This is a genomic window from Pseudomonadota bacterium, assembly GCA_026388275.1.
Taxonomy (GTDB): domain Bacteria; phylum Desulfobacterota; class Syntrophorhabdia; order Syntrophorhabdales; family Syntrophorhabdaceae; genus JAPLKB01.
Map to the genome: position 1 here is coordinate 1 of JAPLKB010000031.1, position 46,730 is coordinate 46,730.

Sequence of the window (46,730 nt, forward strand, 5' to 3'; positions counted from 1 at the left end):
CCGGGATGTATGCGAAATCAGATATTCAGACATTTCTTGATGAACTGAGGGTTTTAGTCTCATTCATAGAAAAGCAGGTTGAAACAGCCCCGGAGATTGTATCGGTGAAACAAACAGATAAGAAGCCTGTTCCGCAGGTGTAACAGGGTGCTTTCGGCTAATATAGCTGCCCTTACCCTAAATGGTAAGAGTTAGCGGTTGATCTGATGAGAAGGGTAGAGAAAATCCTTAAGAGCAAGGATTAACTAAAAAATGCGGTTGTTAAGTTCTTATCTATGTTTTAATTATTACCATTTGCAACCTTGTAGTCTTTGCAGAAATCAATTTTATTTAGTATAGGAAGTTAGGTACAGTTATGAGTGACAATTTCAATTTTATTTTCCTTCGGCGCTTGCTTAACGATATATTCCAATCTCATTGCCTCAGATTTACTCATCATAGATGATGTTGCAATAAGGCTGAAAGGTAAATGTGCCCTTACGTGTTTGCTTCCCTTTCCAGACTTGTAAGCCTCAAGCCTCTTTTCAAGATTATTAGTTACACCACAGTATAGTGTGTTTTCGTTGCATTTCAGGAGATATACAAGCCAGTTATCCATTTATAATTTTGCTTCTTGTCTCCTCAAACCACTGTTCTATTGTTTTCTTGATCTGGATCTTGCCGACAACATCTCCATTATCATTATAGAAGACGGCATAAGATGTACCATCCTAATCTAAAATCTTCATCTGATTTTTTTCCTGGTCGGTATCAGGCAATTAGTATCTCACTTTTAATTGTTCTGAATGCTCCTTGTGCTTCAGGAAATTACCTATAAAGTTCTTAAGCATAACCGTAATAATACCTTCCCGGCTGCCCCTGATAATCCTTTTCGTATCGTTTACAAACCTATTTACCCCACGCAACATTATATCTGAATAAATTACTTCCTCATTCTTATCAACCACGAAAGTAACAAATGGAACATCTGAAGCTCATCCGTGGAACTCCGATGTCATCTGTGTAGACAACGGCAGCGAGTTTGTGTCAAGATCAATAGACAAGTGGGCATATGATAACGGGGTAAAATTGAGTTTCTCAATGCCGGGAAAGCCTGTAGATAATGCGTTTATAGAATCCTTTAACGGGAGCTTCAGGAATGAATGCCTCAATGTAAACTGGTTTTTATCTATCGAAGATGCAAGGGAGAAGATTGAAAACTGGCGGAAGGATTATAATGGGTTCAGACCTCACAGTTCCCTTGAGAATATGACACCCGATGAATTTGCAGAATGCAGCCTCCGGAGAGTGGCTTGAAGGCCGGAAGACTAACATTAAGGGCTGACCAGTTTTTGGGGAGCGGTTATCGAATACAAAACCTCTAAACTGGAGTTGTGCTAAAGAAGGGGTGCGGTCAGAATAGGTAAAATGTGTTGTTAAAATATCTTTTTTATTTAAATGCAATAATAATTACAAACTCTTTTAACTTAATATAGAAGACCCCGATGGTCTTTTAATTCAGATAATTATTCAGTTTCTGATAACTGCGAAAATCTGAATCTATAAAACATGCACTAATTTTAGTCTCTACCTCATCACCATTTATTGTACACGCATTACATTTGAAATTTACAGGTGTTTTTTCATTGGGCAATACAAAATGCAAATCAAAAGTCAGTGAAGAATCATCTTCAATTATTTCAAAATCATTCCCTTTGGGGATAGAAACTCTGATTCCTCCTGCAGAAATATCAACGATAATACCAGGCTGAAGGTTTTGCTTGTTTGTATCCGGTATGGAGATGTACGCAGGAATACTTACTTGCTTCCTGGGATTACGACGTCTTTCCTTTTTCCCCTCCAGTATCATATTTTGAGACTTTAAGTAATCATAAAGAATTGTTTCAATTGATGACGATAGAGACCTTCTCTGGCTTGCAGCATAATGCTCAATAGCAATGCGTAATTCTTCACTAGTCCTGAAACAAATGAGATAGTCTTTTTTCATTTATCACCCATTATTATATAGTATTTTTTAACTTTCATTAATTATCTCATTAATGTACAAATAAATAAATAAAAATCTTATTAATTTTAAACCAAAATCTCAAATTTTAAATATTTTTCTGAATATTTTCTCCATCTATTGTAATTAACATTGTTCTAAATTAACTTTTAATTTTTAATATGTATGTAGGATAAGTACGATATGTTGTGTAGGATATGTCATACAATGTTATTCTTTTAAACTTACATTGTTTGAAGATTCTTGTAGGATTCTCAAATTATGGATTAAAATGGACTGTGGACATCTTACAACATAAATCGGATATTGTTTTTGTAACTATTTGATATCATAATGCTAATTATTATTTCAGCCCCTGTAAGTAAGATTGTAGATTGGTCTTCTTGTTATTTAAGCCAATTTTTTTTCTTATCTTGTTTCTGTGGGCATCAATAGCACATGGCGACACACCCATAATCTCGGCTATCTCCTTGGTTGATTTCTTATCTCTTATAAGTGACACTACCTCTATCTCTTTAGGGGTGAAATTAAACTGACTTACCATGCTCAGGAATGGGGAGATAACATTTTTAAGGTTGGTCTCCATAATGTCCAGGTAAGCCTTTTGCTCAGCATCAAGTCGATGCTTTTGTATCTTTTCAGTATAAGGCAGCACAAGGGTTTTTACATTGGAAACAAATTTTTCCTCAAGAGCTTTTCTATCTGTCTCCATCTGCTTTAGCAATACTCTAAGAGCAATATTCAATTCTTCAAGATTCTTTGATTTAATGGCTAATTCCTGTTCCATTGCTTTAATTGCCTCATTTACAAGCTTACGTTCTGTTATATCCTGCCTTGTACCCTCGTAATATATAACATTCCCGTTTTTATCACGAACTGCGATGGCGTTTAAGATCCCCCATCTCAATACACCGTCCTTGCCACGAAACTGAACTTCAAAGTTACTAAGAAAACCTTCTTCCAGGAGCTTGCGCATCGCCTCATTACTATCCTCAGGCCTGGCATATAGTTGTGTACCAATATCACTAATGGAATCAACCATTTCTTCGTGCAATAAATAAGCTTCTAAAGAAGCTTTGGCAGGATTTGAATTTAGAGAACATCCTTCCGGTGATATCCGGTATATACTTATTTGGCATTTCTCAAATAGATTACTGTATTTCTCTTCTATTTTTTGCAGAGCTTCTTTCAAAAACTTATGCTCAGTCTCATATTTCTCAAGTTCGTCAACACGCTTTTCCAAGTCTGCTATATAATCCAGCAACTGTCCTATGGTTTTATTTGTATAATCCATTTTTCAGGCTCCTTGAAACGCTTTCAGAGAATTAAAAGTATACAATGTTCACAAATAAAATGCTTCTAAAAATATAATAACCCACCATTATCCGTTACCTACTTTTAATGGATAACATGATGGTCCTTCCGGTGGTCTATGCACAGAAGTGCCGGCAGCTTTTCCGTTTTTTTCTCTGTGCCCGGCTTATGTTAAAATTTAAGGGACACCATTACATTTTCCATGATATTTAAGGTCGGGGTTAGATGCAAGTTCTGGAAGATATAACCGAATGTCTCCCTCCTTATTTTTGTCAATTTACATTCGGAAAGGCTATTTCTGTTGCCGAAGATTGATCGGTCATCGAGGTAATACCCCCCCGGTCATGGGGATTATGAGAAAGTTGATCGGTACAGTTTTGACTGACCCTGATGACCCAATACCGGCAAGATTAAAAGTAATCAAATCCGTTGCACGTCAAACCGGATTGCCAAAGACCTCCAAAACCTAATAATGTTCATTGTCCTGCCTAAAATCAATTCATGATTCTTGACATTGTGCCGTTCTCTTTGTAGTATATATAGTTGTAACTCAAAAAGAAGGTTAAAAGAGAATGCGCGAAAAAATACAGATGTTTGCTCCATTAGACTGAGAAAAGCACAGGGAGCCCGTGCGGCTTCCCCTTGTGACTGTGTTCGCAGTTTCTCCGTCTTAATCCTTACATATTGCCTCTCAGGAGTCCGGCGCTGAAATCAGCGGCCGGATTTTTTTATTTTGAGAGGTTTTCTTGTTAAATTACACACAAATGTGGTTGTATCCAAGCCTTGGTTTGAAGGTCATTATAGGTTTACTTATATCCTGTAACAATATATGGAGATAATAAAAAACCAATGAAAAAACGGACAATGTCTCAAATCAGGGGTTTTATTTTAAAAATTCTGTTATCAGGCAGGCTTTATCTGCTTGTGCGAATCGCCTTGGCTGTTCTTTTTATTTATGCAGGAACATTAAAACTGATGAGCCCTAAAGCATTCGCCCGGGTCATTTCTCAGTATGATCTTTTGCCTGAACCTCTTTTACCTGTTGTTGCCATCGGACTTCCTATTATCGAAGTGCTTGCCGGCATCGCCCTTATTTTTGACCTCCGTTCGGGCCTTCACGGCGTTTCCGGCCTGATTTTACTCTTTGTTTTTGTCCTTGGATACGGAGTCTATAATGAAATGGATGTTGACTGTGGCTGCTTCGGACCTGAAGAACTTGCAAATCAAAGAAGTCTGGTGCGGGCATTATATCGTGATCTCGCGCTCCTGGGTGGCGCCGCCTTTCTTTACTTGTCTCGACTGTCCCGTGGGCGTCGTTTTCTAAATGAATCTACACAAAATATAACCAAATAAAAGGAGGAGTTGAAATGTTGTTTAAAAAAAGAATGGTTGTTTTATCAATTGCAATGCTGGCATTTTGTTTTATATTGTCAGGGGATGCTCTTGCTGCCTGGGGTGGAAAAGAGCTTGAGACGGAAAAGATTGCCGTTACATTCGAGAAGGAAGTTGCACGGGGAGGCTACAAGGTCGTATCGACTGAAGAACTGAAGGGTTGGATCGACCAGAAAAAAGAAATGCTCATCGTTGATACCATGCCTTTTGAAGCCAGCTACAAGAAAGAGCATATTCCCGGAGCTGTCAATTTTGTTCTGCCTATCCCTGAGATGACTCAGATGGACGACAAGACCAAAGCTGACTTCGAGAAAATGCTCGGGCCGAACAAAGACCGGCTGATAGTTTTCTACTGCGGTTTTACCAAATGCACCCGCAGTCACAACGGCGCAATGTGGGCAGTTAAGCTGGGATACAAGAACATTTATCGTCAGCCCGGTGGAATTAAAGCTTGGTCTGAAGCCGATTATCCTGTAGAAAAAGTGAAATAATTTACAATGATTTTCCCGTTTACGGTCAGGCCCCTGCAAGGGGCCGGCAAACGGGAAACCCCGGTTTGCCGGAGATCATGGCGGAAGAGGCAAACGTCATATTGTCTGTCCCTGACAGGAACTGCCCGAACCGGCTGTGCAGCCGTAACAGTGATCCCCGACTATGATTTGACGGGCAGCAAGTTGTCCCATCTCAAAAGCGGAGATGTGATGCGGCGCACCATGATCTATCGTTAGGCCCAGCATCTGGTTAAAATCACAGTCATAAAGCATTCCATCCCAACCGACTGAGACGGTTGTCTTACACATCAATCCATTAAGGCTTGCCGGGTTGAAGGCTTTGATCAAGGTCTTCATATAACCCGCATAGTTGCCTGTCTTGAGAAGATAGTCCAGATATCGGCCTATGGGCATGTTTGTAATGCAGAATAAATGATTGAAATTTACCCCGTATTTTTCTCTGAAAGTTTCCCTATAAAGTAATTCCAGGCTGGCCTGGGAACCGGGAAGATAGGGGCCTGCAGGATTATGGACAAGGTCAAGGACAAGATCACTTCTATCCTGCCCGTAGCCCCTCGTGTTGAGTCTACGTATGACCTCAATCAATCTGGCGAATACGCCTCCCCCTCTCTGCCGATCAGTTATACGTGGGTCGACATGTGGTAAAGAAAGAACAATTTCAATATGATTGTCAGCATAGAAATTAAATAATCCTTCATGCTCCTTATCGAGAAGAATCGTACCGTTGCTTCTCACAAGGACACGCCGATTCAGGGCAACACATTCCTGCAGAAACCATCTGAAACGAGGATGCAATTCAGGGCTGCCTCCGGTTATATCGATGGCAGGTATGGGATGGTTCTTAAATACCTTGAGACACTGTTCCATGACCTCCCCGGTCATAATCTCAGGTCTTTGAGGCCCTGCTTCAACGTGACAGTGCCTGCATTGCAGATTGCACCGATAGCCTACATTTATCTGAAGAATTTCAACGCTTACCGCATTGACCGGTTCCTGAACCTTTTGCTCAAATGACGGCACGGTCCTTGAGACATCCACCATTACTACATCTCCTTCTTTTTAATGATCTTCCTCATCTGGGTCGAATGGGCAAGAACAATCCCCGCTACCATGGCAGCCCCCACATGAACGGCCTCCATCATCTCTTCACGAGATATGCCCAGCGACAGGCATTGGTTGGTGTATGCGTCAATACAATAGGGGCACTTCTGTGTCGCAGCTACAGCAAGCGCAATGAGTGATTTTTCCCTTTCACTCAGCTTGCCGGCTTTCATCGCATCATCGTAATAGTCAAAATACTTCTGTCCCAACACCGGTGCATATTCCCCTATATTCTCGAAATCCTCAAGATCCTTCTTTTCATAATATTCTTCCATAAGCACTCCTCTCTGATTTTTATGTTTTTTGCCCTTGCATCTGGTCAGTCATATAACAATGACCTCTCTTCACTTTTTTGCATTGAATATAATAACAACGAGTGTGCCATCAGGCGGCAAGAGTTCCTTATTCGCTGTAAAGATCACTTCATTCCGTAGGTCAATTGCTCCATAAGTATAGGCAGAGTTGCTTGTAATACCAACAGGACAACTGTCGAGACACACAAGACACCCGGTCTTCTTTTTGAGCGCATTTACAAGGTTACCGCCAAAGCGAATAGCAAGAGGTTTTCCATTACTATCTTTGATCATCTCATCCAGGCGATAGATCCTTTTTGCACCCTCCCATGTCACAAACACGTCAAGAAGATCTCCCTCCACGAAGGTTTTTTCCTTGTTACTCATAGTCATATTATTGCCCGGCTTCAAGCCGATGTTCACAAGGCTTTCATGGAACGCCTTCGGGTCAGCTAGCCCGGCAAAAATAGCTTTATGGTCCAGCTTGCCCCCCTTGAATACTACACCGTGATGTGTTCGCTCGGGATGTTGATTGTTGACTTCTGCAAGGATGGAGACGCTCTTTTCTTTTGTATTAATGTTGAGCGGGTTATAAATTGTCAATATTGTTGCCTGTGAAAAAACTGAAGACGACACTAATAATGCACACAAAACAAATATCAGGGTCAATAAAAGCAGCTCCTTCTTCATATCTGATTTTCCTCCATAATGGATAATTCCGGTCTTCATAGGCGCACATTAAAAACAGCTCATACCGGATGATCGTCCTCCCCCCGTTTAGCCTTGTACCACCGATAAAAAAGTGGGAATAATGAAACGAGTACAACAAGGACAAGACCGATAACGAAGGTCAGAGAAATTCTCCCTCGGATCAGATCGAGAAGAGAACTCGAAAAAACTATGAAGGCAATGCACGCGGGAAGCATGCAGAAAAAGGTGGTAACCGCATATTGCCGGAACCCTATTTTTGTAAGGCCGAAAGCGTAGTTGAGAAGATTGAACGGGAAAAGGGGGATAAGGCGAGTAAAAGCAACCACCTTCCATCCATGCTTCTCAACCCCTTGGTCAAGCCTTCTCCAGCGAGGACTTTTAAGCTTCCCCTCGACCCATTCACTTGCAAGGTACCGGGAAACAAGAAATGCCACACAGGCGCCTGCAGTGGAACCTGTTATTGTATAAACTACTCCCCACAAGGGCCCAAAGAGAATGCCGCCGACAATAGTAATGGGAAGACCAGGAAGAAAGAAGGCAGGGGCAATGGTATAAACGAGCATGTAGACAATCGGCGCCAGCGAGCCATAGCTCCCGATCCAGGTCCTGAGTGCTTGCTGTTCCAAGTATCGTGAAACGCCCGAAGTCTTAACCACTACAATGACAGCCGCCAGAAAAAACAGGAAGACAAGGAGCTTGGCCATTCCGCCTTTCTTCTGCTCTTCTGCCCCGGTGAATGTCCGTTCACGAGTGATTGTTGCAGGGACATGTTTCTTAAACCATTTTTTCATCCTAATCCGTTTCCAATAAGTAAGGGGAGGCTTCGTAACTTTTGCCTTGCCTGCATCGCTTTCCCAAAGGGTATCGAGGATATGTGCAGTCGGGCCAAGGCTGGAAAGCTTATTTGCACATCCTGCACAGTAAGTCACGATTTTTTTGCCACCGGTTTCCTCCTGACGGAGTCTCCCCCACTTTCCTGCCAGATTATGATCAAGGGCGCTTACAGCTCCGCCCTCGCCACAGCAAAGTGTCCGGCAGCCGGCATGAGACATTTCTTCTACTATATATCCTTGTTTCTCGATGAGTTTTCTCACCGATTCGTGGATGGCAACCTCAAACCTGACCGCGCATGGATCATGGACAGTCACCTTGCCCTTCTCACCGTCGTTTACATCAATACTGCTCTCAGCAAGCACTTCGTAGATCGTTTTCGTTGAAAGACCTTTTCCGTAACGTGCAAATATCTTATGACAATTGGGACAGGCTACAATAACATTCTTGACCCCATGTTCCACAAGGTAATCCCTCATCTCCCCGAACATAGATGTGAAGTGCTCTTCTCTGCCCAGATCGTGGGAAGGTTTTAAGCAGCAGTCGAGTACAATGCCGAGGGAAGATATCTTCTCTTTTAGCTTCTGGTACGAAAGGATTACCTTTTCAGACCTGGTACCCGATAGTGTACAGCCAGGAAAAAAGACTGTATCGCAGCCCTCCGGGAGTCCATAGTAGGAGTAGGTACGGGATGTGCCTCGCCGTTCGTAGCCCTTCAACACGTTGTGTTCCGGCAAGTCTCCTTTGCCACGCTTAACAGCCTCCTTTCGCATTTGAAGAAAGAGTTCGGCAGGGTCAACACCTGTGGGGCATACGGCGGTGCAGAGCCCGCAGAGGCTGCATTCGAAGGGCATACCCTGGTCCTCTTTTCGCGCTGGGTCGTAATGATCCGCGATATCTTTCGGCTTCCCGTATTTTTTCAGGAACGCACACTCTTTCTGGCAGAGATCACACCTGATGCAGGCACCTGAAACCGTATCCAGTTTAAAACGCATTGACTGGCTTGATTCGGCCTGACTGTCCGGGGATATTTCTCTCTTCCTATCTGTCATCTTTACACCTGCCATGTAACCTGACAGATACCACTCAGGATAGATAGGAGTACATCATGGGTTTGAAGATTTAGACCTAAATCCTGCCATATTTTTGTGTAATTTGACATTAAACCTCCTATGCGATAAATCACCCTGTCAGGGTATTAGCCCAAGGGGTAATAAAAAATCCGGCCGCTGGTTTCCGCGCCGGATTCCATGGAGGCAACTCAAGGGTTAAGGCGGAGAAATTGCGGTGACAATCACAAATGAAAGCCGCACGGGCTCCCAATATGTCTCTCAGTCTAATGGGATAAAAATATCTGCTATTCTGTGCATAGTCTTTCCACCTTTTTGAAAAAATAATTTTAACTGAATAAGTTCTACAATGTCAAGCGCTTGTATAATTCGTTGCACTGCATATACTTCATAGTTGCCGATTTGGCAAAAAGCGTATTTTGGCTATTCAAAAAAAGCGCTTTGAGATCGGCAAAAGTATCGATATCCCTCCATTTAGGGAGGATATGGACCCGAAGGTTTGCTTTTACCAGGACATCCAGGGTCTGCACAAATACTCCCGGGGTGCTCCAGGGGATTTCATCGAAGGCCCGGGGCAGAAATGTCTCTGTCCTGAACCCGATCAGGTAGTATCCTCCATCGTATGAAGGGCCCACGACCGCATCATGATCCTTCAACGATGTCAGCGCCTCATCAATGATAAGTGCTGGGAGGTCAGGACTGTCGCTACCGATAAGAAGGGCCGGGCTGTGACCTTGAGAGAAAATCGTCTTAAAGGCATTTTTCATCCTTTCCCCAAGATCGTTCCCTGTCTGGGGAAACAGCGTGTGTTCATTTCCCAGCCATTGAATGATTTTTTGCTTTGACTCCGGAGGATAAAAGAATATGATGAGAGGGTATCCGCCTTGCGCGAGCATCCCCATTGTATCACTCACAAAAAATTTATAAAGGTCAGGAACAACGACCTCCTGAAGGGTTGCAGCAAGTCTGGACTTAACCATCCCCCGCTCGGGCGACTTGACGAACATGACGACATAATAGTTATCATCCCACATCTTTGAAAACCTCGATGAAGCCCAAGTAAGAAACTGATGCTTGCCCGGTATTGTCGGAATCGTTCATAATCGCGATACTTGCAGATGCAGGAGGATCTGCTCCGAAAGCTGCCCTGTAATCCTGAAGGATGTTGACCTCTTCCTGCTGCCATATCCCCACCCTCCCCTTTCCCTTTTCAAGAGCAATTAATCTGGCCTTGTCCGTGTAAGGACTTGTCATGATCTGTTTCTGCTCGTCACTATTGGCCCAGACATAAATCAATGTGCTGTGAGGTGGATATTCACCATACAGCTTCTTTGCGATTCCGTATTTGACCTTGTCCAGGGCATGGGCTGTCTCGGGATCATACTTAAAAATAATATACACACGGATGGGGTAGTCATCTCCGGATTTCGTTTCCGGGACAGCGTTCTGATAGACGTTATTTACCTTCCACCTCCACCTCGCCTGCGGGTAGTCGTATATGTTAAAGTCCTCTTTATATACAAGTGCCGATGCGGATGCATTGCTCTCAGCCTTGAGGAAGCTTTTGCCTCCGTTCGTTTCAACAGTGTACGCGGTGTGTCTTGATATCTTCGGAAAATAAATGGGACGCCAGTTCTCAAGGTTATTAAAGTCTTCCCGGAAGAGAATCCTTGCGCCCTGTGAATACGATAGAGGTACAGCAAGAAAAATGAAGAATGCTGCAATGAAGAAAGCGAGCAAAGTTTGGCGAGATAAAACGTGTTGTCTGAATGTGCTCATCAACTCATTATATTCTTGATCCGCAAGGTTTTCAACCATTGTGCCGGTAAAATTTTGAAAGCCTGTGAGGTGAAATGCCAAGCATGTAAAATATTTGAAGAAGCCAGTTACGGAAAGTGCAATGGACAATACCTTCCTGCTCCCATCTGCGGGACGATGTATAAACCCTTTGGTTGATTATGGATATTTTATCTCCTCTTTTCTTGATTCTCTTCATGATTTCAACATCTTCCATGATGGGTATGTCTTTATATCCGCCGATTTTATCGAAATAATCTTTTTGCATAAAGATCGCTTGGTCTCCAAAGGGAATTTTTGTTAAACGGGAACGCAGTGATGCCACAGATTCGATGATTCGGAAAATAAACTTTCCGGACTTGATGCCCAGGTCGAAGGCGCCTGCCACATAACGCTTGTTTTGCATAACAGTTGCAATGAGCCTTAATGCGTCTAAAGGCAATTCAGTATCAGCATGGAGAAAAAGGAGGATATCCCCCTTTGCATTTTTTGCGCCTTCGTTCATCTGTATTCCACGGCCCTTGGATGACTTTAGTTTCCTGACATCAGTATGGTCATGTGAGATTGCCCCCAATGTCAGCCCTTCCGGATCACCATCGACCACAATGATTTCTGTTTCTTCAACCCCTTCAAGGCCATGGAGATGATCGATGATATCGTTTATAAGAGGGGCCTCATTTAAAACAGGCATGATAATGGAATAGGGAGTATTCTTTGGCAAATAGTGCATTACAATCAATATTAGTTAAACCTTCCTCAACTTCTTTAAGCTTACCGATGCAAAAAACGGTATGGCAGGGTTGCCTGAATAGAAATAGCAAAAGGAAGGAAGATGTCAAGTTTTTGTTGCTTCCTTTCGATGTATGATATCGCAAACGGTATTCAGTAGTTCTAACCATTATTGTTGTTTACAAATTAACTAAAATTATTGGACAATAAAACCAATAAAGGACGAATATACAGAAATATTGCTTGGCAAACTTTTATTTTTCTGGCACTATAAATAATCATAGGAAGGCCGGATGAAAGATTTACTCAGAACAAAACCAGAACTGATCAAAGAGGATTCCTTACTAAAACAAAAAACCAAAGAGCTGGAAGAGTCTAAGACAAGATGCAATAAGGACGATGGAACCTTTTGGAAGAGTGATTACCTTTATCATGCTTTTTTTGATCTCGCCCCGGACCCCATGGCAATTACCGATTTTGATAATGGGCGTATAATTGACGTCAATCAGGCTTTTGTAGCATGGTCTCATCTCTCGCGAGATGCATTGATAAGCCACACCACCACAGAACTCGGTTTTTGGGTTAACAATAAGAGCAGGGATGCAATTCTTGATCAATTACACAATAAAGGGTTTGTTGGTAATGCTGAAATAGAATTGAAGAGAGGAAGGGATGAGCTCCGGCAAATTATTTTTTTCGGAAAGCTTATAGAGATAGAGAATAATAAATGTTTCTTGTTTGTTGCTCGTGACATCACCGAACGAAAGCTTGTAGAGGAGGCGTTGAAACAATCGGAGCATAAATTGTCAGACATCATTGAATTCCTTCCTGATGCTACCTTTGTCATTGACGCAGACGGAAAGGTCATCGCCTGGAACAGGGCTATAGAACAGATGACCGGGGTTCTTAAGGATGAGATGATCGGCATGGGAAATCATGAATACGCCATTCCATTTTATGGTCATCGCAGACCGCTTCTCATAGACCTTGCCTTACTGCAGGATGAGGATTTCGAAAGAAATCATTATGAAGGTATTTATAGACAAGGCGACACTCTGTATGCAGAGGCTTATGTTCCACAGACATATAGAGGGAAAGGTGCATCTTTGTGGGGCACGTCTTCAAGATTGCGTGACGCTTATGGAAATATCGTCGGTGCTATAGAATCCATACGTGACATTACCGACCACAAACGGGCCGAAGAAAAGTTGAAGGACTCTTACGAACAGCTGCGCATGTTGTCGGCTCACATACAGGAAGCAAGAGAGAAAGAACGAACAGGAATCGCCCGGGAACTCCATGACGTTCTGGGACAGATCCTCACTGTTATTAATATGGATCTTTCCTGGATGAACAAAAAAATACCTGCTCAGGAAAAAGAGTTGCTCGGCAAGGTTTCCTCTACACGTACGCTGGTCAAGCAAGCCATTAAGACCGTGCAAAAGGTGTCGGCGGGTCTAAGGCCCATAATTCTCGATGATTTTGGCATAGCCGAGGCAATCGCCAACGGCGTTAAAGAATTTCAGGATCAAACAGGCATAGACGCCAGCTTTACGATGGACCAGACTATAGACATCGATAAGGAAAGCGGCAGTTCACTCTACAGGATATTCCAGGAAGCCCTTACCAACGTTATACGCCATGCTAAAGCAACGAAACTTGAGGTCTCTTTATGTAAAAACATCAGCAGCATACAATTGACAGTGAAGGACAACGGACGTGGGATCTCAAATATGGAGATATCCGATAAAAAATCGTTCGGCATCCTGGGGATGCAGGAGAGGGCATCCTTTATCGGTGGGCACCTGGAGATCTCCGGGTCAAAGGACCTGGGAACACGGATAATGGTCGAAATTCCTTTGAAAAAGAGCGAAGCAGAACAATGATTACGATCCTCATCGCTGTTGACCATTTTATCATTCGTCATTGCTGTCTGATTCGCACATTGCTGAGTGTATGGCAGCCAAGGGCTTGAAAATCCGAACCAAACATTATCCACCAAATTACATATCTTAGGTGTTGTAAGGAGATTTGTTTCATAACCCAGGATGTGAGCGGCAGAGTTTATCGAGCAATGCTATCTTTCGACATTGTTGTCGATATTTTTCCAAAAAATGACAAAAATGTTGGTAAATTATGGTTTGATAGATGGTTTCCCTAATGATATCTATTTATTAGAAACAAGTCTTTCTGGTATGAATGTTGCTAAATAAGTAAACAGCCTGGCAAGTTCCTGAGTAATAGATGGAATTATCCGGAAAGAATGTTACAAATGGCATAACGTTGGGCCCTTGACAGGGAAGGAGGTACCCAATGAAAACAAAAATAATCCTACTTGTATTAACCTTTTTGGCAGGATGTGCTATTGTTCCGGTTGCTCCGGTTGCTCCCTATGATGCCTACGGTCCGTATTACTCATCTCCTTACTATGCTCCACCTGTGTATGGATACTATGAATACGGTTACTATAGACCCTGGTATAATGGCTATCACGGTACTCGATATGATAGTTATTATAGAGAAAGAGGATTTGGTTACCATGGTGGTTATGGACATCATAGGTAAGGAAATTAATGTACCCTTTGAATATTTGACATTAATTGAGAACAATGCCAAGGTAAAACAAGTGTGTTACATAAAGAACTAAAATAAGGAGACAACATAAGAATTGCTGAATAATTGGCATTATCCCCATGATAAATTATACAACCTTATGACGAACCAGTGGGTGGTACGTGAAAGAGAGGAAAAAGATGACCGCAAAAACATGTGTTAGGATATTAATATGGGTACTTGTTCTGCTTACAGCAGCACCTCCTGGCGTTTTTGCCCAGAGTAGCGGTGTACCGCCAGTGTTTAGGCAGGAACAGTTGGACCAGATTCTGGCGCCAATAGCACTCTACCCGGACTCATTGCTCGTTCAGGTGCTGATGGCCGCCACCTATCCAATAGAGGTTGTTGAGGCAAATCGTTGGGCCACGGCAAATCGGAGCTTGAGTGCAGGCCGGTTTGCTGCTGCTCTGGACCAGCAGAACTGGGATCCGAGCATCAAGTCGTTAGTGAATTTTCCCTCAGTTCTGGGGATGATGGACCAAAGACTTGATTGGACACAAAGACTGGGAGATGCATTCTTAAGCCAGGAAGATCAGGTAATGGCCACGGTTCAGAAACTGAGAGCAGTAGCACAGGCCCAGAATACGTTGCTAAACACAAACCAGCAAAGAGTGATAACCCAGGGCCAGATTATTGTGATTGAGCCCGTCAATCCTCAGGTTGTTTACGTGCCCGCTTATGACCCCATGATCGTATATGGTCCTTGGTGGCATCCCGCCTACCCTCCTTACCGTTGCTATCCGGTAGGAACAGTAATAACGGGCAGCATTATCTCCTTTGGGCTGGCCGTAGTCATCGGAGCAGCCTGGGGCTATGCTTGGGGCGGCTTTGACTGGGGACACCATCGCGCAACCATCAATGTATATCAGAACACATATGTCAACAACCGCTATATAAACCGTAATGTGTATGCCAGTCGCTATAGTGGTGGCCATGGCGCATGGCAGCATGACCCGGTTCACCGAAAAGGTGCCATATATAGGGATCAAAATGTAGCCCAGCAGTTCGGACAAGTGCCTAAGGGTAATCCTGATGAGAGACGTGACTTCAGAGGCCATACTCCGGACACTACTGGAATGTCGCAGACCCGGAATAGGGGTGACGTGCAGGGGCATAGAGATGTTTCAGGAACTAACCGACCACCGGCACAGAGAGATATAAATGCTACCGCACGTCAGGTGCCTCAACAACAGAGAGTGCAGGCACATCAACAACAAGCGCGGGTACCTCAGCAGCAGAGAGCCCAGGTACCCCAACAGCAGAGGGTTCAAGCATCTCAACAGCAAGTTCAGGTGCCTCAGCAGCAGAGAGCCCAAACACCTCAACAACAGAAAGTACCCACTGTCCTTAACGGTGTCGGCAATAGTGGCCGTGAGGTAAAGACGCAAAGTGACCGCGGCCTTGCAAGCCGCCAAACTGTGATCACCCCGAAAGTTGGCCTGGCAACCCAAAGTGCAAACGTGAGTCGTCCCGGGGGTACGCAAGGAACCCAGCCGAGCAATGTAAATGTAGGTCGTCCAGGAAGTGAAAAGGGAAACCAGCCAGGCGGTGCAAACGCAGGTCGTCCCGATGGGAGTCATCCTTGATAATCATTCGGCCAGAACCACTTACAAATATCCACTTAAGGAGGAATAACATATGATTCAGATGATTTCATATAAGAAACATATTTCTGTATATCGGCTCACTCCGGCGGCTATCTTCGTTCTCATGATGACCATCTTGCTTATTCACTCCCCTGCCAATGCTGCAGCTACCAGGCAGAAGTTCTTCTCGTCTCCTGAAAGTGCTGTGGAAGCAATGGTCAGCGCATTAAAAAATAATGACCAAAAAATGCTTACGGCCATCTTTGGACATGGGAGCAAAGACCTTTTTTCTTCCGGCGACGATGTTGTCGATAGGGAAGATCGTGAACATTTTTTAAGGTCCTATGAGGAAAATAAGAGACTGGAGAAAATGGGAGACAAAAAGGCAATATTCCATGTTGGAAACAAAGACTGGCCTTTTCCCATACCTATTGTGAAGAGAGGCAGATCATGGTTTTTTCATACCAAAGAAGGCAAGGAAGAGATCATTAACAGAAGGATTGGGAAGGATGAGCTTAATGTTCTCCGGGTATGTATGGCCTATGTGGATGCTCAGCGGGAATATGCACTCAAGGATCGCGATGGCGACAAGATTTTGGAATACGCCGGGAAGTTTGTAAGTGATCCTGGAAAGAAAGACGGCCTTTACTGGGAAACAAAGGAAGGTGAGGAGTTGAGCCCTCTGGGGCCTTTCGTTGCAGCAGCCAGAGAGGAAGGTTATGCTACAAAGGAGCCTTATAGCAAACCTATACCCTACCATGGTTACTATTACAAGATTCTTACGGCCCAGGGAAAGAATGCTGCTGGAGGGGCTTATGATTATATAGTCAATGGCAAGATGGTCGGAGGCTTTGCGCTTGTGGCCTATCCTGCCAGGTATGGAAGCTCCGGGATCATGACTTTTGTGGTTAATCAGGATAGTGTGGTTTACGAGAGGAACCTGGGGAAAAGTACGGAAGAGATCGCACAAGCGATGAAAATATTCGATCCGGACAAGGAATGGAAGAAGGTAGAATAGGTACCTCTTTAGTCCATGATCACCTGTAAGGAGAAAAAGAACGGGGTGACAGGTAAGCCCCCCGCTATATTCTCATGATACATTGCCATTGAGTTCCGTATTGTCGAGTGTGTGAAGCACCCTCGACAATACGGAACTATAAATTATCAAAACATGGACAACATTACCTTGCCTTTTTTGTTACTAAAAGCTCGATAAATAACAGCAAAAAAATAATAAAAACTGTTTTCAAAAATATTTTGGTATTATCTTTGATTAAATAAGCTTTCATATTTTTTGATAAAATTGTATATAATTCCACAGCAACATCTAAAAAGACTCGAAAACAATGGAGGTAAGGGGATGAAGTTCTTTATTGACACTGCAAATATTGCAGAGATTAAAAAAGGTATTGAAATGGGTCTTGTTGACGGAGTTACAACCAATCCAACACTGCTTTCAAAAGAAAAAAAGGCTCCGGAAGCTGTCATAAAGGAAATTCTATCTCTTGTTGACGGACCTGTGAGCCTCGAAGTAATAGCAACGGATTCAAAGGGTATGTGTGAGGAGGCAAGGAATCTGTCCATATTGGGATCAAATGCAGTTATAAAAATACCTATGACCGAAGCAGGCATAAAGGCAGTGAGAACGCTATCGCAGGAAGGCATTAAAACAAATGTAACACTGGTATTCCAGCCTCTTCAGGCGCTCATTGCAGCAAAGGCCGGCGCTACATATGTAAGCCCCTTCATTGGAAGGCTTGATGATATATCGCAAAGAGGTATGGGCATCATCGAAGAGATTGGCACGATATTCAACAACTACGGTTTTGATACGGAAATTATCGTTGCAAGTATCAGAAACCCTGTTCATGTGCTTGATGCAGCACTCATAGGTGCGGATATCGCGACAATTCCCTTTAATGTCCTGAAACAACTCATCAGCCATCCATTAACAAACATTGGACTTGAAAGATTCTTAAAAGACTGGAAAAGTATTCAAAAGTGATTGGAGTTTACTAAATTCTTTCTTTTAATGTGGCCGGAATACTCTTTTGCTCCCTGCTGTGGTACTCAACCAGGGGGTAGGTCGTATGCTCGATTCCTGCACCCACCTTCGGCGGGTACCCGCGATTCGTACTCATAGATAGCACCCAGAGGGCACCAGGGCAACGAAGTTACATGATTGAAGGTGAATTGGTATTAGAGGCTTTTTCTGTTATCTATCGAACTCTTGATGGTAAGAGGGTCAATATAGACGATATCACCGCCTATGGGTATACCTGACGCTATTCGTGTAATTTTTATATCCAGCGATTTCAAAATTTCGCTGATATAATGGGCTGTTGTATTCCCTTCCATATTTGGATTGGTTGCTATGATTACTTCCGTAATCCCTTCCCGGATAATTCTTTCTTTCAGCTCCTTAATCCTCACTTCATCGGGGCCAATCCCTTCAATGGGATTGATGACGCCGTGGAGGATATGATACCTGTAATGTCCTGGGTTCGATGACTCAATAACCATCATATGCGATGATTCTTCCACAACACATACGGTATGCTTGTCTCTTCTTTCGTCACGGCACGTAAGACATGGGTCAACATCCGTAATATTGAAGCATACGCTGCACAGCTTTATCTTGTTTTTTACATCCAGCAGGCTTTGAGAAAGTTCGGATATATAACTTTCCTTTGAGTTTAACAGAAAAAAGGACAGTCTCGTTGCTGTCTTTTTGCCTATTCCCGGCAGTCTGGAAAGGTTTTCTATTAGTCTTTCAATAGGTTCAGGATAAAACATTTACAACCCGAAAGGCATTTGTCCGCCGCCGAAACCGGTGACTTTTTCCATTTCTTCCTGCATCATATCTTTCGATTTGTTCAAGCCTTCATTCACGGCAGCAACAACAAGATCTTCAAGGAGTTCTTTGTCCTTCTCTTCCCAGATTTCATCTGAAATCTTCAACGAGATTATTTCCTGTTTTCCGTTCACCACACAGGAGACCATTCCACCGCCTGATTGGGCTTCAACGGTCCTAGTTGCCATCTCAGATTGAACTTTCTGGAGTTTATCCTGAATCTTTTTTGCCTGGCTTAACAATTGTCCAAAATTCTTCGACATATATCCTCCTCTTCTTTAATTTCAGCGGGTAAACCCCCGCAGCTTACTGCGCGTTGTCATTCCGTGCATGACACGGGAGTTTTTACTTGCAAAGCAACATCTGGGAAACTAAGTTCACTAAATACTGGATCAAATCAGGCATGACATGAACTACCCCGCCTCAAGCGAAAGGGAAAGCTCTTTAGCCATCCTCATATCTTAAATAGCGATTCTGCTTCTTTCACATAATCTTCAAGCAAATGCCTTTTCTCTCCTGAAACTCTAAAATTAAGACCCATATCTTTGCCAAAAAACACTTTTAAGTGTTGTTTTATTTCTTCTTTCAAATTCATGTCATTTTTTACAAAAGCATACTTTTTATCGAGCGATATTATAATATTTTCATCTTCTATTTTGAGGTCAAGATTTTCAAGAATACTTCCGATAAAAGGTTTTTTCTTTCTCAGATACTCAACAAAATCCTGCAAATCTCCCTGTGGCTTAGTTTCATAGTTATGTTCTTCTTTGTGCCCATTTTTATTAGATTCATGCTCTGCTGTATTTTCTGTTTGCTCCGGCTTATGATCTGTTCGGTTATCTTCATGTTCCTTTTGTTCACAATTATCCAGGTTATCCAGAATCTTATCAACATCCCTCAATCTCGAAAGATTGTAAAGATTGATATAAAGTACTTCCAGCGAAATCCTGGGGAAAAAACCCTTTATCAGATCTTCAGACTTAAGCAGGTAGGTAAGCATATTCTGTATCTCATAGTATTCAATATCTTTGAGCATAAAGGTGATTTTATCATATTCCTCCTCGCCCATATGAATAAAGGGCGGCATGGCATCATAGACTTTTACTATCATGATGTTTCTGAGAAATGAAATAAGCCCTCCGTACAGATGATATGCATCATAACCTTCATTCAGCACCCTTCCGATTATTTCCAACCCCAGTTTCATATCCCCATCTATAATAGACTTTACAATATCGTACAACGTATCCTTTTCTATAACACCTATTATGCTTATTACATCTTTTTCGGTTATGCGGTTTCCACTGTATGCAATAATCTGGTCCAGAATAGATTCGGCATCCCTCATACTTCCATCAGCCTCTGTTGCTATATAACGGAATGCGCCTTCATCATATTCTACGCCTTCTGCCTTGCATACTTTTTTCATCTGTTCTACAATATCTTTCTCTGATATCCTTTTAAAATCAAATCTCTGACACCTTGACATGATTGTATAGGGGATCTTCTGGGGTTCTGTAGTAGCAAGGATAAAAATATTATTGCCTGGAGGTTCTTCAAGGGTCTTTAAAAAGGCATCTCTTGCCTGGGGCGTCAGCATGTGAGCTTCATCAAGGATATATAGTTTATACCTGCCTTTCATGGGCATGTATCTGACTGTCTCCGTCAATTCCCGTATGTCGTCTATCCCCCTTGTCGATGCAGCATCTATCTCCACTACATCTACGAAGCTTCCATTATCAATTGAAATACAGTTCTCGCAGACGCCGCATGGTTCTTCTTTTGGGCCATCAACGCAATTGACTGCCTTTGCGATAATCCTGGCCATAGAAGTTTTGCCCACACCTCTCGGACCGGTAAAAAGATATGCATGCGCAATTCTATTGAATTTTATAGAATTTTTTATTGTTGTAACTATATGGAGTTGGCCTATTACATCTTCAAGTCTTTTGGGTCTCCACCTTCGCGCTATAACTGTGTAATTCATCCGGATATGCCCTTTTTAGAATGTTGAATGATAAATGAAGAGCACGGAATGGAAAATGGAAAGTGGGGAATCCGTGATAAAAACTCATAACAATTATTAAATAGGAGCATTATGATTTCCATTTTTAACTTCAGATATTTCGTTCTTAATTCTGCATTTAAAAAACCAGGCTACCTGCGGCACACGGATTAGTTACTGCCGCTGCTTTCTTCCGAATCTGACGGGGTTCATAACCTCCACGTTGCGCAGGGCCTGGCGTATTTCATTGCTATTTCTGGGACACCCGCAGGCGGGCACCAGTTTCTCCCCTCCTACGGTACCAACTGTTTTAGCCGGGTACCCGTGGCTTACCAACTATCAAGAGCGATTACAAACATTACCCACGGGTGGCAGTCCCCTTCTCGCTCACTGCATGAGCCACATAGACTTTTTAGGATTTACCCTTGGGAATCTATGTTCTGTATACTTATTAATGGCGGAGAGACAGGGATTTGAACCCTGGGTACGCGTTTTAGCACGTACACACGATTTCCAGTCGTGCTCCTTCAGCCTCTCGGACATCTCTCCAGATAAAATTTTATACCATACTTATTAAAAGCTACACAAGGACTTTCAGAATATACAAAGGACTTATCAAAATGAAATACGAATATCTGATGTATATTACAGGTTTTGTATAAAAGGGTTTTTAAGCACTATTGTATTCTCTCTTTCAGGACCGGTTGAAATGATATCTATTTTAGCTTGAACAAGCTCTTCCAATCTCCTTAAATAGCTTTTTGCATTCGCCGGCAAATCACCATACTTCCTAATTCCCTTTAATGGGACTTCCCATCCGGGCACCTCTTCATAAACAGGCTTACATCCTGAAAAGGTGTGAACGTCCATCGGGGGTTCATCAAAAACCTTGTCTCCTATCTTATATTTCGTACATATCTTTATTTTCTCAAATCCATCAAGGACATCGAGTTTAGTTATACTGAGACCTGTAATCCCGTTAAGCTTAATTGCTTTCCTGGCAATCACAGCGTCAAACCAACCACACCTTCTCGGCCTTCCTGTCGTAGCACCATATTCACCGCCAAGCTCCCTTATTTTATCTCCTGTTTCATCCATCAATTCTGTTGGAAATGGACCTTCACCTACTCTTGTCGTATATGCCTTACATATACCGATTATAAAGTTTATGCATGTTGGCGGTACGCCTGTGCCTGAAGCGATATTTCCGGATACGGTGTTTGATGATGTAACGTAAGGGTACGTGCCATGGTCAATATCAAGATAAGTCCCCTGGGCACCTTCGAAGAGCATTTTTTTGTCTTTTTCTATACACTTGTGAAGAAAACTTACAGTATCAGCAGAGTATTTTTTAAGTAATTTTCGATATCCATCATATTTTTTTATAATATCCCTTGCTTTAAAAGGCTCATCCTTATAATATCTTTTTATTAAAAAGTTTTTTATTTCAAGGTTTTGTTTTACTTTTTCAGAAAATATTTTTTTATCAAACAGGTCAATTACCCTGATACCCATTCTGCTGACTTTATCCTCATATGCAGGGCCTATGCCTCTACCCGTTGTCCCTATTTTATTTTTAATCTTAGACTCTTTTAGCATATCCAGTTTCTTATGATACGGCATAATAAGGTGTGTCAGACCACTTACCATGAATTTCTTATCATCTTTCATATGGCCAGACGATTTCAGTTCATTTATCTCTTTTTCCAGCACCTCAGGATCCAGAACAACACCATTACCGATAATGCAATATTTTCCCTCATGCAATATGCCGGAAGGAACAAGGTGAAGTATTACTTTCTTGCCGCCTGCAACTATAGTATGTCCGGCGTTTGCTCCGCCCTGGAACCGTACTATGACATCAGCAAAACTGCTGAGCATATCTATAATTTTGCCCTTACCTTCATCACCCCATTGTACTCCTACTATTCCAACGCTTGGCATAAATGTTATTCTCCTGTATTATAATATTTTTTCACAGTAATCTTCTAATATACCATTGTACTAAAATCAAGCACAATATTCTCTCGGTCTCATACTGTCTTTGACATCCTTCGATACGATATGATATTATTACAATTCCTATAATTCAATCATTATAATTGCTTGTTTTATAAATGTTTACACCATGCAGGAGGAACCGATATGAAAAAAGTAGTAAAAAATAGATTTGATCTGCTCATAATTTTCACACTACTATCCTTTTTATTTTTTATTGGAATGGAATCTTTTGCTTTTGCCAGAGCTGGCGGGGGAAGATCATCAGGAAGCAGGGGCTTCAGTTCAGGAGGATCTTACCAAAGAAGCGCTCCATCCGGGACTTACCAGCAGCGTCAGCAGCAGGCTGCACCTCAAAGATCTCCGGTTCAGCAACCCGCTCCTTCATTCGGCAGGAGTCTGCTTTATGGTATAGGCGGCGGTCTTCTTGGAGGGATGATTGGCAGCATGCTTTTTGGAGGACGTGGCTATGCCGGTGGAGGCGGATGGGGCGGAGGCGGTGGATTCGGTTTTGGCGATCTTATTATTCTTTTGATCATCGGCGGTATAATTTATTTTGTATTCAAACGCTACCGGGCACGCAAACAGGAAATGTTGATGAGTACTACAGGGGCGGGTTATGCTTCTTCGCCCTCATATGGCTACAACGAATCTGCACCTGAGACATATGAACCACCAATGCAAGAGAATAACGTATCTCAGAACCTTCGTTATATAAAAGATATGGACCCATACTTTGACGAAAACAAATTCAAAGAACTCGCGGAAGATAATTTCTTTAAAATACAGGGGGCGTGGACAAAACGTGATTTGAGTGGTGTTGGAAACCTTCTTTCACCACAAATGTTTAACACATTTCAGAATGACGTAAACACATACATTGCAAATAAGCAGTTCAATCGTCTTGAAAACGTTGCAGTTCGACAGGTAGAGATAGTTGACGCTGCGCAGGATCAGGGCGAGGAATATATTACAGTAAAATTTCTTGCGAACCTGCTCGACTATACCATCGATGAAGTAAGCGGCCAGATAATATCGGGCAGTTCTATGGACCCGGTAAAATTTTGCGAATACTGGACCTTTAATAGAAAAATCGGCGACAAAAGTTGGGTTCTTGCCGGCATTACACAGGAGAAAGATTATTAATTAATCATCCCGCTGCAAACAACTGGGTATACATACCAATTCGGATTCATAGATAGAACATTGAATGCAGATTGATATCATCTGAAAGGAATAAAAAAAAAGGAGCGGACATGATCCGCTCCTTTTTTTTATTATATATATATTTTTACTTGTTGTATTCGTACCATCCGGCTCCTGTCTTTCTTCCAAGTCTTCCGATCTTTACCAGATTCTTCAGTTCCAGAGAAGATTCCCATTTCAGTTCAGCAGGTAACTCTTTTTTTAAATATTCATTAACATGCAAATTAATATCAAGGCCTGTAAGATCCATCAACTCAAAGGGCCCCATAGGGTAATTCAGACCAAGTTTTGCAGCCTTGTCGATATCTTCTTTTGTTGCAACACCCTGTTCGTAAAGTTTCATTGCTTCAATAAAGTGCGGTATCATAAGTCTGTTCACGATAAATGCTGGAATATCAATCTTTACTTCGACTCCTTCTTTGCCCATCTTCTTTGTCAGGTCGGCAGTTACTGCATATGTTGCATCACTGGTCAGATGGCCTCTTACGATTTCCACCAGTTTCATAAGCGGCACAGGATTAAAGAAATGCATACCAATAACTTTGTCCGGTCTCTTTGTTGCCGTTGCAATTTCGGTAATCGACATTGATGATGTGTTTGTTGAAAGTATTACATCTTTTCTGGTAATTTCATCCAGTTCTGCAAATACCTTTTTCTTTACATCCATTACTTCGATAATAACCTCAACGACAAAGTCCACGTCTTTGAGGTCTCCCATCTTGGTTGTACCTTTGATTCTTCCCATGACCTCATTCTTAGCCTCTGCAGTCATTTTTCCCTTTTCAACGCTCTTTGCAAGAAACTTATCGACGTTCTTTATACCGCTTTCTACGAACCTGTCTTCAATATCTCTCAGAATAACGTTGTAGCCTGCCTGAGCAGCTACCTGGGCAATTCCATTTCCCATAACGCCTGCGCCTAACACTCCAATAGTTTTGATTTCCATAAATTCCTCCGATTTGTTAATAAATTAAAAATTTCACATTTGGAATATTAACTGTTATTACAGGGAATAGTCAACTGTTTTGTATTCCTTACAATTAATTTATCAAATGATTTATATTCAAACAGCAAGATTAAAACCATGAAAAGACAGTATATGGAATTCTTTAAGCTTAAGATAATGGAGCTTCATGAGACGAGGTACGCTTTAGTTTTTTTTATTTTATTTTTTTCTTGACAAACAGTTTGCGTTTAATATATAAAACATATGTTTGATATAGAGAACAACTTATGGAATCTATTAACCCAAAAGGATTTAAGAGAGTGCCGGCTATCGACAAGTGTTTTACTCTTCTGGATCTGCTTGTTAAATCTAAAGAACCCATGGGAATCAGCGACATATCCGGGCGACTTGGCATCAATAAGAGCACGGTGTTCAACATCAGTCACACTCTTGTAGATCTCGATGTACTTGAGAATAGCCGTAACGGAAAATTTACCTTTGGTACACGCTTTTATATCTTGGCAAACATGGCTGGGAAGCGATCAACGCTACTACAGCTTGTGCGCCCTTACCTTGAACATATAAGCGAGAAAACGAATCTGTCTGTTTTCTTAGGACTTCGCTCTGATTGCCAGGCTATACTAATTGACAAAATAGATTCAGCTCACGGGATCAAAGTATCATCGGAAATAGGCACACAGATGCCAATCCTTGCAGGTGCCGGGATTAAGGCGATGTTATCCCAACTATCTGATGAGGTAATCGATGAGATTCTGGCTCGAACAGAACTGAAGCGATATACACCCTTATCCATTGTCGACAAGGATGTCTATAAAGAGGAGATCCTTGAAGTTCGTAAACAAGGTATAGCGTTTGACATAGGAGAATATATTGATGGGATGGTGGGTTTTGCCGTACCTGTCAAGACATATGGCAATAATGTTCAAGCTGCTATCTGGGCAGCTGGTCTGGTAGACCAGGTACCCGACTCGTCACGTTTGTGGCTTATAAGTTTGATGAAAAAGATTTGCGAAGATATTAATTGTCGATTACAGTGAGGATTTGAAAAATATGGACGGCCTGTATAGAACAATAATTTCAGGATGGGTAAGCGGTTCTCCTCTTAACAGGAGTGTGAAAGCATTCGTGTTTAAAAACACGAATTGCAGATTCCGCTATACAGTTCGTTTGACCTATGGCGGACAGTCCCGCATATCTGTTAAGTCATCTTTCGATAGCGAGCACAGCTCGCGAGAGGGGGAGTCTCCACGGGCTTTGCCCGAGGAGGGGGCGACGCGAGTCCCGGTAAATGATTAGAGGAGGGTAATACATGTATTTCAGGGTTTATTGTAACATAAAGGAGATCGAAGCCCCAGATATAGAAACTGCCGAGCAAATTCTAAAAGATTCGTTGCGAGAGGCTATTTGGTTGCTTCCAATCACAGATACTCCTGTAGCGCCTCCAGCAAGAGCACCTAAAACAGTTGAAGTAAAGGAAAAGAAAGGTGGACATGGTTCAATGACTGCGCGCCATTAGAAAATGCTGTGGAAGCACATGAAATATTAGCAGCCTGCGCAGCTGACATCAGGCTGCGAAGAGATATAGAGAGGTAATAAAATGAGGTATGCAGAGACAGGGTATAACTTAGAAATTGATTTGTCACGGGGAAGTATTGATAAGGTAGAGACCGATCCGAAAGATACGGCATTGTATCTGGGCGGTCATGCTATGAATGCGAAGATTCTATATGATCGAGTTCCTCCGGGCACCGATCCATGGTCTCCCGACAACCTGCTCATATTCGGCAACGGTCTGCTGAACGGCACATGTGTTCCCGGCGCTAACCGCGTCTCTGTTAATACTATTGCCCCGGTGAACGGATTTTTCGGGCATTCGCTTATGGGCGGATTTTTCGGGGCGGAAATGAAAATGGCCGGTTATGACAGAATAGTCATAAAGGGCGAGGCGCCCGACCTGGTCTATTTAGCGATACACGATGACAAAGTCGAGATCCGTGATGCCAGACATCTCCGTGGAAAAGGCATGGTTGATACTCAACGGATGATTCAGGAAGAGTTGAACGACAAAAGGGCCTGGGTGGCTGCCATTGGTCCAGCAGGTGAAAACAGGGTCATTATGGCCTCGATTGATTGCGGCAACTCGAGCGCCGCTCGAACCCCCGGACCGGTCATGGGAGCCAAAAAGTTGAAGGCAATTGCCATCCGCGGAACAAAAGACGTTAATCTTGCCCACCCTAATGAAATATGGGAGATGTGCTCACGCCTGAGAAAAGAACTTGATGCAAACCCGAATATCGGGGACTGGATGGCGACTGATGAAGACGACAGCTTCCATCACAACAATTTCTCATGGGGTAACGCCCGCGTACGCCGGAAGACCTTCTGGAGCGATTCTCTCGAAGAGAGATGGCGGAACCTCAAGCACGACCACATGAACCGCTGGACAGGCTGCTGGAATTGCCCGAAAGCCTGCCACAATCTCATTCAGTGGCCGAATCGGCGGAGATTTTCCTATAAGTGCTACGGAAAGGACACCTATCATATGGCCTCCTTCCAGGAGTTGGACTTCACTTATGAGATACTCCCTGTTGCTATGGACTTGGGGTTTGATTCTTACTCAACACCGCAAGTTATCGCCTTTGGCCTTGAACTCCTGGATGCCGGCATTTTAACTGAGAAGGATTTTCCGGGTATGCCCACAGACATTAGAAAAAGATTCTACTATCTCCTTCAAAAAATAGCATTCAGGGAAGACATAGGAGATATTCTTGCCCATGGTGTTTCCGGTGCGGCTGCCATAATCGGCAACGGGGCTGAGCAGTTCGATCACAACACTGTTAAGAAATTCGAGCAGTTGCCCATCAAACTCGGCAAACTCAATCCGGCCTATTTCCTTATGATAGCCACCGGCGAGGACATGGCTATAACACAGATCGAAGGTTCTTTCCCGCAAGACCCGATCACGGATCCGGAACTGAGGGAAGAATTCATTAAAAAGTGGGTCGCGGTCCCGGATAAAAAGTTCCATGACTGGTTCCGGCAGTGGGTAAAACGTGATCAGTTGCCCGACGATGCCATGTGCGCTATTACCGATTGGAACGAGTGCATGCACTACCTTGATGATGCCTTGGGATTCTGCGGATTCGTTTCCTCATTCCGGGGCCAGTTTGGTGGCACTACAGGATATCACGTATGGAATATGCCGCAGATAATCACCCACGCGACGGGGATCGAGTTTGACAAAGACAGATTATGGGAATGCTTCCAGAGGGACCGGAATCTGATCAGGGCCCTCAATAATAGATTGGGTCTGAGAAGATACATGGAGAGGCCGCCGGAGGATCACTGGGCGGTCAGGAATGAGGAGTACGAGCAGCAGTTGCTGACCAAATATTATGACTTCAAAGGTTGGACCTTTGACGGGATTCCGACCAAAGAGAACCTGGAGCGACTGAGCTTGGGCTATGTGGCCGAAGATTTGATCAAGAGGGGCGTTTTAACCGGCAATGAAGCTACCGCCCTCAATGATCCCAGGGCCAAGAAAGAGAAGGAATAAAGGAAGGGGGCATCACCGTGGAGAACAATGTTAAAAGAACAAGAATAGTAAGAAATATAAAAGTAGATACAAAGAAATGCGTGGGCTGCAAGGCCTGTGAGATAGCATGCTCTGCCTTCCACGCCATACCCAGATACAGCTCGATTAATATTGCACGTTCCCGGATCATGGTAGTTATGGATGAAATGCAAGATATCTTTGTGCCTATACGTGCGGGCGAATATACTGAAGCAGAATGTAACGGGAGAAATATTTATGTGATCGACGGCAAGGAATACAGCGAATGTACCTTCTGCCCGGCTTCCTGTCCCTCAAGAGACGCATTCAAAGATCCCGATTCCGGTCTCCCTCTCAAATGCGATATGTGTGACAGTGAACCGCCTCTGGAAAAACCTATGTGCGTAGATGCATGCACCTTTGGCGCATTAACTTATGAAGAAAGGGAAGAAGAGGAAAAAGAAGTAAAAGAAGTAAAAGTAAAAGGCGATGAAATAGAGATAGGATTAAAATCCTTGATAAGAAAGTATGGACTGAAGAAGATAATGGATACTGCTGCCCGGGTGTCAAAAGAATAGACCATTAACGCAAAAAAAGAGGATTAAGGAAGATAATGGAAACAGTAGCCCCCTTCAAAGAAGTAATTGATGAGATAAATCAGGGCGGTGGAGATGCCGTCAAATACTGCTATCAGTGCGGAAAATGCGATACGGTGTGTCCCTGGAACAGGGTGAGAAAATTCAGTATGCGCAAGCTTATCCAGGAGGCTTCACTCGGTTTGACTGAGGTGGAACGTGAGGAAATATGGCGTTGCTCAACTTGTGGAAAGTGCACTCAACAATGTCCGAGAGATGTAAGACAGATAAATGATATGGTATCTTTGCGCAGGATGGCTACAGGATACGGTATTTTTCCTGCCGCTGTCAAGCCTGTCCGGGCTGTAAGCTCAGGTCTTACTGCACAAGGCAATCCCTTCAATGAAGACCGTAAAATCAGGGCAGCTTGGGCAGAAGGTCTCAATGTTAAGCCTTTTGTGGAAGGGATGGATGTTTTATATTTCCCATGCTGTTACGCAAGTTATGACCCGAGATTAAAGAGTGTAGCAAAAGCCACAGCCAGAATACTGAATAAGGCAGGAGTAGACTTCGGGGTACTGGGTGAAAAGGAGAATTGCTGCGGAGAAAGTATTCGCAAAACCGGCAACGAGGAAGTGTTCAAACGCCTGGTTAAGGAAAACAGCAAAACTTTTATCGAAAATGGAGTAAAGAAAATCGTTGTTTCTTCTCCCCATTGTTATCATACCTTTAAAAACGAATATCCCGAATTCAATGTAAACTTTAAAGTAGTACATATATCCCAGTACATATATGAGCTTATCAATGAAGGAAAGCTTGAAATCATCAAGGAATACGGAAAGAAAATCACTTATCATGACCCCTGTTACCTCGGCAGGCATAATGGCGTATATGATGAACCGCGGGAGGTTTTAAAGAATATACCCGGTTTGGAACTGGTTGAGATGACTGAATCCCGGCAGGATAGTATGTGCTGCGGAATGGGAGGAGGCAGGATTTGGATGGAAACCGAAAAGCATGAAAGATTCTCCAACCTCAGAGTGGATCAGGCTCTTGAACTTGGGGCTGAAGAACTGGTCACTGCCTGTCCTTATTGTATCACCGCTCTTGAGGACAGCAGGTTAGTTATGAATCATGCTGATAATATAGAGATTAAGGATATTACAGAGATTATTCAGGAAGTAATTTGAGACGTTTTAAAAATCTGATGAGGGCATAAAGAAGTGGAGAAAGAAATAGTGGAAAAAGAACAGATTGAGCAGTTTTGTAAAAGTCTTGCAGACAATAATGTCGGAGATGTTATGGTTGTCGGGGGAGGGATCAGCGGCATTCAAGCCTCTCTTGATCTTGCCTCGGCGGGTTTTAAGGTCTACCTGGTTGACAAGTCGCCTGCTATTGGCGGCCACATGGCTCAGCTTGACAAAACCTTCCCGACCAATGACTGTTCCATGTGTATTGAATCTCCTAAGTTTATTGAATGTCATAGACATCCCAACATAGAAATTTTGACCTATACTGAGGTTGACAGGATAGAGGGAGAAGCAGGCGAATTCAAAGTGACCCTGAATAAAAAACCCAGATATATTGAAGAAGAGAAATGTACGGGTTGCGGTACCTGTGTAGAATTCTGCCCGATCAATGTCAAGGATGAATATAATCAGAACCTGTCTTTAAATAAAGCCGTTCATATATATTTTTCTCAGGCAGTTCCCCTTGTCACTTATATAGATCCTGAAAAGTGCTCCTTCCTTCAGAACGGGAGATGTACTATCTGTGCAGGTGTCTGTAAGAATAAGGCAATAAATCTTTATCAAAAGCCGGAAAGAGTAGAAATAGAGGTAGGGGCGATAGTCCTGTCGCCGGGTTTTGATGCCTTTGACCCTAAGTTAAGAGGCGACTACGGTTATGGTAAGATGGAGAATGTGGTAACAAGCCTCGACTTTGAACGGATATTGTGCGCTACCGGGCCATATGAAGGTGAGATAAGACGCCCTTCTGACGGGAGGCATCCGCATAAAATAGCCTGGATTCAATGTGTGGGCTCCAGACAGGTTATTGAAGGCGGCAACAGATATTGTTCAGCTGTATGCTGTGCTTACACCCAGAAGCAAGTGATTTTGACAAAAGACCATGATGCCGATGCTGAGTGTACAATATTCCACAATGATATCCGTTCCTATGGAAAGGATTTTGAACGATTCTACCAGAGAGCGGAAGACCTTCCCGGAATCAAGTTTATAAGAAGCTATGTATCAATAGGAAAAGAGATCCCGGAAAGCAAGAATGTAACTATAAGATACTCTACTTTTGATAATGGAGTTAAAGAAGAAGAATTCGATATGGTAGTGTTGTCGGTTGGGTTAAACCCTCCCGGTGATGCTGAAGAACTGGCGAATAAATTCGGTGTCGAACTCGGTCCTCAGGGATTCTGTAAAATTAATCCTTTTAATCCTATGGAGACCTCCCGTCCGGGAGTTTTTATAAGCGGAGCCTTCCAGGGTCCGATAGATATCCCGGAGTCGGTTGTGACAGCCAGCGGGGCGGATGCCCTTTGCAGTCAACTTCTTGCCGCAAGGCGTGGACAACTTGCAAAAACAAGGGAATATCCAGCGGAAAGGGATGTCTCGGAAGAGGAACTGAAAGTCGGGGTTTTTGTATGTCACTGCGGAGCTAATATTGGAAGAGTTGTCAATGTTCCCTCGGTAGTCGAATACGCTCTGACCTTAGATAATGTTGCCCACGCTCAGGAAGCCCTGTTTGCATGTTCTACCGATACTGCCCGGCAGATATCTAATACGATCAAGGAAAAGGGACTCAACCGTGTTGTTGTTGCAGCTTGCACCCCCAGAACGCATGAACCGTTGTTTCGAGACACTGTACGTGAAGGCGGAATAAATCAATATTACTATGAAATGGCTAATATCAGGGAACATTGTTCCTGGGTCCATTCCCGTGAAAAGGAAGTTGCCACCAAAAAAGCAAAGGATATCGTCCGGATGTCTGTAGCACGGGCCTGCTATTTGGAGCCGTTACAGGAATATGAGCTGCCGGTTGACAAAAGAGCCCTGGTGGTCGGAGGAGGCGTGGCAGGCATGACCAGCGCCCTGAGCATAGCCGAACAGGGATTTGAGGTTTTCCTACTGGAAAAAGATAAGGATCTGGGTGGAATGGCTCGAAGGATTCACTACACGCTTGAAGGTCAGGATGTCCAGGAGTATTTACAAGATCTTATTCACAAAGTTTACAGGCACCCATCGCTTCATGTATTTACCGATTGTACCATTAAAGATGTTTCCGGTTACGTAGGAAATTTTATAACCAGAATAACGTCCGAAGGAATGGACAAGGAGATACACCACGGGGTAGCCGTTGTTGCTACAGGTGCTGAAGAATATAAACCAACCGAGTACCTTTACGGGAAAGATGACAGGGTTATGACTCAGTTGGAACTGGAAGAAAAAATCACGAATGGAGACGAAAGGCTTATTAACTCCGAGTGTACGGTGATGATACAGTGTGTGGGCTGCAGAAATGAAGACAGAAACTACTGCAGCAGGATATGCTGCAGCGAGTCTATAAAAAATGCTTTGAAACTGAAAAAAATGAACCCCGGAATGGATATATATATCCTCTACAGAGATATGAGAACCTACGGGTTCAGAGAGGAATATTACTGGGAAGCGGCAGATAAAGGCGTAAGGTTCGTCCGCTATGAGGCGGATGATAAGCCCCAGGTCGAAGCTGCTGTTGAGAGCGGCAAAAAAATTCTGAGGGTTACGGTAACACATCCTGTTTTAGGTAAGAAACTTGCTATAGACGCAGATTCAGTTGCTCTGGCTGCAGCCGTTATTCCTTCTGAAGGAAACAAGAAAATGGCAGCATTTTTCAAAGTATCTTTAAACCAGGATGGTTTTTTCCAGGAAGCCCATGTCAAATTAAGACCTGTTGATTTTGCCGCAGATGGTGTTTTCCTCTGCGGGACTGCGCACTATCCCAAGCATATACCTGAAGCGATCAGTCAGGCTTATGGAGCAGCCGGCCGGGCTGTAACGATCCTTTCAAAGGATCAGGTCACAGCATCAGGAGCTGTTTGCGAGGTGAAAGAAAGTGATTGTGTAACCTGCGGGGCTTGTATTTCAGTTTGTAAATATGGCGCTATAGACTTTTATGAAACACAGCAGGGCAGAAAAGCCAGGGTTAACCCTATTCTCTGTAAAGGAGACGGTCTTTGTAATCAGAAGTGCCCAACAGGGGCAATTTCTCTGAAACATTTTACCGATGAAGAGCTTTTCCACCAGATTGATGAAGCGATTCCAGCCCTTATGTAAAGTTTGCTCATAAACTAAGCAGGGGTTACTGAATTAGTAGGAGATAAGAATGGATACAGGATTTGAGTTTAAACCAAGGATTTTAGGTTTTTTGTGCTTTTGGTGAGGATACGGCGCCGCTGACCTGGCTGGAGTTTCCAGACTGCAATATACGCCTGATATCAGACTTATCCGAGTCATGTGCACCGGCAGAGTTGATCCTGCATTTATATTCCGGGCTTTATCAAACGGAGCAGACGGAGTGTATGTCGGCGGGTGTTGGCCTGGCGAATGCCATTATACAACCGAAGGCAATTATCATGCACTCGGTATGATGCTTCTGCTCAAAAAATTGCTGAAACACATAGGGTTGAACCCGGAAAGGTTAAGGCTTGAATGGGTATCTGCCTCTGAAGGAATCAGATTCGCCGAAGTTATGAACGACGTTGCCAAAAAAATAAAGGAATTAGGACCTCTTGGTAAAGGTGAAGGAATGGACGAAAGTGTGCTTAAGTTCAAACTGGAAGCTGTTAAGAATATACTTCCCTATATTAAGCTTGTGGAAAGGGAGAGACTGAGAGTACCTTTTAATACAGTTGAAGAATATAACAAATTTTTTGCCAGTGATGAGGTAGACAGGATATTCCAGGAAATGATTGTTGATAAACTGGCTGTAAGTGAAATTATGTTACTCCTTCAGGAAAAACCACTCTCAAGTGGAGAAATTTCTAAGTCTCTCGGCCTGAATTCAACTGATGTGGCAAGACACCTCAGCAACTCAGTGAGGCAAGGTTTAGTAAGAATTGATGAAAACCAGAAAGTTCTGCTCCCGTTTAAAATGAAAGAGCAGGCACGGGCTTAGGGGAAAGACGGAGGTTAGGAAGGAATATGGATAACGGTAAAATTGATCAGATCATCGACAAATATAAAGGTAATCCCAGTTCGGTAATCCAGGCATTGCTGGAGATTCAGCGTGAAAATCGCTGGCTTCCTGGCGAAGTGCTGGAAAAGGTTAGCGAGAAATTAGAAGTGCCTTTGAACCGGATACGGCATATAGTTACCTTCTATAAGGCCTTTAGTTTAGTTCCAAAAGGGCGTCATGAAATTCATGTATGTATGGGCACTGCCTGTCATGTGCGCGGTGCGCCGCGTGTCCTTGACACAGTTCAGGATCTGACCGGAATTAAACCCGGCGAAACAAGTTCGGATTTAAAATTCAGCCTGAAGACTGTTAATTGTGTCGGATGCTGTTCTTTAGGGCCGGTAATGGTAATTGATGGAGAATATCACGGCAAAATGGTGCCGGCTAAGTCGGAAGATGTGTTGAAAAACTACGAATAAGGGAAAATTATGACAAAGATAAATTCGCCAGCTGAATTAGAAGAATTCAGAAAGGGCATCTTATCAAAAAGAAATCCAAATAAACCATGCATTGCCGTATGTACTGGAACAGGTTGTCTTGCTCTCGGAGCTCAAAAAGTAGTTGCTGCTTTTAAAGAGGAGATAAAAAAACGGGAACTGGAAACTAAGGTAGATATTGTAGATGTCAGAGAAACAGGATGTCCGGGCTTCTGTGAGAGAGGTCCTGTCATTGTGATATATCCTGAGGAAATATGTTATCTTCAGGTGCAGCCGGGCGATGCAGAAGAGATTATTTCTCAGACTATCATCGGCAGGAAGGTTATCGACAGACTGCTTTATGTTGATTCCGGCACCGGTGAGAAAGCAGTCCATGAATCTGAGATACCATTCTATAAGAATCAGATGCGTCTAATTATCGGCAATAATATTAAGATTGATCCGAAGAGCATTGACGATTATATCGCAGTCGGCGGTTATTCCGCACTGGCTAAAGCCTTTTTTGAGTCGACTCCGGAAAAAGTGATAGATCTGGTGAAAAGCTCCGGCTTAAGAGGAAGGGGAGGCGCCGGATTTTCTACAGGGACTAAATGGGATTTTGCCCGCAGAAGTATTGATGAGACAAAATATGTTGTTGTCAACGCCGATGAGGGAGACCCTGGGGCATTTATGGATAGAGCTATCCTTGAAGGCAACCCTCACTCAATTATTGAAGGCTTGACCATCGGAGCCTATGCTATTGGCGCGCATCAGGGTTATATATACGTCAGACAGGAATACCCCCTGGCAGTGGAGAATGTCACTATCGCCATCAAGAAGGCTCAGGAATATGGTCTACTCGGAAAAAATATTCTCGGCTCAGGATTCGATTTCAACGTTGAAGTACAGCAGGGAGCTGGCGCATTCGTTTGCGGCGAGGAAACTGCTTTGCTCAGATCGCTTGAGGGCAAGCCGGGTGAGCCGAAAGCAAGGCCGCCATATCCGGCTGTAAAAGGCCTCTGGGACAAACCGACAAATATAAATAATGTGGAAACATGGGCTAATGTTCCTTTAATCATTAACAAAGGGGCTGATTCTTTTGCTTCAGTCGGCACAGGCAAGAGTAAAGGCACCAAGATATTTTCCTTAGTCGGCAAGGTGAACAATACCGGCCTTGTAGAAGTCCCCATGGGCATAACGCTGCGAGATATTATCTATAAAATAGGCGGTGGTGTCCCCGGCGGCAAGAAATTCAAGGCAGTACAAACAGGCGGTCCATCAGGAGGTTGTATACCTGAAGAACAGCTGGACATTGCAGTAGACTTTGACGAGCTGGCAAAAGTCGGCGCAATAATGGGTTCAGGCGGCATGATCGTAATGGATGAAGACACCTGTATGGTTGATGTTGCCAAATATTTTCTGCATTTTCTGACTGAAGAATCATGCGGAAAATGTGTCCCGTGCCGCGAGGGCATCAGACAGATGCTTAAGATTCTCACCAACATCACAGAAGGAAAGGGAAAAGAGAGCGACATAGAGATTTTGGAAAGATTATGCAAAACAACCAGCGCGGCCTCTTTGTGCGCACTGGGGAAGACTGCTCCCAGCCCGGTTTTGAGTACACTGCGTTACTTCAGAGATGAGTATGATGCGCACATAAAGGACAAACGGTGTCCGGCTCTTTCATGCAAGGAACTGATCGCTTACTATATTGACCCGGCGAAGTGCAATGCCTGTATGACATGCTTGAAGAAGTGTCCTGCAGATGCGATTTCAGGCGGCAAAAATTTGATACATATAATTAATCAGGATAAATGCACAAAGTGCGGAACGTGTTTTGAGGTCTGTCCTCCAAAATTCCGCGCAGTCACGAAAATTTCAGGAGTTCCGGTTCCGCCCCCTATTCCTGAAGAAGCAAGAACAATAGTTAGAGGGGGTAAGAAAGATGAGTGAAATAAGTTTACAGATTGATGGAATAGATATTAAGGCAAAGGATGGGATGACCATTCTTGAGGCAGCAAAAAGCGCCGGGATAAAAATTCCGACACTTTGTCACTATGAAAAATTGGAACCTTACGGGGCATGCCGAATTTGCACAGTAGAAATAGAATCTCAGGGCAGGAAAAATCTGGTTGCATCCTGCCTTTACCCGGTAGAAAAAAATCTGATAGTAAAAACAAGAACAGAGACTGTAGATGAAATTCGCAAAATGATCTTGGAACTGCTGTTGGCTCATGCCCCAGGCGCTCCGGAATTGCAGAATTTAGCGGAAGAATATGGAGCAAACGCAAACCTTTTTGAAAAAGAGCCTTCATTCTGCATTCTTTGCGGTCTATGCGTAAGATACTGTACTGAAGTTAAGAAGAAGAACGCCCTTGCATTCGCTGATCAGGGACCAAAACGGGAGATAAACTTCATCACAGAGATAGCATCCAAAGAATGCTGGAAATGCAAAGAATGTTTTCCGCTCTGCCCCACATCGTATTTACAGGCAGCATTCTTTTTAACCGAAGGGCTCGCATTCCCTGAACATTCACATTCTGCCACAGAGGAGGGATAGACAAGCCTCTTCGGGGACGAGTTTAAACAGAGGGACTGAATCTTCTCTACGGAGAAGGAAGAAATGCTAAACAAGGAGGTACGGTATTATGGCGACAGAAATAATTAAATCAGACTGTATCATGTGTATCAACAGTTGTGGAATAAATGCCTATGTGGAAGACGGCAAACTGGTCAAGGTCGAGGGCATGAAGGAGCATCCTATCAGCCTCGGCGAGCTGTGCCCTCGTGGCGCCGCACTGCCTGAGTGGGTGAATTCAAAGGATAGGCTTACCTATCCCATGAAGAAGAAGACTGACGGCGGGTGGGAACGTGTTTCCTGGGATTGGGCCATAGACACAATAGCACAGAAGTTTCAGGAGATAAAGGACAAGTACGGCGCCAAGGCGCTCGCTGTCTACACAGGTTCCCTTGGAACAGAGAATATCGAACTCGCAGCTTATGCACAGAGATTCCGTGGAGTCTACGGAACACCCAACCTGTTATCAGTTGAGGGCAATTGCTTCCGATCACGCATCATGGCCCGTCAGATGACCTTTGGGGGATATCCCATCGAAGAACCCTGGAACGCTAAGTGCATCATCGTCTTCGGCCAAAACATGGACAATTCCAGAGTAACTGTGGGCCGGAAGATCTACAAAGCCATGGACGCCGGGACCCTCAAGCACGTCATAATCGTTGATCCGAAAAAGATCCCCATGGCAGAGAGAGGAATTCATATCCAGATCAGGCCCGGCACAGACACGGCGCTCTGCCTCGGTATGCTGAACGTGATCATAGGGGAAGAACTTTATGACAAAGAGTTTGTCGGGAAATTCTGCATTGGTTTTGACAAACTGGCTGAGCATGTAAAACAGTACACGCCTGAAAAGATGTCCGAGATCACCTGGGTGCCAGCTGACGACATCAGGAGAATAGCACGTCTCTTTGCCATGGTCAAACCTGCTTCCTTAGTACCCGGTACATGTTCGATAGACCAGCATATAAATGGTTTCCAGGGCAACCGGGTTCAGGCCATCATACAGGCCATAACAGGCAATATTGATGTCCCGGGCGGGTGGGTAAATATCCCCTTTATTCGTCTTGGTGACATGAGGGTAACCGAAATCAGCGATCCGATCGGCACTGAAGAACATCCGCTTTTCCGCCGCTTCTGGGGAAGGACATCTCCATACGGCCAGCAGATGCTCTTTGCAGATGCAGTGTTGAAAGGCAAACCATATCCCATCAAGGCCATGATCTGCACCGGCGGAAACCCGGCTGTAACGCTGCCCGATTCCGAGCGCATCCGGGAGGCGATCAAGGCCCTCGAATTTGTGGTGGTATCAGAGTTGTTTATGACGGAAACTGCTAAACTGGCAGATATAGTCCTGCCCGCCTGTTCATTCCTTGAGAAGAGCGGCGTTGGTTATGTCTACGGCGTCACAAACTGTATCCCCTACGCAATGGTGCGCAAGAAGGTAATAAATCCGATCGGCGAATGCTGGCCGGATTGGAAGATCTGGACCGAGATAGCCAGGAGAATGGGCTACGGAGAGTTCTTCCCCTGGAATACTGAGGAGGAGATCATCGACTTCTTCCTGAAACCGAGCGGACTGACCAGAGAGCAACTGACCAAGGATCATCCGGAAGGTGCGTATTACACGGAAATGAAGTATGTGCAGCAGAAGCGGTACAATACGCCGTCAGGTAAGATTGAGCTGTTCTCCCAGACATTGGAGGAAAACGGCTACGACCCGCTGCCTCGCCCTGTTGAGCCGAGCAAGAGCCCGGTAAGCTCACCGGAGATGTTCAAGAAGTACCCGGTTATCCTGACAACAGGGGCAAGGATTCCGGAGTATACGCATACCCAGCTTAGGGGAATACCTTACGTCCATAAGACTGCGCCTGAGCCTCTGGCCGAGATTCATCCCGAGACGGCAGCTCAGTACGGCATCGCCGACGGCGATATGATGAACATAGAGACACCGAAGGGTAAGATTCAGATGAAGGCAAGTACCACCAATAAACTGGTTCGTGGTGTACTGAGCGTCCCGCACGGTTGGGATAAAGCAAATGCAAATTTCCTGACCGAACTTGAGCCGCGCGACCCTGTAACAGGTTACACAGAGATGAAGGCCCTTCTGTGCAGAATATCTAAGGCGTCTCCGGCAGGGGTTGAGGGTGCAGCAGGATCCTATGAGTGTTTTCCTGCTGACTTGTGCAATACCTGACCAGATCACTTATAAAAACAGCAATTAAGTATCACTTGCAAAAAAACCGCCGTCCCGATGGACGGCGGTTTTTTATGAAATAGGGTTTCCCTAATTAGTAAACCGGATACCTCTCTAACTTGTTCGTGGGCATCCTGTACCTCCCCTTGGAGACTTTATTTTCAGCCCACGCTTTCTTGTTATTGTTTATATATGAGCTTCAAGCTAAAACGAGTATACCACGATGCTTTACACAAGAGTTTCCAGAGACTCTTTCAGCATCTTCTCCAGCTTTGCCTCCTCTGTCTCATCGGCATACTTGGGCCTCGCGACATCGGGAAAGAGCCGGAATATGCCATTCATGATCACCTCTGCATGGGGTGGGCAACCAACCAGTGATGCGCCTTTTTCAGCATGATGGAGTTGGCATATTCCCATGAATATATTAGTTTCTCCGGGATTCGCATCGGCTCCGTCATGGGGACCGAGAAAAATATTGACCTTCGGTTCGAAGGGACGATTGATCAATAATCTGCTGGGGTCAGCCGGATCGGGCCTTCGCAATTTTTCGAGAACGAAGTGCAGGTAACCTCTACAGCCGGAACAGGCATTTTCCGCATAGATTCTAAAGTCTTTGCCATTCTCCAGATTAATCACGGGCTGCTTAAATGTACTGGCTACCTTATCAATGGGGGTACCGAGCACTTCGATCTTCTCAGATTCTATAGGACCCAATCCCTGCAGATATGCCAGCAATACCGGGGGAGACATATGAGGCTTAAGGCCCATAACCCTCATGGTAACAGCATCTACAGCAACCGGATTCTCTCCTCCTATCAAGAGATTCATCGTTTTAGGGTTACCCATTACAGGTCCGAAATCCTCTTGTCCCACAATGCCGTCAATTATAGTAAGATCGGGCTTAACAACATGATGAATGTTGACAAGATTCTGCCAGAGTCCGAAAAAATGGGTCATATACTTCTCCAGGGGCGGCATGACCCCCTGAAGATTTTTGATTCCTAGAGAGACGCCCGCCGCAAAATGTATCTTCATGACCGGGAGACTTATGAGGACATCAGCTTCTTCGACTGTTCGTGGAACCTTTCGGGACTTCATCCGTTTTCCTGCCGGGACCAATTTTTCCACAAGCTGATCGGCGTTCAGATCAACGAGGCTCACCTTGCCGGGGTCCAAATCGATCAGTTTGGGATAGCCATAGACCTCAAACATCTTGCCGGTGGCACTCCGGTTGATGGATGATCCCTCGGCCACAATCACTTTTCCCGCAGTGGGCAGTAGAAGCTCGATGAGGCCCTTCAAGATACGAATATCGGTGACCACTCCGCCGTGATACGTACCTCCCGTCATACCGTGGTCAGCCACCACGTTCGGCTTGAGGACCACTGTCTGTCCCGGCTTTACGTATTTCCTTATGCCTCCAAGCCTGTCCAGCAAACGCTGGAGTGCTGCCTTTATGTCTGCTTCAGTCTGACTCTTTGCAACCTCTTCAATGACTACCTTTTCTTTCTTACGATACGCCTTTAAAGGTTTATACTCTCTCAGTTGCCGAAAAAAGACCGACGTACTTAATTCCATTTTAACCAAAGAGCAGCCGCAGGCTCTTATTTTCCTGGTAGGACGAAAACCATATTTCACCAGCCAGTCAAATTTCTCCCTGTCATCCTCCAGTATCTCGGCAGACACAAGACTTTCTCTTGTAATGAGTGCGTCAATGGCCTGCGTTCGAATCATCGGCTGATCCTTGTCGGGATTTACAAATATCTCTTCAATAGCACTTGTAGCTTTGTTGTAAATAATCCAGCCAACAGTTTTGTTCTCCTTTCTCACAAGATAGACAACACTGTCAGGACTTTCTTTCCAATGCTCCCATCGCGCACTGATACAGGTAAGATCAATACCTGGTATTTTCGAATAATAGCCGCTTGAGCTGTTCCACAGAGTGGAGGACAGTTTCCCTTTTTTCAGCTTTATATCCAACATAATATCTGTCTCCTTGATAGAAAATGTTTTGTAAAAATTCTCAAGATCTATATATTGTAACCGTGCCCTATTCTTTTGCAAATATACCTAAAAATTATAAAGAAATCAAGCCAAGGTTGCAACCCATCCCCCCCGTATTTGAGCCGTGCCGGTTTTTCAGCCGGAATTGTGCTCAAAGCATTTCAAATACTTACGAAAGTGCCTTGGCCCAGAAGCGTTCAACGAAAGCTATTTCGGCGAAAATCTCAGGTAACTCCTGTGCATTTTCCCCTTGACAGGAAAGTAGTTTTGAATGTATATGTCATAGCACCACCGGACGGAACGCGGTTCCGGCGTAACGGGAGCAAGTTGTCGGGTTTGCACGCTTCTTGATGTGTGACATGCCCCGATATTTCACCCAGGAGGTCAGTCGGAATGATGAACCAGGATAACCTGAATATCTATCTTCACCCGACTGAAGCGGTCGAATCGGATAACAACAAAATCTGAGAGATTGCCGGTTGACTCACGACGGGCATTCCCGATCTGGGTCAGAATAGCGTTGCCCCCTTTCACTTTGTATGAGACGAGATTTACTACAGCGTTTGCATGACTTCCACATATTTTGAGGATTTCAAGGCGAACGTCACTTTGACGAGAGAGAAGGTGTTACAAACATGATCATCTTTACCCACCACACGGGCGAACCTCACGGTATCTTAGGAGCCCAGGCTGCTGCAACCTTTTTCACTCACCGGCTCGGCATCCCATCGATTGTAGTAGGCATACTGAGGGAGTTTGACGCTGAAGCATTATTTCGGTTCGTTGAAGAACACTATCACGACCAAGCGAGAGTTGCTACGTTCTCCCATCTTTGCGGCAGAAAGGATCTGGTGGCATTAGCGGAAGAGCTGAAGCAACGAGGCTTCCGCAACATACTGGGAGGTCCGCAGGCCCGGGCCGACTATTATGGAGAAGATGGCCAGGATGTCTTTCCTCACCGCTTCAAGGGTCTGAAACACTGTGTTGACCTTGCCATTCAGGGGCCCATAGACCTCCTCACCGAGGACCAGTTAAAAGCAAAGGGATGTATTGAACTCCCATGGACGAAAAATATTGATCTTGAGGTTGACTGGTCAAACCTCTATGTCTTCTCCGACTCCTTGTATCAAATGGATATCCGCCTCCCGCAAGTGTTACAGGCGATTGGTTGCCAATATGCAAACCGCCAGGGTACCGTGGCCCTTCCGCCTCCCTCAATACTCAAAGACCGGCTGGTCGAGACATCGTTTGCCAGCAGGGGCTGCGTATTTTGCGACGTCGCGCGGGACAAGGGGTTTCATGGACAGGTCGAAGAGAAGGTACTCATCAGCCAGCTTCACGCCCTGCCCGATGCCGGAGCAAGGAAGGTGCACTTCGAATTGATTGATGAATATCCAATTCGTTCGCTCAGGCATTTGTTCCTACTCGCAGAGAGAGAAAACATTCATTTGTCGCAGGTCAATCTGGTATGTAGGGTTGACGATATCAATACTCATTCAGACGAGCTTGAGGAGGCTCTGAAGGTCGCTCAGAGCAAAAGAATGAGCATCATGTTTTCCTCTATTGGCTTTGAGTCGTTTAGTGATAGGATACTCACCTATCTAAACAAAGGCATCAATGTTCAGGACAACCTCGCCTGTGCCAGGATACTAAGGGATCTCAAGGCCCGCTACAGAGATACATTGTTGTACTGGCCTAACGAAGGAGCAGTTCACGGATTTATTCACCCTACCCCATGGGATGACGAAGAGACCCTGTCAGAAATGAACATGAATATGTATATGTATGGCCTCTTCAAGGATGTACTCCCCGAGCACAGCATACCGTTAATCATCCACCACGCGTCCTGTTTGGGCGATTGGATAAGATCGATAGAGGAAAAAGCAGGCGTTAGATTCGGAAGGGACGGCAATTGGATCGAGTGGTGGAATCTACTTGAGGCATAGTTGCATCACGCCCTGACAACATCAGCCTGCAAACATTTGATGGCAATACCGATCTCCGCATTGTGCTTGTCAAGATGCCTGAGAACAGTTCTGTAATCGGATGAGTCACACTGTTTGATCTCGACAAGTTGCATCTTGACGAGTGACTCTATCTGGTTGGCACCAAACGATTGCAGTTCTTTAAGAACGTCTGCAACCGAAAAACCGCTCATCTCGCCCCGCGCCTCTTTGATCCTCAAGCCTTCGAAAAAACCTTTCAGGGCCTCCTCAAGGATAAAACGATCTGCCCATGTGCTATCACCCATTCCCTCCCATTTGTCGAGACGCATTTTTGTTATGGTCTGGATGCAAAAATCGCAAAGCGATTGCAAGACCTTCTTCTCACTTGAGGGGTGTATGGGCTCATAACCTCGAGCCGTGATCAGTTTTACGTCAACACCCGCATCCGACGTCGTGACAATGAAATCACCTCCCCCGTGATGCCAGGGAGTGATGCACCTTGTCGACTCAAGGTCGTAATAGAGCGTAAGGATACGCGAAGCCTGATACACCATATCTAATGTTTGTATCTTTGTGAGGAAGCGATACCCTCCTCTCATATCCCACAGGAAGGCCCGCGTCGAACCATCGTGCCTCTGGAAGTGCCACTCTTCATAGCCCTCAAACCATTCCATGAGAACCACAAGGAAGGTCTCCACCTGATCCGATCTATTGACCCTGATCTGGTCCTTTTTGTAGACACGGGGAAGATAACCAAAATCGTATTTCTTCTCAAGCTGAGCCAACAGCTCGTACTCACGCTCCAGAGTTTGCTTCGCCGGCTCCGATAACGCCGCGCTCACGCATATCCTTATAGAACTTCCACCCGCAGATACATCTATACTGCAGATCTGATAGAGCGTCCCATACTTCTCATAACGGATTACAATCTCTTCGATATCCTCGCCCTTCACAGGGCGCTGCCATGCCTGGGCAAGGATATCCACAAGCGATGAACCCTTTTCGGGCAGTAGGGACCTCTTGATGCAGTCAAAGAAATCCCGAAGGGTCATAAATTCATGATACTCGGATGGGCCGATTGCAAACGCTCGCTCGAGCATGCTATCATCGGCAACAATATCGCCCTGGGGTGATGAGAATCTGTATGCAACGTTCATAATAAAGAACCCTTGTATTCTTCTGTTTTATTTTGTACACCTCTATTTTACTCTCTTTACTACCCAACTTGCAACTATCGTTCGATTAATTAGCGTCCATCCGGAAACCCCGGATGTGACACTATCGGTTTCCGAATCGGAAAGGAGGTTTTTTTCGTTCCGGCAAGGCAACGAATCACCCCGAGGCAGAGACCGAGGGGAAATCAAGGGATTACGCGGAGACGTACAACATGTACGTCGCACAAGCAAGACCGCAGATTGACGCTGTCGGGGCGGAAAAGGACCCTTTCCGGACGGAAACTAATATCGGGTATTGATAATCAGTCGCTTATCTGGTAAATTATCGTAAGTAAAAGCTATCTTTCACGAAGAAGGGCAGATATGGCTGATGACAGTATAAAAAAACCTATAGAACTGAGCGAGCACGAACTTCTCCGCTATGGCAGACAGATTATCATGCCTGATTTTGGAGAGGATGGGCAAAGACAGTTGAAACAAGCCCATGTTCTCATTGCTGGGGTTGGAGGCCTAGGCTCACCTGTGGCTATTTACCTCTCGACAGCCGGTATAGGGCACCTCACGATAGTTGATTGTGATTCCGTTGATGTTACAAATCTGAACAGGCAGATCCTCCACTGGGAGGAGGACGTCAATCGCCGGAAAGTGGAATCGGCCGAGCAGAAACTGCGCAAGATCAATTCCACGATTGCTGTCGAAGCGGTAGATGTAAAGATAACGGGCGATAACATTGCGGAACTACTGCAAGGTATAGATCTTGTCATGGACTGCATGGATAATATGGAGACAAGATTCCTCATCAACGAGGCCTGTGTTAAAAAAGGTATTCCCATGATCCACGGCGGCGTTCGTGAGATGCTTGGAGAGGTAACTACCATAATCCCCGGGAAAACTCCCTGCCTGGAATGCCTTTTGCCCAGAAACCTATCCAAAAAAGAGACATTTCCCATTTTTGGCGCAACGGCAGCTATGATAGCGTCACTCCAGGTTTTAGAAGCAATAAAGCTTCTTTCAGGCACAGGAAGGCTGCTTACCGATCGTATGCTGTTTATAAACGGCAGTGATATGGAAATTATGATGATAGACCTGCAAAAAAAGCCAGATTGCAGGATCTGCGGAGGTTTACGATGAGCATAAATATGACGTTGCACCCTTATATCAATGGTGTCGAGACGCAGCTTGAGGTCCAGGGAAGTACTGTGGGAGATTGTATTATGGATGCTGCCAAAACATACCCGGTAATGGAGAGCAAGTTATTTGCTAAACCCGGCAAACTCAAGGGATATGTTGAGATCTACGTCAACGGCAAGCCTACAGTCCCACAAGAACTTGAGTATCCCGTTAACGACGGCGATCAAATCAATGTGTTGGTATTTCTTGCAGGAGGATAATAAAAACTAAAGAATGAGGTTCAAGGCACAAGTATCACAGATAAATATATATGTTTTTGTTCCTTGACCCTCATTCTTCTTTTTTCATCTTCTCTTTTCTTTTTTCTTTTACTATATTCCTACTCTTCAGCATTTCTCCTTGTTTCTTGAGACTTACTGCATTCCACTCAATTTTTTTACGTGAGGACTTTCTCTTTGTTTGGACGTTTGGCCACTCAATCACTGAGCCATAATGTGTTTGCCATTGACCCTCTTTTTTTACCCCTTGAATCCTTGAACCCTGTTTTTAAAAAAAAGAGGCACATTCCACCCAAAGGATATCCTTTTGATTTGTGTATCAGACCTTGGCAAATGCTTAACAAGAGGGCCTTAAAGCTTGAAGTGAATGAGAGAATTAGGCTTAATACGATTTTTTAGGGCCGAAAATAGCTCCTAAATGCTATACTATCAACGCTTTATCCCATCAAAAATAAAAGGGGCTGTAAAATGGGTAAAAAAACTGTCCCTATTGCGGATCAAAGAATACCCAGAAGAAAGGTTCATATAAGAATAAAATCCGTTATAGGTGCGTTACCTGTGGCAGGCAATTTCAAAACCATTCCAGGAAAGGACAGATAGAGAAAATCATTTGGGACGAATATGTATATCGGCGGCAGACATTACACACCCTGTCCGAAAAGTACAA

General features: G+C 44.2%; 42 protein-coding genes, 1 tRNA gene, 1 other RNA gene and 1 pseudogene. 25 read left to right on the top strand and 20 right to left on the bottom strand.

The window, feature by feature from the left end; genetic code table 11:
* Positions 1-343 precede the first annotated feature (343 nt).
* A complete protein-coding gene (locus NT010_08525; protein ID MCX5806095.1) occupies positions 344-598 on the bottom strand; it encodes a GIY-YIG nuclease family protein in 255 nt (84 codons plus the stop codon).
* A 398-nt stretch (positions 599-996) separates the two neighbouring features.
* Between NT010_08525 and NT010_08530 the strand changes: the two are divergent.
* Positions 997-1,296, top strand: a pseudogene (locus NT010_08530) (integrase core domain-containing protein).
* Between the two features lie 196 nt (positions 1,297-1,492).
* Here NT010_08530 and NT010_08535 read toward each other — a convergent pair.
* Both NT010_08535 and NT010_08540 read right to left on the bottom strand, forming a co-directional pair.
* Positions 1,493-1,987, bottom strand: a complete 495-nt coding sequence (locus NT010_08535) for a PilZ domain-containing protein (protein MCX5806096.1) — start codon at positions 1,985-1,987, stop codon at positions 1,493-1,495.
* 361 nt (positions 1,988-2,348) lie between these two features.
* Positions 2,349-3,299: a LuxR C-terminal-related transcriptional regulator gene (locus tag NT010_08540; GenBank protein ID MCX5806097.1), complete on the bottom strand. Its 951-nt coding sequence runs from the start codon at positions 3,297-3,299 to the stop codon at positions 2,349-2,351.
* Positions 3,300-4,168: 869 nt separating this feature from the next.
* On the opposite strand from NT010_08540, the gene NT010_08545 reads away from it, so the two are divergent.
* Positions 4,169-4,672 carry a DoxX family membrane protein gene (locus NT010_08545; GenBank protein ID MCX5806098.1) on the top strand — a complete coding sequence of 168 codons (504 nt, stop codon included), beginning with the start codon at positions 4,169-4,171 and terminating at the stop codon, positions 4,670-4,672.
* A gap of 14 nt (positions 4,673-4,686) precedes the next feature.
* Positions 4,687-5,202: a rhodanese-like domain-containing protein gene (locus NT010_08550; protein MCX5806099.1), complete on the top strand. Its 516-nt coding sequence runs from the start codon at positions 4,687-4,689 to the stop codon at positions 5,200-5,202.
* 96 nt (positions 5,203-5,298) lie between these two features.
* Here the strand turns inward: NT010_08550 and arsS are convergent, their stop codons facing one another.
* From arsS to NT010_08585, 7 genes are all read right to left on the bottom strand, one after another.
* A complete protein-coding gene (gene arsS / locus NT010_08555; protein MCX5806100.1) occupies positions 5,299-6,264 on the bottom strand; it encodes an arsenosugar biosynthesis radical SAM protein ArsS in 966 nt (321 codons plus the stop codon).
* A 2-nt stretch (positions 6,265-6,266) separates the two neighbouring features.
* On the bottom strand, positions 6,267-6,599 hold the full coding sequence (locus NT010_08560; GenBank protein ID MCX5806101.1) for an arsenosugar biosynthesis-associated peroxidase-like protein: 333 nt from the start codon (positions 6,597-6,599) through the stop codon (positions 6,267-6,269).
* 69 nt (positions 6,600-6,668) lie between these two features.
* Complete coding sequence (locus NT010_08565) at positions 6,669-7,307, bottom strand: YdjY domain-containing protein (GenBank protein ID MCX5806102.1); 639 nt, start codon at positions 7,305-7,307, stop codon at positions 6,669-6,671.
* A 59-nt stretch (positions 7,308-7,366) separates the two neighbouring features.
* Complete coding sequence (locus NT010_08570; GenBank protein MCX5806103.1) at positions 7,367-9,211, bottom strand: VTT domain-containing protein; 1,845 nt, start codon at positions 9,209-9,211, stop codon at positions 7,367-7,369.
* Positions 9,212-9,573: 362 nt separating this feature from the next.
* Complete coding sequence (locus NT010_08575) at positions 9,574-10,263, bottom strand: TIGR04282 family arsenosugar biosynthesis glycosyltransferase (GenBank protein MCX5806104.1); 690 nt, start codon at positions 10,261-10,263, stop codon at positions 9,574-9,576.
* On the bottom strand, positions 10,253-11,047 hold the full coding sequence (locus NT010_08580) for a DUF3047 domain-containing protein (protein ID MCX5806105.1): 795 nt from the start codon (positions 11,045-11,047) through the stop codon (positions 10,253-10,255). The genes NT010_08575 and NT010_08580 overlap by 11 nt, the downstream gene beginning before the upstream one ends.
* The gene (locus tag NT010_08585) at positions 11,040-11,747 is read right to left on the bottom strand and encodes a TIGR04283 family arsenosugar biosynthesis glycosyltransferase (GenBank protein ID MCX5806106.1); all 708 of its coding nucleotides are present in this window, start codon (positions 11,745-11,747) and stop codon (positions 11,040-11,042) included. Before NT010_08585 ends, NT010_08580 begins: the two co-directional genes overlap by 8 nt.
* A gap of 301 nt (positions 11,748-12,048) precedes the next feature.
* On the opposite strand from NT010_08585, the gene NT010_08590 reads away from it, so the two are divergent.
* From NT010_08590 to fsa, 5 genes are all read left to right on the top strand, one after another.
* Complete coding sequence (locus NT010_08590) at positions 12,049-13,641, top strand: PAS domain S-box protein (protein ID MCX5806107.1); 1,593 nt, start codon at positions 12,049-12,051, stop codon at positions 13,639-13,641.
* Positions 13,642-14,147: 506 nt separating this feature from the next.
* Complete coding sequence (locus NT010_08595; protein MCX5806108.1) at positions 14,148-14,402, top strand: hypothetical protein; 255 nt, start codon at positions 14,148-14,150, stop codon at positions 14,400-14,402.
* Between the two features lie 106 nt (positions 14,403-14,508).
* Positions 14,509-15,954 (top strand): DUF3300 domain-containing protein, encoded by a 1,446-nt coding sequence (locus tag NT010_08600; protein MCX5806109.1) that lies wholly within the window; start codon positions 14,509-14,511, stop codon positions 15,952-15,954.
* A gap of 52 nt (positions 15,955-16,006) precedes the next feature.
* Complete coding sequence (locus tag NT010_08605) at positions 16,007-16,972, top strand: DUF2950 domain-containing protein (protein ID MCX5806110.1); 966 nt, start codon at positions 16,007-16,009, stop codon at positions 16,970-16,972.
* Positions 16,973-17,314: 342 nt separating this feature from the next.
* The gene (gene fsa, locus NT010_08610) at positions 17,315-17,959 is read left to right on the top strand and encodes a fructose-6-phosphate aldolase (GenBank protein ID MCX5806111.1); all 645 of its coding nucleotides are present in this window, start codon (positions 17,315-17,317) and stop codon (positions 17,957-17,959) included.
* A gap of 10 nt (positions 17,960-17,969) precedes the next feature.
* Here the strand turns inward: fsa and NT010_08615 are convergent, their stop codons facing one another.
* From NT010_08615 to NT010_08645, 7 genes are all read right to left on the bottom strand, one after another.
* Positions 17,970-18,095, bottom strand: coding sequence for a hypothetical protein (locus NT010_08615; protein ID MCX5806112.1), 126 nt, complete (start codon positions 18,093-18,095; stop codon positions 17,970-17,972).
* 58 nt (positions 18,096-18,153) lie between these two features.
* Entirely contained in the window at positions 18,154-18,750 is a 597-nt protein-coding gene (gene recR, locus NT010_08620; protein ID MCX5806113.1) for a recombination mediator RecR, read from the bottom strand.
* A complete protein-coding gene (locus tag NT010_08625) occupies positions 18,751-19,071 on the bottom strand; it encodes a YbaB/EbfC family nucleoid-associated protein (protein MCX5806114.1) in 321 nt (106 codons plus the stop codon).
* Positions 19,072-19,262: 191 nt separating this feature from the next.
* Positions 19,263-20,795 (bottom strand): DNA polymerase III subunit gamma/tau, encoded by a 1,533-nt coding sequence (dnaX, locus tag NT010_08630; protein ID MCX5806115.1) that lies wholly within the window; start codon positions 20,793-20,795, stop codon positions 19,263-19,265.
* A 160-nt stretch (positions 20,796-20,955) separates the two neighbouring features.
* Positions 20,956-21,053: signal recognition particle sRNA small type (gene ffs, locus NT010_08635), an RNA gene on the bottom strand.
* Between the two features lie 215 nt (positions 21,054-21,268).
* Positions 21,269-21,362 (bottom strand) — tRNA-Ser (locus NT010_08640).
* A gap of 96 nt (positions 21,363-21,458) precedes the next feature.
* Positions 21,459-22,757, bottom strand: a complete 1,299-nt coding sequence (locus tag NT010_08645) for an adenylosuccinate synthase (protein ID MCX5806116.1) — start codon at positions 22,755-22,757, stop codon at positions 21,459-21,461.
* A gap of 201 nt (positions 22,758-22,958) precedes the next feature.
* Here NT010_08645 and NT010_08650 point away from each other — a divergent pair, with 201 nt between their 5' ends.
* Positions 22,959-23,957: a Tim44 domain-containing protein gene (locus NT010_08650; GenBank protein ID MCX5806117.1), complete on the top strand. Its 999-nt coding sequence runs from the start codon at positions 22,959-22,961 to the stop codon at positions 23,955-23,957.
* Between the two features lie 145 nt (positions 23,958-24,102).
* On the opposite strand, the gene NT010_08655 is transcribed toward NT010_08650, so the two are convergent.
* On the bottom strand, positions 24,103-24,963 hold the full coding sequence (locus NT010_08655) for a 3-hydroxyacyl-CoA dehydrogenase NAD-binding domain-containing protein (GenBank protein MCX5806118.1): 861 nt from the start codon (positions 24,961-24,963) through the stop codon (positions 24,103-24,105).
* 287 nt (positions 24,964-25,250) lie between these two features.
* Between NT010_08655 and NT010_08660 the strand changes: the two genes are divergently transcribed.
* The 12 genes from NT010_08660 (at position 25,251) to NT010_08715 (ending at position 39,529) form a co-directional block, all read left to right on the top strand.
* Positions 25,251-26,021 (top strand): IclR family transcriptional regulator, encoded by a 771-nt coding sequence (locus NT010_08660; GenBank protein MCX5806119.1) that lies wholly within the window; start codon positions 25,251-25,253, stop codon positions 26,019-26,021.
* Positions 26,022-26,034: 13 nt separating this feature from the next.
* Positions 26,035-26,280 (top strand): hypothetical protein, encoded by a 246-nt coding sequence (locus NT010_08665; GenBank protein MCX5806120.1) that lies wholly within the window; start codon positions 26,035-26,037, stop codon positions 26,278-26,280.
* Between the two features lie 13 nt (positions 26,281-26,293).
* Complete coding sequence (locus tag NT010_08670) at positions 26,294-26,500, top strand: hypothetical protein (GenBank protein ID MCX5806121.1); 207 nt, start codon at positions 26,294-26,296, stop codon at positions 26,498-26,500.
* Positions 26,501-26,581: 81 nt separating this feature from the next.
* Positions 26,582-28,540, top strand: coding sequence for an aldehyde dehydrogenase (locus tag NT010_08675; protein MCX5806122.1), 1,959 nt, complete (start codon positions 26,582-26,584; stop codon positions 28,538-28,540).
* Between the two features lie 17 nt (positions 28,541-28,557).
* Entirely contained in the window at positions 28,558-29,115 is a 558-nt protein-coding gene (locus tag NT010_08680; GenBank protein MCX5806123.1) for a (4Fe-4S)-binding protein, read from the top strand.
* Between the two features lie 35 nt (positions 29,116-29,150).
* Positions 29,151-30,302 carry a (Fe-S)-binding protein gene (locus NT010_08685; GenBank protein ID MCX5806124.1) on the top strand — a complete coding sequence of 384 codons (1,152 nt, stop codon included), beginning with the start codon at positions 29,151-29,153 and terminating at the stop codon, positions 30,300-30,302.
* 48 nt (positions 30,303-30,350) lie between these two features.
* A complete protein-coding gene (locus tag NT010_08690; protein ID MCX5806125.1) occupies positions 30,351-33,440 on the top strand; it encodes a CoB--CoM heterodisulfide reductase iron-sulfur subunit A family protein in 3,090 nt (1,029 codons plus the stop codon).
* A 49-nt stretch (positions 33,441-33,489) separates the two neighbouring features.
* On the top strand, positions 33,490-34,281 hold the full coding sequence (locus NT010_08695; protein ID MCX5806126.1) for a hydrogenase iron-sulfur subunit: 792 nt from the start codon (positions 33,490-33,492) through the stop codon (positions 34,279-34,281).
* Positions 34,282-34,307: 26 nt separating this feature from the next.
* Positions 34,308-34,760 carry an NAD(P)H-dependent oxidoreductase subunit E gene (locus tag NT010_08700; GenBank protein MCX5806127.1) on the top strand — a complete coding sequence of 151 codons (453 nt, stop codon included), beginning with the start codon at positions 34,308-34,310 and terminating at the stop codon, positions 34,758-34,760.
* 9 nt (positions 34,761-34,769) lie between these two features.
* Positions 34,770-36,710 (top strand): NADH-quinone oxidoreductase subunit NuoF, encoded by a 1,941-nt coding sequence (gene nuoF, locus NT010_08705; protein MCX5806128.1) that lies wholly within the window; start codon positions 34,770-34,772, stop codon positions 36,708-36,710.
* A complete protein-coding gene (locus NT010_08710; GenBank protein MCX5806129.1) occupies positions 36,703-37,317 on the top strand; it encodes a 2Fe-2S iron-sulfur cluster-binding protein in 615 nt (204 codons plus the stop codon). Before nuoF ends, NT010_08710 begins: the two co-directional genes overlap by 8 nt.
* 88 nt (positions 37,318-37,405) lie before the next feature.
* Entirely contained in the window at positions 37,406-39,529 is a 2,124-nt protein-coding gene (locus NT010_08715) for a molybdopterin-dependent oxidoreductase (GenBank protein ID MCX5806130.1), read from the top strand.
* Positions 39,530-39,757: 228 nt separating this feature from the next.
* Here the strand turns inward: NT010_08715 and NT010_08720 are convergent, their stop codons facing one another.
* On the bottom strand, positions 39,758-41,512 hold the full coding sequence (locus NT010_08720; GenBank protein ID MCX5806131.1) for a DUF362 domain-containing protein: 1,755 nt from the start codon (positions 41,510-41,512) through the stop codon (positions 39,758-39,760).
* 656 nt (positions 41,513-42,168) lie between these two features.
* On the opposite strand from NT010_08720, the gene NT010_08725 reads away from it, so the two are divergent.
* Entirely contained in the window at positions 42,169-43,479 is a 1,311-nt protein-coding gene (locus tag NT010_08725; GenBank protein MCX5806132.1) for a hypothetical protein, read from the top strand.
* Positions 43,480-43,484: 5 nt separating this feature from the next.
* Here the strand turns inward: NT010_08725 and NT010_08730 are convergent, their stop codons facing one another.
* Positions 43,485-44,636: a hypothetical protein gene (locus NT010_08730; protein MCX5806133.1), complete on the bottom strand. Its 1,152-nt coding sequence runs from the start codon at positions 44,634-44,636 to the stop codon at positions 43,485-43,487.
* A gap of 381 nt (positions 44,637-45,017) precedes the next feature.
* Between NT010_08730 and NT010_08735 the strand changes: the two genes are divergently transcribed.
* The 3 genes from NT010_08735 to NT010_08745 all read left to right on the top strand — a co-directional run bounded on the left by NT010_08735 (position 45,018) and on the right by NT010_08745 (position 46,663).
* Complete coding sequence (locus NT010_08735; protein ID MCX5806134.1) at positions 45,018-45,785, top strand: HesA/MoeB/ThiF family protein; 768 nt, start codon at positions 45,018-45,020, stop codon at positions 45,783-45,785.
* Complete coding sequence (locus NT010_08740; GenBank protein ID MCX5806135.1) at positions 45,782-46,045, top strand: MoaD/ThiS family protein; 264 nt, start codon at positions 45,782-45,784, stop codon at positions 46,043-46,045. Before NT010_08735 ends, NT010_08740 begins: the two co-directional genes overlap by 4 nt.
* A gap of 486 nt (positions 46,046-46,531) precedes the next feature.
* Positions 46,532-46,663 (top strand): hypothetical protein, encoded by a 132-nt coding sequence (locus NT010_08745; GenBank protein ID MCX5806136.1) that lies wholly within the window; start codon positions 46,532-46,534, stop codon positions 46,661-46,663.
* Positions 46,664-46,730 lie beyond the last annotated feature (67 nt).

Bases quoted from the DNA above. Each gene is read 5' to 3' on its own strand.
- NT010_08740 (MCX5806135.1), top strand. From the start codon at position 45,782: ATGAGCATAAATATGACGTTGCACCCTTATATCAATGGTGTCGAGACG.
- NT010_08600 (MCX5806109.1), top strand. From the start codon at position 14,509: ATGACCGCAAAAACATGTGTTAGGATATTAATATGGGTACTTGTTCTG.
- fsa (MCX5806111.1), top strand. From the start codon at position 17,315: ATGAAGTTCTTTATTGACACTGCAAATATTGCAGAGATTAAAAAAGGT.
- NT010_08700 (MCX5806127.1), top strand. From the start codon at position 34,308: ATGGATAACGGTAAAATTGATCAGATCATCGACAAATATAAAGGTAAT.
- NT010_08715 (MCX5806130.1), top strand. From the start codon at position 37,406: ATGGCGACAGAAATAATTAAATCAGACTGTATCATGTGTATCAACAGT.
- NT010_08590 (MCX5806107.1), top strand. From the start codon at position 12,049: ATGAAAGATTTACTCAGAACAAAACCAGAACTGATCAAAGAGGATTCC.
- NT010_08655 (MCX5806118.1), bottom strand. From the start codon at position 24,963: ATGGAAATCAAAACTATTGGAGTGTTAGGCGCAGGCGTTATGGGAAAT.
- NT010_08625 (MCX5806114.1), bottom strand. From the start codon at position 19,071: ATGTCGAAGAATTTTGGACAATTGTTAAGCCAGGCAAAAAAGATTCAG.
- NT010_08685 (MCX5806124.1), top strand. From the start codon at position 29,151: ATGGAAACAGTAGCCCCCTTCAAAGAAGTAATTGATGAGATAAATCAG.
- NT010_08545 (MCX5806098.1), top strand. From the start codon at position 4,169: ATGAAAAAACGGACAATGTCTCAAATCAGGGGTTTTATTTTAAAAATT.
- NT010_08645 (MCX5806116.1), bottom strand. From the start codon at position 22,757: ATGCCAAGCGTTGGAATAGTAGGAGTACAATGGGGTGATGAAGGTAAG.
- NT010_08535 (MCX5806096.1), bottom strand. From the start codon at position 1,987: ATGAAAAAAGACTATCTCATTTGTTTCAGGACTAGTGAAGAATTACGC.
- NT010_08675 (MCX5806122.1), top strand. From the start codon at position 26,582: ATGAGGTATGCAGAGACAGGGTATAACTTAGAAATTGATTTGTCACGG.
- NT010_08735 (MCX5806134.1), top strand. From the start codon at position 45,018: ATGGCTGATGACAGTATAAAAAAACCTATAGAACTGAGCGAGCACGAA.
- NT010_08670 (MCX5806121.1), top strand. From the start codon at position 26,294: ATGTATTTCAGGGTTTATTGTAACATAAAGGAGATCGAAGCCCCAGAT.
- NT010_08605 (MCX5806110.1), top strand. From the start codon at position 16,007: ATGATTCAGATGATTTCATATAAGAAACATATTTCTGTATATCGGCTC.
- NT010_08550 (MCX5806099.1), top strand. From the start codon at position 4,687: ATGTTGTTTAAAAAAAGAATGGTTGTTTTATCAATTGCAATGCTGGCA.
- dnaX (MCX5806115.1), bottom strand. From the start codon at position 20,795: ATGAATTACACAGTTATAGCGCGAAGGTGGAGACCCAAAAGACTTGAA.
- NT010_08595 (MCX5806108.1), top strand. From the start codon at position 14,148: ATGATGCCTACGGTCCGTATTACTCATCTCCTTACTATGCTCCACCTG.
- NT010_08615 (MCX5806112.1), bottom strand. From the start codon at position 18,095: ATGAGTACGAATCGCGGGTACCCGCCGAAGGTGGGTGCAGGAATCGAG.
- NT010_08570 (MCX5806103.1), bottom strand. From the start codon at position 9,211: ATGACAGATAGGAAGAGAGAAATATCCCCGGACAGTCAGGCCGAATCA.
- NT010_08650 (MCX5806117.1), top strand. From the start codon at position 22,959: ATGAAAAAAGTAGTAAAAAATAGATTTGATCTGCTCATAATTTTCACA.
- NT010_08565 (MCX5806102.1), bottom strand. From the start codon at position 7,307: ATGAAGAAGGAGCTGCTTTTATTGACCCTGATATTTGTTTTGTGTGCA.
- NT010_08580 (MCX5806105.1), bottom strand. From the start codon at position 11,047: ATGGTTGAAAACCTTGCGGATCAAGAATATAATGAGTTGATGAGCACA.
- NT010_08560 (MCX5806101.1), bottom strand. From the start codon at position 6,599: ATGGAAGAATATTATGAAAAGAAGGATCTTGAGGATTTCGAGAATATA.
- nuoF (MCX5806128.1), top strand. From the start codon at position 34,770: ATGACAAAGATAAATTCGCCAGCTGAATTAGAAGAATTCAGAAAGGGC.
- NT010_08525 (MCX5806095.1), bottom strand. From the start codon at position 598: ATGGATAACTGGCTTGTATATCTCCTGAAATGCAACGAAAACACACTA.
- NT010_08720 (MCX5806131.1), bottom strand. From the start codon at position 41,512: ATGTTGGATATAAAGCTGAAAAAAGGGAAACTGTCCTCCACTCTGTGG.
- NT010_08725 (MCX5806132.1), top strand. From the start codon at position 42,169: ATGATCATCTTTACCCACCACACGGGCGAACCTCACGGTATCTTAGGA.
- NT010_08665 (MCX5806120.1), top strand. From the start codon at position 26,035: ATGGACGGCCTGTATAGAACAATAATTTCAGGATGGGTAAGCGGTTCT.
- recR (MCX5806113.1), bottom strand. From the start codon at position 18,750: ATGTTTTATCCTGAACCTATTGAAAGACTAATAGAAAACCTTTCCAGA.
- NT010_08745 (MCX5806136.1), top strand. From the start codon at position 46,532: ATGGGTAAAAAAACTGTCCCTATTGCGGATCAAAGAATACCCAGAAGA.
- NT010_08540 (MCX5806097.1), bottom strand. From the start codon at position 3,299: ATGGATTATACAAATAAAACCATAGGACAGTTGCTGGATTATATAGCA.
- NT010_08575 (MCX5806104.1), bottom strand. From the start codon at position 10,263: ATGTGGGATGATAACTATTATGTCGTCATGTTCGTCAAGTCGCCCGAG.
- NT010_08710 (MCX5806129.1), top strand. From the start codon at position 36,703: ATGAGTGAAATAAGTTTACAGATTGATGGAATAGATATTAAGGCAAAG.
- NT010_08660 (MCX5806119.1), top strand. From the start codon at position 25,251: ATGGAATCTATTAACCCAAAAGGATTTAAGAGAGTGCCGGCTATCGAC.
- arsS (MCX5806100.1), bottom strand. From the start codon at position 6,264: ATGGTGGATGTCTCAAGGACCGTGCCGTCATTTGAGCAAAAGGTTCAG.
- NT010_08730 (MCX5806133.1), bottom strand. From the start codon at position 44,636: ATGAACGTTGCATACAGATTCTCATCACCCCAGGGCGATATTGTTGCC.